55 protein-coding genes (1 of these 55 running past the window's edge) are annotated in these 56,228 nt (G+C 66.4%); 20 read left to right on the top strand and 35 right to left on the bottom strand.

The annotated features are described in order from the left end of the window. The 6 genes in view from A5784_RS32055 to A5784_RS32030 are tightly spaced (at most 3 nt apart) and all read left to right on the top strand, a layout consistent with a single transcriptional unit that may run on beyond the window. Nucleotides 1–121 carry the 3' portion of an SRPBCC family protein gene (locus A5784_RS32055; protein WP_064948898.1) on the top strand. The gene continues 1,193 nt to the left of window position 1, outside the view, so the window shows 121 of its 1,314 coding nt (coding positions 1,194–1,314); its start codon lies off the left edge, out of view; it ends in the stop codon at nt 119–121. Next, entirely contained in the window at nt 114–458 is a 345-nt protein-coding gene (locus A5784_RS32050; protein ID WP_064948897.1) for a hypothetical protein, read from the top strand. Before A5784_RS32055 ends, A5784_RS32050 begins: the two co-directional genes overlap by 8 nt. A gap of 1 nt (nt 459) precedes the next feature. After that, the gene (locus A5784_RS32045) at nt 460–1,746 is read left to right on the top strand and encodes a metal-dependent hydrolase family protein (RefSeq protein ID WP_232006332.1); all 1,287 of its coding nucleotides are present in this window, start codon (nt 460–462) and stop codon (nt 1,744–1,746) included. Beyond that, nucleotides 1,727–2,158, top strand: coding sequence for a nuclear transport factor 2 family protein (locus tag A5784_RS32040; RefSeq protein WP_064948896.1), 432 nt, complete (start codon nt 1,727–1,729; stop codon nt 2,156–2,158). The genes A5784_RS32045 and A5784_RS32040 overlap by 20 nt, the downstream gene beginning before the upstream one ends. Further along, nucleotides 2,155–3,276, top strand: coding sequence for an acyl-CoA dehydrogenase family protein (locus tag A5784_RS32035; protein ID WP_064948895.1), 1,122 nt, complete (start codon nt 2,155–2,157; stop codon nt 3,274–3,276). Before A5784_RS32040 ends, A5784_RS32035 begins: the two co-directional genes overlap by 4 nt. Nucleotides 3,277–3,279: 3 nt before the next feature. Continuing rightward, nucleotides 3,280–4,068, top strand: coding sequence for an acyl-CoA dehydrogenase family protein (locus A5784_RS32030; protein WP_064948894.1), 789 nt, complete (start codon nt 3,280–3,282; stop codon nt 4,066–4,068). A gap of 84 nt (nt 4,069–4,152) precedes the next feature. Here the strand turns inward: A5784_RS32030 and A5784_RS32025 are convergent, their stop codons facing one another. Together A5784_RS32025 and A5784_RS32020 are read right to left on the bottom strand one after the other, a co-directional pair. Then, the gene (locus A5784_RS32025) at nt 4,153–5,628 is read right to left on the bottom strand and encodes an adenylate/guanylate cyclase domain-containing protein (protein WP_064948893.1); all 1,476 of its coding nucleotides are present in this window, start codon (nt 5,626–5,628) and stop codon (nt 4,153–4,155) included. 9 nt (nt 5,629–5,637) lie between these two features. Beyond that, nucleotides 5,638–6,420, bottom strand: a complete 783-nt coding sequence (locus tag A5784_RS32020) for an enoyl-CoA hydratase (protein WP_064948892.1) — start codon at nt 6,418–6,420, stop codon at nt 5,638–5,640. A gap of 161 nt (nt 6,421–6,581) precedes the next feature. Between A5784_RS32020 and A5784_RS32015 the strand changes: the two genes are divergently transcribed. After that, complete coding sequence (locus tag A5784_RS32015) at nt 6,582–7,301, top strand: TetR/AcrR family transcriptional regulator (protein ID WP_082945216.1); 720 nt, start codon at nt 6,582–6,584, stop codon at nt 7,299–7,301. Between the two features lie 313 nt (nt 7,302–7,614). Continuing rightward, nucleotides 7,615–8,460 carry a mycofactocin-coupled SDR family oxidoreductase gene (locus tag A5784_RS32010; RefSeq protein ID WP_064948890.1) on the top strand — a complete coding sequence of 282 codons (846 nt, stop codon included), beginning with the start codon at nt 7,615–7,617 and terminating at the stop codon, nt 8,458–8,460. Nucleotides 8,461–8,537: 77 nt separating this feature from the next. On the opposite strand, the gene A5784_RS32005 is transcribed toward A5784_RS32010, so the two are convergent. From A5784_RS32005 to A5784_RS31920, 18 genes are all read right to left on the bottom strand, one after another. Next, complete coding sequence (locus A5784_RS32005) at nt 8,538–10,964, bottom strand: CaiB/BaiF CoA transferase family protein (protein ID WP_064948889.1); 2,427 nt, start codon at nt 10,962–10,964, stop codon at nt 8,538–8,540. Nucleotides 10,965–10,968: 4 nt separating this feature from the next. Further along, nucleotides 10,969–11,928 (bottom strand): enoyl-CoA hydratase/isomerase family protein, encoded by a 960-nt coding sequence (locus A5784_RS32000; protein WP_064948888.1) that lies wholly within the window; start codon nt 11,926–11,928, stop codon nt 10,969–10,971. After that, nucleotides 11,921–13,084: a M24 family metallopeptidase gene (locus A5784_RS31995; RefSeq protein ID WP_232006331.1), complete on the bottom strand. Its 1,164-nt coding sequence runs from the start codon at nt 13,082–13,084 to the stop codon at nt 11,921–11,923. Before A5784_RS31995 ends, A5784_RS32000 begins: the two co-directional genes overlap by 8 nt. Beyond that, entirely contained in the window at nt 13,081–14,313 is a 1,233-nt protein-coding gene (locus A5784_RS31990) for a M24 family metallopeptidase (RefSeq protein WP_064948887.1), read from the bottom strand. The genes A5784_RS31995 and A5784_RS31990 overlap by 4 nt, the downstream gene beginning before the upstream one ends. After that, the gene (locus A5784_RS31985; RefSeq protein ID WP_064948886.1) at nt 14,310–15,536 is read right to left on the bottom strand and encodes an amidohydrolase family protein; all 1,227 of its coding nucleotides are present in this window, start codon (nt 15,534–15,536) and stop codon (nt 14,310–14,312) included. The genes A5784_RS31990 and A5784_RS31985 overlap by 4 nt, the downstream gene beginning before the upstream one ends. Nucleotides 15,537–15,562: 26 nt before the next feature. Then, a complete protein-coding gene (locus tag A5784_RS31980; RefSeq protein WP_064948885.1) occupies nt 15,563–16,780 on the bottom strand; it encodes a cytochrome P450 in 1,218 nt (405 codons plus the stop codon). A 10-nt stretch (nt 16,781–16,790) separates the two neighbouring features. Then, nucleotides 16,791–16,985: a ferredoxin gene (locus A5784_RS31975; RefSeq protein ID WP_064948884.1), complete on the bottom strand. Its 195-nt coding sequence runs from the start codon at nt 16,983–16,985 to the stop codon at nt 16,791–16,793. A gap of 6 nt (nt 16,986–16,991) precedes the next feature. Next, nucleotides 16,992–17,639 carry a TetR/AcrR family transcriptional regulator gene (locus A5784_RS31970; RefSeq protein ID WP_064948883.1) on the bottom strand — a complete coding sequence of 216 codons (648 nt, stop codon included), beginning with the start codon at nt 17,637–17,639 and terminating at the stop codon, nt 16,992–16,994. 110 nt (nt 17,640–17,749) lie between these two features. Next, nucleotides 17,750–18,559 carry an SDR family NAD(P)-dependent oxidoreductase gene (locus tag A5784_RS31965; RefSeq protein WP_197514951.1) on the bottom strand — a complete coding sequence of 270 codons (810 nt, stop codon included), beginning with the start codon at nt 18,557–18,559 and terminating at the stop codon, nt 17,750–17,752. After that, nucleotides 18,556–19,377: an alpha/beta fold hydrolase gene (locus tag A5784_RS31960; RefSeq protein ID WP_064948881.1), complete on the bottom strand. Its 822-nt coding sequence runs from the start codon at nt 19,375–19,377 to the stop codon at nt 18,556–18,558. Before A5784_RS31960 ends, A5784_RS31965 begins: the two co-directional genes overlap by 4 nt. Beyond that, complete coding sequence (locus A5784_RS31955) at nt 19,374–19,955, bottom strand: NADPH-dependent FMN reductase (RefSeq protein WP_064948880.1); 582 nt, start codon at nt 19,953–19,955, stop codon at nt 19,374–19,376. The genes A5784_RS31960 and A5784_RS31955 overlap by 4 nt, the downstream gene beginning before the upstream one ends. Before the next feature lie 7 nt (nt 19,956–19,962). Next, the gene (locus A5784_RS31950; protein WP_156750910.1) at nt 19,963–20,943 is read right to left on the bottom strand and encodes a cyclase family protein; all 981 of its coding nucleotides are present in this window, start codon (nt 20,941–20,943) and stop codon (nt 19,963–19,965) included. Further along, nucleotides 20,940–21,749: a coniferyl-alcohol dehydrogenase gene (locus tag A5784_RS31945; protein WP_064948878.1), complete on the bottom strand. Its 810-nt coding sequence runs from the start codon at nt 21,747–21,749 to the stop codon at nt 20,940–20,942. Before A5784_RS31945 ends, A5784_RS31950 begins: the two co-directional genes overlap by 4 nt. A gap of 8 nt (nt 21,750–21,757) precedes the next feature. Then, nucleotides 21,758–23,068, bottom strand: a complete 1,311-nt coding sequence (locus A5784_RS31940) for an LLM class flavin-dependent oxidoreductase (RefSeq protein WP_064948877.1) — start codon at nt 23,066–23,068, stop codon at nt 21,758–21,760. A gap of 14 nt (nt 23,069–23,082) precedes the next feature. Then, entirely contained in the window at nt 23,083–24,834 is a 1,752-nt protein-coding gene (locus A5784_RS31935) for an FAD-binding protein (RefSeq protein ID WP_064948876.1), read from the bottom strand. Then, entirely contained in the window at nt 24,831–25,775 is a 945-nt protein-coding gene (locus A5784_RS31930) for a 3-carboxyethylcatechol 2,3-dioxygenase (RefSeq protein ID WP_082945215.1), read from the bottom strand. The genes A5784_RS31935 and A5784_RS31930 overlap by 4 nt, the downstream gene beginning before the upstream one ends. Continuing rightward, nucleotides 25,702–27,468 (bottom strand): bifunctional 3-(3-hydroxy-phenyl)propionate/3-hydroxycinnamic acid hydroxylase, encoded by a 1,767-nt coding sequence (locus A5784_RS31925; protein ID WP_082945214.1) that lies wholly within the window; start codon nt 27,466–27,468, stop codon nt 25,702–25,704. The genes A5784_RS31930 and A5784_RS31925 overlap by 74 nt, the downstream gene beginning before the upstream one ends. Continuing rightward, nucleotides 27,393–28,289, bottom strand: a complete 897-nt coding sequence (locus A5784_RS31920; RefSeq protein ID WP_064948993.1) for an alpha/beta fold hydrolase — start codon at nt 28,287–28,289, stop codon at nt 27,393–27,395. Before A5784_RS31920 ends, A5784_RS31925 begins: the two co-directional genes overlap by 76 nt. A gap of 128 nt (nt 28,290–28,417) precedes the next feature. On the opposite strand from A5784_RS31920, the gene A5784_RS31915 reads away from it, so the two are divergent. Genes A5784_RS31915 through A5784_RS31905 form a run of 3 tightly spaced genes read left to right on the top strand, consistent with a single transcriptional unit; the run spans nt 28,418 to nt 31,351 of the window. Further along, nucleotides 28,418–29,131 carry an IclR family transcriptional regulator gene (locus A5784_RS31915; RefSeq protein WP_064948873.1) on the top strand — a complete coding sequence of 238 codons (714 nt, stop codon included), beginning with the start codon at nt 28,418–28,420 and terminating at the stop codon, nt 29,129–29,131. Between the two features lie 14 nt (nt 29,132–29,145). Beyond that, nucleotides 29,146–30,759 carry an FAD-dependent oxidoreductase gene (locus A5784_RS31910; protein ID WP_064948872.1) on the top strand — a complete coding sequence of 538 codons (1,614 nt, stop codon included), beginning with the start codon at nt 29,146–29,148 and terminating at the stop codon, nt 30,757–30,759. A 34-nt stretch (nt 30,760–30,793) separates the two neighbouring features. Beyond that, nucleotides 30,794–31,351, top strand: a complete 558-nt coding sequence (locus tag A5784_RS31905) for a TetR/AcrR family transcriptional regulator (protein ID WP_064948871.1) — start codon at nt 30,794–30,796, stop codon at nt 31,349–31,351. Here A5784_RS31905 and meaB read toward each other — a convergent pair. Then, a complete protein-coding gene (meaB, locus tag A5784_RS31900; RefSeq protein WP_064948870.1) occupies nt 31,340–32,239 on the bottom strand; it encodes a methylmalonyl Co-A mutase-associated GTPase MeaB in 900 nt (299 codons plus the stop codon). The genes A5784_RS31905 and meaB overlap by 12 nt on opposite strands. A gap of 52 nt (nt 32,240–32,291) precedes the next feature. Here meaB and A5784_RS31895 point away from each other — a divergent pair, with 52 nt between their 5' ends. Together A5784_RS31895 and A5784_RS31890 are read left to right on the top strand one after the other, a co-directional pair. Continuing rightward, nucleotides 32,292–33,056 carry an SDR family NAD(P)-dependent oxidoreductase gene (locus A5784_RS31895; RefSeq protein WP_064948869.1) on the top strand — a complete coding sequence of 255 codons (765 nt, stop codon included), beginning with the start codon at nt 32,292–32,294 and terminating at the stop codon, nt 33,054–33,056. 60 nt (nt 33,057–33,116) lie between these two features. Next, nucleotides 33,117–33,902, top strand: coding sequence for an SDR family NAD(P)-dependent oxidoreductase (locus A5784_RS31890; protein ID WP_064948868.1), 786 nt, complete (start codon nt 33,117–33,119; stop codon nt 33,900–33,902). Nucleotides 33,903–34,059: 157 nt separating this feature from the next. On the opposite strand, the gene A5784_RS31885 is transcribed toward A5784_RS31890, so the two are convergent. From A5784_RS31885 to A5784_RS31870, 4 genes are read right to left on the bottom strand one after another with little or no spacing between them, the layout of a single operon-like run. Continuing rightward, complete coding sequence (locus A5784_RS31885; RefSeq protein WP_064948867.1) at nt 34,060–34,818, bottom strand: enoyl-CoA hydratase/isomerase family protein; 759 nt, start codon at nt 34,816–34,818, stop codon at nt 34,060–34,062. A 3-nt stretch (nt 34,819–34,821) separates the two neighbouring features. Next, entirely contained in the window at nt 34,822–35,910 is a 1,089-nt protein-coding gene (locus A5784_RS31880; protein ID WP_064948866.1) for an acyl-CoA dehydrogenase family protein, read from the bottom strand. Beyond that, nucleotides 35,897–36,718 carry an acyl-CoA dehydrogenase family protein gene (locus tag A5784_RS31875; protein WP_064948865.1) on the bottom strand — a complete coding sequence of 274 codons (822 nt, stop codon included), beginning with the start codon at nt 36,716–36,718 and terminating at the stop codon, nt 35,897–35,899. The genes A5784_RS31880 and A5784_RS31875 overlap by 14 nt, the downstream gene beginning before the upstream one ends. After that, nucleotides 36,696–38,090 (bottom strand): class I adenylate-forming enzyme family protein, encoded by a 1,395-nt coding sequence (locus A5784_RS31870; protein ID WP_064948864.1) that lies wholly within the window; start codon nt 38,088–38,090, stop codon nt 36,696–36,698. Before A5784_RS31870 ends, A5784_RS31875 begins: the two co-directional genes overlap by 23 nt. A gap of 119 nt (nt 38,091–38,209) precedes the next feature. Here A5784_RS31870 and A5784_RS31865 point away from each other — a divergent pair, with 119 nt between their 5' ends. Beyond that, a complete protein-coding gene (locus tag A5784_RS31865; protein ID WP_062832091.1) occupies nt 38,210–38,530 on the top strand; it encodes a 2Fe-2S iron-sulfur cluster-binding protein in 321 nt (106 codons plus the stop codon). Here the strand turns inward: A5784_RS31865 and A5784_RS31860 are convergent. Genes A5784_RS31860 through A5784_RS31845 form a run of 4 tightly spaced genes read right to left on the bottom strand, consistent with a single transcriptional unit; the run spans nt 38,515 to nt 42,495 of the window. After that, complete coding sequence (locus tag A5784_RS31860; RefSeq protein ID WP_082945213.1) at nt 38,515–39,564, bottom strand: CaiB/BaiF CoA transferase family protein; 1,050 nt, start codon at nt 39,562–39,564, stop codon at nt 38,515–38,517. The genes A5784_RS31865 and A5784_RS31860 overlap by 16 nt on opposite strands. Beyond that, nucleotides 39,561–40,517: an LLM class F420-dependent oxidoreductase gene (locus A5784_RS31855; protein ID WP_064948863.1), complete on the bottom strand. Its 957-nt coding sequence runs from the start codon at nt 40,515–40,517 to the stop codon at nt 39,561–39,563. The genes A5784_RS31860 and A5784_RS31855 overlap by 4 nt, the downstream gene beginning before the upstream one ends. Continuing rightward, nucleotides 40,517–40,915, bottom strand: coding sequence for a cobalamin B12-binding domain-containing protein (locus A5784_RS31850; protein ID WP_064948862.1), 399 nt, complete (start codon nt 40,913–40,915; stop codon nt 40,517–40,519). Before A5784_RS31850 ends, A5784_RS31855 begins: the two co-directional genes overlap by 1 nt. Before the next feature lie 2 nt (nt 40,916–40,917). Then, on the bottom strand, nt 40,918–42,495 hold the full coding sequence (locus tag A5784_RS31845) for a methylmalonyl-CoA mutase family protein (protein WP_064948861.1): 1,578 nt from the start codon (nt 42,493–42,495) through the stop codon (nt 40,918–40,920). Nucleotides 42,496–42,676: 181 nt separating this feature from the next. On the opposite strand from A5784_RS31845, the gene A5784_RS31840 reads away from it, so the two are divergent. The 3 genes from A5784_RS31840 to A5784_RS31830 are packed head-to-tail and all read left to right on the top strand — an operon-like array spanning nt 42,677 to nt 45,317. Then, nucleotides 42,677–43,519 (top strand): SDR family oxidoreductase, encoded by an 843-nt coding sequence (locus A5784_RS31840; protein ID WP_064948860.1) that lies wholly within the window; start codon nt 42,677–42,679, stop codon nt 43,517–43,519. After that, nucleotides 43,516–45,018 (top strand): class I adenylate-forming enzyme family protein, encoded by a 1,503-nt coding sequence (locus A5784_RS31835; RefSeq protein WP_064948859.1) that lies wholly within the window; start codon nt 43,516–43,518, stop codon nt 45,016–45,018. Before A5784_RS31840 ends, A5784_RS31835 begins: the two co-directional genes overlap by 4 nt. Then, nucleotides 45,015–45,317, top strand: coding sequence for a hypothetical protein (locus tag A5784_RS31830; RefSeq protein WP_064948858.1), 303 nt, complete (start codon nt 45,015–45,017; stop codon nt 45,315–45,317). Before A5784_RS31835 ends, A5784_RS31830 begins: the two co-directional genes overlap by 4 nt. Here A5784_RS31830 and A5784_RS31825 read toward each other — a convergent pair. From A5784_RS31825 to A5784_RS39485, 3 genes are all read right to left on the bottom strand, one after another. Then, nucleotides 45,314–46,519, bottom strand: coding sequence for a cytochrome P450 (locus A5784_RS31825; protein WP_064948857.1), 1,206 nt, complete (start codon nt 46,517–46,519; stop codon nt 45,314–45,316). The genes A5784_RS31830 and A5784_RS31825 overlap by 4 nt on opposite strands. Nucleotides 46,520–46,624: 105 nt before the next feature. Continuing rightward, nucleotides 46,625–47,605, bottom strand: a complete 981-nt coding sequence (locus A5784_RS31820) for a LacI family DNA-binding transcriptional regulator (RefSeq protein ID WP_064948856.1) — start codon at nt 47,603–47,605, stop codon at nt 46,625–46,627. Nucleotides 47,606–47,609: 4 nt separating this feature from the next. Further along, the gene (locus A5784_RS39485) at nt 47,610–48,290 is read right to left on the bottom strand and encodes a nucleoside/nucleotide kinase family protein (protein WP_064948991.1); all 681 of its coding nucleotides are present in this window, start codon (nt 48,288–48,290) and stop codon (nt 47,610–47,612) included. A 201-nt stretch (nt 48,291–48,491) separates the two neighbouring features. On the opposite strand from A5784_RS39485, the gene A5784_RS31810 reads away from it, so the two are divergent. From A5784_RS31810 to A5784_RS31800, 3 genes are all read left to right on the top strand, one after another. After that, nucleotides 48,492–49,841 (top strand): neutral zinc metallopeptidase, encoded by a 1,350-nt coding sequence (locus A5784_RS31810; protein WP_156750901.1) that lies wholly within the window; start codon nt 48,492–48,494, stop codon nt 49,839–49,841. A gap of 33 nt (nt 49,842–49,874) precedes the next feature. Next, nucleotides 49,875–50,537, top strand: coding sequence for a DUF4333 domain-containing protein (locus tag A5784_RS37970; protein ID WP_082945211.1), 663 nt, complete (start codon nt 49,875–49,877; stop codon nt 50,535–50,537). A gap of 68 nt (nt 50,538–50,605) precedes the next feature. Then, on the top strand, nt 50,606–52,021 hold the full coding sequence (locus A5784_RS31800) for a neutral zinc metallopeptidase (protein WP_064948853.1): 1,416 nt from the start codon (nt 50,606–50,608) through the stop codon (nt 52,019–52,021). Nucleotides 52,022–52,026: 5 nt separating this feature from the next. Here the strand turns inward: A5784_RS31800 and A5784_RS31795 are convergent, their stop codons facing one another. The 3 genes from A5784_RS31795 to A5784_RS31785 form a co-directional block, all read right to left on the bottom strand. After that, entirely contained in the window at nt 52,027–53,397 is a 1,371-nt protein-coding gene (locus A5784_RS31795; RefSeq protein WP_064948852.1) for an L-serine ammonia-lyase, read from the bottom strand. An 82-nt stretch (nt 53,398–53,479) separates the two neighbouring features. Next, nucleotides 53,480–54,262 (bottom strand): IclR family transcriptional regulator, encoded by a 783-nt coding sequence (locus A5784_RS31790; protein WP_064948851.1) that lies wholly within the window; start codon nt 54,260–54,262, stop codon nt 53,480–53,482. Nucleotides 54,263–54,307: 45 nt separating this feature from the next. Further along, a complete protein-coding gene (locus A5784_RS31785) occupies nt 54,308–56,101 on the bottom strand; it encodes a putative nucleotidyltransferase substrate binding domain-containing protein (RefSeq protein ID WP_064948990.1) in 1,794 nt (597 codons plus the stop codon). Between the last annotated feature and the right edge of the window lie 127 nt (nt 56,102–56,228).

Genomic DNA, 56,228 nt, shown 5'->3' with positions numbered 1-56,228 from the left:
GTTGTGCGATCAGGAGATTCTGCTGCGCCACCTGCATCACACCGCGCACAAGTACGTCGACGAGTACAAGCTGCAGCAGGCCGCCAAGGCCGCCACCAACGGAAAGGTCGCGCATGCCTGAGACCGCAGAGGCCCTGCTGCCCGCCGAATTCGCCGATCTGGAGCGGTTTTCCGACTGGATCCTGCCGACCGAGCCGCAACGCTACGCCAAGCGACTGGCGTCGACCATGGCCGAGATGCAGGAGCTCTACGACGCCGGCATGGGCCGCCTGGAAGAGGTCATGGTCTACCTCGACGCGCGATTCCCATTGCACGGCATGCCCGACGACGCCAAGCGGCTCATGCACCTGATGCAGTCGGTGGTGATGGTCAGCTTCCCGGTCGAGGTGTGGAAGCAGCCACGGGTGCTCGACAGCGGCGCGGCGTGGGTCGAGATCGTCCGGGAGCCGGTGGTCTGAGTTGTCGGCTCTTCGCGCAAGCGGCTCGTCACAAGCGGCGATCACGCTCAAGGCAGCCGGGCTGCTTGACGTGAATGCCGGGGCAATCGTCCGCCCCGCCATCGTCCGCGTCGAGGGCGACCGCATCGTTTCAGTCGGAGGCGAAACTCCGGCCGGCCGTGTCGAGTCCGACGACGAGGGCGACATCATCGATCTCGGTGACTCGATCCTGTTGCCGGGCCTGATGGACATGGAAGTCAATCTGCTGATGGGCGGCCGTGGCGAGAACCCCGGCCTGTCCCAGGTGCAGGACGATCCCCCGACGCGGGTGCTACGGGCAGTCGGCAATGCCCGCCGCACGCTGCGTGCCGGGTTCACCACCGTGCGCAACCTGGGCCTGTTCGTCAAGACCGGCGGGTACCTGTTGGATGTCGCCCTGGGCAAAGCGATCGACGCCGGGTGGATCGACGGTCCGCGCATCGTGCCGGCCGGGCACGCCATCACGCCGACCGGTGGCCATCTCGATCCGACCATGTTCGCCGCGTTCATGCCGGGCGTGCTCGAGCTGACCATCGAGGAAGGCATCGCCAACGGCGTCGACGAGATCCGCAAGGCGGTGCGCTATCAGATCAAGCACGGCGCCCAGCTCATCAAGGTGTGCTGCTCCGGTGGCGTCATGTCCCTGACCGGCGAGGCCGGCGCGCAGCACTATTCGGACGAGGAACTGCGGGCCATCGTCGACGAGGCCCACCGCCGCGGTCTGCGGGTCGCCGCGCACACCCATGGCGCCGAGGCCGTCAAACACGCGGTGGCCTGCGGGATCGACTGCATAGAACACGGCTTCCTGATGGACGACGAGGCCATCCAGATGCTTGTCGACAACGACCGGTTCCTGGTCACCACCAGGCGGCTGGCCCAGGCCATGGACGTGTCGAAAGCACCGAAAGCGCTGCAGGACAAGGCTGCCGAGATGTTCCCGAAGGCCGAGACGTCCATCAAGGCCGCCTACGAGGCCGGCGTGAAGATCGCCGTCGGCACCGATGCGCCTGCGATCCCGCACGGCCGCAACGCCGATGAACTCGTCACCCTGGTCGAATGGGGCATGCCGCCGGCAGCAGTGCTGCGTGCCGCCACCGTGGTCGCCGCAGAGCTGATCAACGCCGACGACCGCGGCCGCCTCGCCGAAGGCCTGCTGGCCGACATCATCGCGGTACCCGGTGATCCACTGCAGGACATTCGCGTTACACAGGCAGTGAATTTTGTAATGAAGGGAGGTAAGGTCTACCACAATGAGTACGCCGCGAACTGACGACCTCGTCGAGATCCAGCAGTTGCTGGCCCGCTACGCCGTCACTATCACCCAGGGTGACATCGACGGCCTGATCAACGTGTTCACCCCGGACGGCAGCTACAGCGCGTTCGGCGAAACCTATGCGCTGGAACGGTTCCCGGTGCTGGTCGACGCGGCGCCCAAGGGGCTGTTCATGACCGGCACGGCGCTGGTGACCCTCGATCCCGACAATCCCGATGCCGCCAGCGGAACCCAGCCGCTGTGCTTCATCGAGCACTCCACGCACGATATGCGCATCGGCTACTACAACGACACCTACGTCCGCACCGAGAACGGCTGGCGACTGAAAACCCGTGCCATGACCTTCATCCGGCGCAGCGGCGTGCACGATCACGGCAAACCACATGCGATCGGCCGGCCATCAGCGTGACTGATCTGTACGAGCCCGCCGCCTTCCGAACCGCGTTACAGGCGTGGCTGGCCGAGAATGATCTGAGCCCACCCGAAGACCGCACCCTCGCGGGCCACATGCGGCAGTTCGGCCGCGTGCAGAAAGCGCTCTACGACGCCGGCTGGAGCCGCTACGGCTGGCCCGAGCACGCCGGCGGGCTCGGCGGCCCCGCGATGTTGCGGGCCATCGTCGGCGAGGAGGTGGTAGGGCGCCGGCTGGTCGAACCCGGGCCCTACTCGATGCTGGAAGTCTTGGCGCCAACCATGATCGACTACGCGCCCACCGAATTGGCCGCCGAGATGGTCCCGAAGCTGCTGTCCGGCGAAGAGCAATGGTGCCAAGGGTTCTCCGAGCCGGGTTCGGGCAGCGACCTGGCGTCGTTGACCACCCGCGCGGTGATCGACGGCGACAAGTGGGTCATCAACGGCCAGAAAGTGTGGACCAGCTTCGCGCAGTACTCACACCGCTGCATCCTGCTGGCGCGCACCGGTGACGCGGAAACCCCCGACCACCAAGGCATCACGGCCTTCTTCGTCGACACCGACACCCCCGGCATCACGGTGCGTCCCCTGCGCACCATGCACGACGTCGACGAGTTCTGCGAGGTGTACTTCGACGACGTGGTGGTCGACGCCGGCCGGATGCTGGGCAGGCCCGGCGACGGCTGGCAGCTGGCAATGGATCTGCTGCCCTATGAGCGGTCGACGTGCTTCTGGCAGCGCATCGCCTACCTGTACTCGCGGTTCGACGCGCTGATCGGCGAGGCGAAAAACCTTGGTGCCGTATCCGACTCCGATCTGGGTGCAGCCTATTTGGCGTTGCACACGCTGCGCTGCCGGTCACGGGCCACGCAGCACCGACTGGCGGACGGGCACAAGCTCGGGCCCGACACCTCCATCGACAAGGTGCTGCTCGCGAGCGCCGAGCAACAGCTCTACGACACCGCCCGCGATCTGCTGCCCGGCGTCATCGAACTCGAAGACACCGACTGGCGCACCGAGTACCTGTATTCGCGGGCGGCCACCATCTACGGCGGCACGGCCGAGGTGCAGCGCAACATCATCGCGCGCCGTCTGCTGGATCTCGGGAAGGATTGACCGGTGGATCAAGAGTCCCTCGACCTGCTCGAGGATGCGTTGCGCAAAACGATGCTCTCGGTCTCGGGGGCCGAACTGGACGCTGCGCTGGCCGAACTCGGCTGGGCCGACATGCTCGCCGACATGCCCGACGTCGCGATACCGCTGGTGTTTCGCCTCCTCGGCGAAACCGGCTCGCACGCTTCGATTCTCAATGACGTGATGCTGGAGACCATCGGCGGGCTGCCGGGCGGAACCCCGCCGATGCCGTACGCCGGGGGTAGTTGGGTGGTGTGGGAACGCCTGCCCAACGACTGTCCTACCCTGGGCGGACTGCCGTTACGGCCTGTCCCTGACGGCGAGCTCATGAGGATGGGCGAAGCGCGTCGCGCGGTGGGCTGGTGGCTCGTGGGTTCGGCCCGCGCCATGCTGGCCCTGGCCCGTCGTCACGCGGTGGACCGCGTGCAGTTCGGCAAGCCGATCGCGGCGTTCCAGGCCGTCCGGCATCGGTTGGCCGAGACCCTCGTGGCCATCGAAGGCGCCGAGGCGACGTTGATCCTGCCCGGCACCGACAACCCGGATCTCACGGCCATGCTGGCCAAGGCGGCGGCAGGCAAGGCCGCGCTGACCGCTGCCAAACACTGCCAACAAGTGCTCGGCGGCATCGGCTTCACGGCCGAACATGAGCTGCACCGGCATGTGAAACGTGCCCTGGTGCTCGACGGATTACTCGGCAGCTCACGGGAACTCACGCGCAAAGCCGGAGCAGGGCTGCGGGCCCGTGGATCGGCTCCACGTTTGGCGCAGCTGTAGCTTTTCCCCGCCGAGCAGGCACGTAGGTACCCGACCCGCGGCGTGTCGGGTACCTACATGTCTGCTCGCGCAAGGAAACTCACGCTAGAGGGGCTCGGCGAACACGGTGGCGGTGCTACGCCCACGCAGTACTGTCGACCCTCGTACCGCCCAGCGCCTGCCTTCGCCGGCGTCGGCGCGAGCCAATGCGGCGCCTGAGCACAGCACGGCGGAATCCCAGTCCTTGGCGTGGTCGGCGAGCCGTGCCGCCTCGTTGACGGCATCGCCGATCACGGTGTACTCGTACCGGTTCTCGGCACCGATGTTGCCGGCGAACACCGAACCGCAGGACACCCCGACACCGAATTCGATGTCGGGCAGTGCATTCAGGCCGGGCACCAGGGCCCGGGCGGTCTCAAGTGCCGAGGTGGCCGGATTGTCCAGTGGCAGCGGCGCACCGAACACTGCGAGTACCGCGTCGCCCTCGAACTTGTTGATCAGCCCGTGATGTCGTTCCACCGTGTCGACGACGATCTTGAAGAAGCCGTTGAGCAGCTCTGCCACCTCCTGCGGCGGGCGGGATGCGCCCAGCGCGGTGGAGCCCACCAGGTCGACATAGAGCACGGCCGCCTCGCGGACGTCGCCACCCACTGCATCACCCTGCTGCAGCGCGTGCCGTGCCACGTCGACGCCGACATAGCGACCGAACAACTCCCGCAACCGGTTTCGTTCGGCCAACCCCGCGACCATCCGGTTGAAGCCGTACTGCAACCTGCCGATCTCCGAAGGCTCGTACACCTTGACCGAGACGCCCGACCACCCGCGCTCGACCGCTTTCATCGCGAGCACCACGTCGTGCACCGGATCGGCGATCGAGCGGGCCACCAATACCATCGACCGCAGCCCGAAAACCAACGAGATTCCGGCGAGCACCAGCACAGCGGCCTCCACCGGCGCGGTCTTCTGCACGAACCAGCCGTTGGAACGGGCCAGCACGATCAACGCGATCCCGACGGTCGGCAGGCCGCTGAACAGCGTCCAGATGGTCAGCAGCCGGCCCTGTATGCCAGGCATCGTCGCGCTCGTCGCCGATGCTCCGGTGAGTGAGGCCGCGACGATCGGTCGCAACATGCGTTGCGTCATCAGGAATCCCATGCAGGCCGCCGCCACGCCACCGAACAGGATGGCCCCACCCATCACATACGCCACCCCGCCACCGGCCCCGAGATTCACCACGGTGTAGACCGCGGCGCTCACGGCCCAGGTACCGAACTGAATGACCGCTTGGCGCGGACCTATCCGCATCGCTGCCCGCTGTTGCGCCGGCGTCGGCGGCGTCCCTGACGCGAACCAGGCGAAGGTGGGATACACGTTGAAGTAGCCGACGACCGTGTCGACCACCCCGGCACCGACCATCAGCGCGACGAACGCGACCAGATTGGCCTGGGTCAGCAGCTGACGCGCATCGCCGACGGTGTTGCGGCTGAGCGCCAGCACCACGAGCGTGACGGCCGCGGCCGCAGTGATCTGTGCGTAGGTCAGCCCAGTCGCGTACCGCACACTGAGCCGGATCGCGCCCATATCGCGGAGCTACTTGATGTTCGCCTTCATGTCGTCGAGGTTCACCAGAACCGGCCATCCGCCGACGCTCAGTGCGTTGCCGTGACCGGTCTGGTGCACGTCGAACACGGATTGGATCGCGGCGTAGAAGCCCTGGACGTCGAGCGTCTGGTTGACCGCCCGCTTGGCCTGCCGCAGCGCGAACGACGGCATCGCGGCGATCTGGGCGGCCAGTTCGCGGGTCTGGGCGTCGAGTTCGTCGCGTGGCACAACGCGGTTCACCATGCCGGTGCGTTCGGCTTCCTCAGCGGTCACCGCCCGGCCGGTGAACAGGATTTCCTTGGCCTTGCGGGCACCGAGTTCCCAAGTGTGCCCGTGGTATTCGACACCTCCGATGCCCATCAACACCACAGGATCGGAGAACAACGCATCCTCGGAGGCCAGGATCAGGTCACACGGCCAGCACAGCAGCAGCCCGCCGGATATGCACCGGCCCTGCACCGCGGCGATCGACGGTTTGGGCACATTGCGCCACCGCAGTGTGTATTCCAGGTAGCGGCGCGATTCATGTTCGATGATGAATTCCAGGGTGATCTTGTCCGGCACCGGGCCGCCGCCGCGCAGATCGTGCCCCGCCGAGAAGTGTTTGCCGTTGGCCCGCAACACGATCACCTTGACCTCGGGATCCTCGGCGGCCTTGGTCCACGCGGCGTCGAGTTCGTCGAGCAATTCGGGATTCTGCGCGTTGGCGGCCTCGGGCCGGTTGAGGGTTATGGTGCCGATGGAATCGGCGACGTCGTAATCGATGTACACGGCACTCCTCGACGATTGCGGCCAAAGAACGGCGGGGACGGATGAACCGCGGCATCCTTCTTCCCGAAGCACTTCTATAATTCCACTGATGAGAATACTATTCTCACTGCAAGAAAGTTACAATCTCCGACACGTTGGCCGCGAGGGGGTCTGGCACCACAATGGCAAGGCGTTCTCCGGTACAGTCAGTTCATGTTCTCCCGACTCGACACCCATCTCAGCCGCCGGTGACCACCGCCGGCGATGAACCCGCCTGGAAGCAACGGGCGGTCGAGCGGTCGATCAAAACCGCCAAGCTGCGAGCAGCACAGCGCGTACAGCGCTTCCTGGATGCCGCGCAGGCGATCATCATCGAAAAAGGCAGCACCGACTTCACGGTGCAAGAGGTCGTCGACCGCTCGCGGCAGTCGTTGCGGAGCTTCTACCTGCAGTTTGACGGCAAGCACGAGCTGCTGCTGGCCCTGTTCGAGGATGCGCTGAGCCGCTCCGCCGACCAGATCCGCGCCGCCACGGCCGGTCACACCGATCCCCTTGAACGGCTCAAGGTCGCCATCCAACTGCTGTTCGAATCGTCCCGGCCCGACCCGGCCGCCAAGCGGCCGTTGTTCACAGATTTCGCGCCGCGCCTGCTGGTATCGCACCCCTCCGAAGTGAAGGTTGCCCACGCGCCGCTGTTGGCACTGCTCACCGAGCTCATGGACGAGGCATCGGAGGCCGGGTTGTTGCGCAAGGGCATCAATCCCCGCCGGATGGCCGCAATGACCATGCAGACGGTGATGTTCGTCGCACAGTCGAGTGGAGGCGCCGACGAGGCCGCACCCCACCCGATCACCGCCGACGAGGTCTGGGATTTCTGCGCCCACGGTTTCGCCGCCGAGTGACGAGAACTACGTTCTCGCCACGGGTGCGCATTACCCATTGAGAGTGACGACGCATGTCGTCCAATCCATAGCGCCGGCCATATCGATGCGCGTGGACTCTCCGAGCCCTCCAGGGACGATTCCCTGACCTGCAGGCCACTGAAGTGCATCTTCTCACCGTATTGAGAACCATCTTCTTCTAGGCGAAGAGTATAAATTGTCGGATAAGAGTCCGTCGTTGACATCGTGCCGTGCGCGGTGACAGAGTGCTGAGCAGGTGCACAGAAAATCGCCGAAGACGCACAATTCACCACGATCAGAACTGGGGTACGCAATGACGGGACGGGTGGAAGGCAAGGTCGCTTTTGTCACTGGCGCGGCTCGCGGTCAGGGCCGCAGCCACGCGGTGCGGTTGGCCCAGGAGGGCGCCGACATCATCGCGATCGATATCTGCGGGCCCATCCGCCCCGGCGTGGAAACCGCCATCCCGGCCTCGACCCCCGATGATCTGGCCGAAACCGCCAATCTGGTCAAAGGTCTCAACCGGCGCATCGTCACCGCCGAGGTAGACATCCGGGATGCCGCCGCGGTGAAAGCCGCCGTCGACAGCGGTGTCGAGCAGCTCGGCCGGCTCGACATCATCGTGGCCAACGCCGGCATCGGCAACGGTGGCGACACGCTGGACCAGACCAGCGAATTGGACTGGGACGAGATGATCGACATCAATCTCTCGGGGGTCTGGAAGACCGTGAAAGCCGGTGTCCCCCATCTCATCTCCGGTGGACGCGGCGGCTCGATCATCCTGACCAGCTCGGTCGGCGGACTCAAGGCCTACCCGCAGTGTGGCAATTACGTGGCCGCCAAGCACGGTGTCGTCGGACTCATGCGCGGATTCGCAGTCGAGTTGGGCCAGCACAACATTCGGGTCAACACCGTGCACCCGACCCATGTCGCGACACCCATGCTGCACAACGAGGGCACCTTCAAGATGTTCCGGCCGGACCTCGAAAACCCGGGCCCCGACGACATGGCGCCGATCTGCCAGCTGTTCCACACCCTGCCGATCCCGTGGGTCGAGCCCGTCGACATCAGCAACGCCGTGCTGTTCCTGGCCTCCGACGAGGCGCGCTACATCACCGGCGTGACCCTGCCCGTCGACGCGGGTAGCTGCCTGAAGTAGCCCACCTTTTCCCGCCGAGCAGACGTCAAGGTTCGCGAAACCCGGTGTGTCGCGGACTTTCACGTCTGCTCGGCGGGTTAACGCACCGCTTTTCGTCGCCCGCCGACCCCGGGCACGGTACCGATGACTCCGTCTGCGGCCAGCTCGGCGATCTCGGCGTCGGTCAACCCCAGTGCCGTCAGGATTTCGTGGTTGTGCTCACCGAGCATCGGGGCAGGCTCACGGTGGAAGACCGACGGGCCGTCGGTCAGGTTGACGGGAAGCGTGCTGTGCGGCGCCGGGTCGTTCACAGGGTGTGCGACCTGCTCGAAAAACCTCCGGTGCTGCAGCTGCGGCAGTTCGGTCTGCCGGTGCGGCTGCATCACCTTGGCCACCGGAACTCCGGCAGCCCAGAGGGTTTCGACGACCTCGTCTCCGGTGCGGGGCGCACACCAGGCGCCAAGGCGCTCATCGATGAGGTCGTGGGCCCCACGGCGCCCCGCGGCAGTGCTCAGCTCGGCGGCCATCGCCCAATCAGGCCGGCCCAGCGCGTCACGCAACGCCTCCCACTGCGCATCGGTCTGCACCGCCAGAGCCACCCAGCTGTCGTCACGGCCGAATTCATCGACCTCAGCGGTCCGGTACAGGTTCTGCGGTGCGGCCGTCGGGCCGCGATTGCCGTCGCGCTGCAACAGCGCTCCGTACGCCGAGTACTCGATGACCTGCTCGGCAGCGATGTTCAGCGCAGCGTCGGCCATCGCGGCCTCCACCAAAACGCCCCGCCCTGTTTGGCGTCGATGTTCCAGCGCCAGCAGCACCGCGTTGAGCGCATGCACACCCGCGTTGGGATCACCCACCGAATACGGCTCGTAGGGCGTACGGTCGGGAAACCCGGTGAGCCAGCTCAATCCGGCGGCATCTTCGATGATGTAGGCGAACGCGGGGTTGTCCCGCCACGGCCCGTCCAAGCCGAAGCCCGGCATGCGGACCATGATGATGTCGTCGCGCACCGCTCGCATCGACTCGAAATCCAGTCCGATCTGGTCGATCACGCGTGGGGTGAAGTTCTCCACGACCACGTCGCAGGTTGCGATGAGACGGCGCAACAGGTTCCGGCCCTGTTCGGTCTGGAAATCCAGCGTCAGGGACTTCTTGTTCGTGTTGAGTGCGCTGAAGATCGGTGAGCGTTCCCACCATTGCTCGACGGTTGCGGGGATTCCGGCGATGAGCCGGGTCCCATCCGGACGCGCAGTGGATTCCAGATGGATCACCTCGGCGCCGAGCATGCCGAGCGCATGCGTGCACGACGGTCCAGCCCAGAAGGTCGTCATGTCGAGCACGCGCAACCCCGCGAGCGGCAACCGGTTGCTGGCCGGCTCCCCGGCAGGCGCCGGGCGTGCCGTCAACATGCCAGCACGGTAGGCCTCGGTGTGCTCGCCGAGCCGCGGTGCCGGCGCGGGTGGCCGCAACGGACAATCGGTGAGCCGGTACGGCGGTGTGGGCTGGGTGAACCCGTCGCGCGGGTTGGTGGTGAACGAGCTGCGGGCGACGAAGTGGTCCATGGCGACGACGTTCTCGCCATTGCCGACCGGGGACGTAGGAATCCGAAAGGCCGCCGCGAGCTCGCGGAGGTCATCTGCCCGCTGCTCACGGATCCAGCGGTATAGCTCGTCGGCATGCAGGTTGGCCTGCTCGGTGATGGTCAGCTCGGTGGTCTCGTCGATCCATTCGTCATGACCCGACATGGCGCACAGATCCCACCACTGCTGCGCGGTGCCGCAGCCGAGTGCGACGAGCCCGTCGGCGGCCTGGGCCACACCCGGTACGGTAGGGCGCCGTTCGGTGCGCCACGGGTGGCCGAGCATCTGGAAGTAGGTCACGGGATAGTAGGTCAGGCCGAGGATCTGGACTTCGAGCATGGAGAGATCGATGAGCTCACCGTGCCCGTCGCGCAGCGCCCGCGCCCGCAGCGCCAGCGTCATCGCCGCGGCGTAGGCGCCGGTGACCCAGTCCCCCACCTGCCCGCCGATGGTCACCGGCGGGCGATCCTGCGAGCCGCGGCCGATTCCGATGGCTCCGCCGGACCAGGCCTGCAGGGTGAATTCGGTGGCGGCCCGGTCGCACCAGGGCCCGTCCAGCCCGAACGCGGTGATGGTGGTGACGATCAAGTGCGGGTACCGGCGGTGCAGCTCATCGGGTGCGACCCGTTGCGCCACCGGCGATTTCGGGGACCACACGACGGCATCGGCGGTCGCGACCAATCGGTCCAGCAGGTCAAGATCGGCGTGCTGTTCTGGATCGACCACCACGCTGCGTTTGCCGCCGGCGAGGAATCCGAACAACGCGCCGTCGGTGTTCGACGGGATTACCGCAGCCGATGCCGACCAGCGGCGCAGCGGATCGCCCGCAGGCGCTTCGACTTTGATGACGTCGGCCCCGCCGTCGGCCAGGATTTTCGTACAGTACCCACCGGCGATCCCGGTGGACAGGTCGACGACGGTGTACCCGGACAGTGGTGCGGTCATAGGCCTATTCGGGCTTGGCCCGGTTCTTCTTCGACAGCCGGAAGTCGGGCGGGAACTTGCTGTCGTTGTCGTTGACTGCCGCCGACAACCCCGAGTCGATCGACTCGAACATGTCGAGGTCGTCATCGCTGTCGTTGGACACCCCGTTGCCCATCGACTCGAAGAACGCGCTGAGCAGGCTACCCATATACTCGCCCTGTTGCTGTTTGAAGATCTCGAAGAACATCTTCTGCTGAAAGACGGTGTCCACGGGCCGGTTTCGTGCACACGCGCGGGCGTACTTCTCGGTTTCGGCCTCCAATTGGTCCCGCGATACCACCTTGTTGAGGAAGTTGCAGTCGTACATCTCGGCGGCGGTGAACGGGCGGCCGGTGAACACCATCTCCTGAAACTTGCGCAGCCCCATCATCTGGACCCACGTCCACATGCGCGGGCCCCAGCCGTGGTAGCGGAACGACGGATGGCCGAACAGCGCGTCGTCACTGGAGATCACCAGATCGGCATCCGCACACTGGTAGAAGTGCCAGCCGTAGCAGTAGCCCTTGGCCTCCACGATGCTGATCTTCTTGAAGTCCTGCAACGCACGGTTGCCGGCCTGCGAGTTGGCGTACCAGGCCGAGATGGTGGCGCCGTTGCGGAAGGTGCCTTTCGGTGGGTAGGTCACCTCGCCGATGCCGTCGTCCTCCAGCCGCAACTCCGCCAGCCGAGCCGCCGGATTGTCATTGCCTTCCATGAACTCCGGTAGGTCGGCGCCGCTGCCGAGGTTGTCGCCGACGCCGCGGATGATGACGACCTTGACGTCGTTGTCGGTGTTGGCAGCGCGCAGCACGTCGGCGTAGCGCAGCCGCGCCATCGACGTCGGCGCGTTGAGGTATTCCGGCCGGTTGAACGTGATGGTGGCGATCTTGGTCCTGGGATCCTTGTCGTAAAGGATGATCTCCTCGGGTTTGGGTCTCTCAGCCATTGCCGACCTCATTCCAGTGCGGGCTGGTGGAGAGCACCACGGAGCCGTCGGCGGTGATCAGGACCGCGTCCCGGCTGAACACCGCACCGAGCCCCTGCTGCCACACGTGTGCGGTCACCGCCAACACCATGCCCTCGGCCAGGATCTCCGCGTCAGATGTCGCACGCAGGTGCGGTGACACCACGGGCGGATCGAAGCCGAGACCTAGACCGTGTGCCACCGGCGCCGGCGGTACCGGCTCACCCGCCGCGGCATAGGCGTCCAGCAGGGCACTCGCCGGATTGCCCGGCTTACAGGCAGTCAAGAGCTTGTCCCACAACGCGTCTCGGCGGGCGTAGAGCGCGCGCACGGCCGACGGCTCCGACAGCTCCCCGACCGGCAGCGTACGGGCCACCTCACCGACGTAGCCGTCGGCGAGCACACCGGCGGAGACCACCACCAGATCGCCGTCTCGCAGCAGGCCGTCCCCGGCAGCCCGCCGCCACGGGGTGTCCTTGCTGGTGATCCATGCCGAGTCCTGGGTAGCGGGGGTGCTCACGCCGCCTGCCGCCTCGGCTTCCATCAACGCACCGGCCAGGTTTCGTTCAGTGGTTCCCGGAACAAGCTCGGCCACAGCCGAAGCCAATCCGACTTCGGCCACGCGTACCGACGCGCGTAGCGCCGTCACCTCGGCGGCCGTCTTGATCCGTCGCGCGGCCCGCATGGCAGGCTCGCCGTCGACCAGTTCGGCGTTGGGGAACGCCATCGGTAGCAGCTTGGCGAAATTCGGTGTCAGCGCATCGGTTCCGACCCGCTTGGCGGCGTCGGCCCCGGCGATGCCTTGCAGTACCCCGATGAGCGTCATGGGGTTCCAAGCCAGACCATAGAGGTGATCGTGGTCGATCTCCTCGGGCATGCCCTCATCCCAGGTGCTGTTGAGGTGGATCGCAGCGGCGGCTCGCACGAAGGTGCAGATCGGGCCGAACGGCCGGGTGCCCGCGACCCACAGTTGCGGGGCCCCCGTCACGTACCGCACGTTGGCCTGCCTGCCGAGCACCAGGATGTCGAGGTCGTGGGCATCCATCTGCTCGAGAACACGACTGCGCCGGCCGAAGCGTAGGTCATACGGGTCCGCCTCTATTTCGGTGCGGGCCTCGGTGCGCACGCCGGCGCTCACAGGTAGGGCTCGTACGGGTAGTCGGTCAGCGGAATCCAGCCGCCCTCGGTAATGACCACGATCTCCTCGCTTCGATAACCGCCGGTGCCGTCTTCCCAGATCACCGGTTCCAGAACCAGCAACATGCCGGCCGGGAACACGAAATTGTCGTCGAACTCCTCGCCCAGATCGGTCCCGATCATCGGCATCTCGGCCGCATTGGTGCCGATGCCGTGACCGATGTAGAAGTGCGGCAGCCACGGTTTACGGCCGCCCGCGGCCTTGATCGCCGCACGGGCCAGATCTCCCGATGTGGCACCGGCTTTCGTCACCGCCAACACCGCACCGAGAATGTCGCGCCACTGATGGAACTGGTCATGCTGGCGGGTGGTGGGTTCCTGCCCCACCACCCAGGTGCGGCCGAAATCCGAGCAGTAGCCGCCGTAGGTGATCGACACATCGGTCCACAGCACATCGCCCTTGGCGAGCTCGCGCTCGGTGGTCAGCAGGGGCAGCGCCAGATCGCCGTGCGTTGTCCAGGTGCCCTCGGCCTTGGTGGAGGGCATCACCTGCCAGATGGCCTCCAGCATGTTGGCGGTCGCACCCAGTTCGAAAGCGCGCCGGACGAATTGCGCCGACAGGTCGATCTGCCGGACGCCGGGCACCAACGCCTTCTGAACGTCGACCATGGCCTGTTCGGTGATGCGGCAGGCCCGCCGCACCGCTGAGATCTGGTCAGGGGTCTTGACCAGCTTGGCCGCTCCGACCACCGGCGCGGCGTCGAGCGGAGCGCCGCCGGGGAACAGCCGCCCCGTCGCCCGGCGCATCGCGCCGGTCAGCTCGTCGACCGCCACCGTCGCGCCCGGCCGGATCAGCTCGGCCACCACCTTGGCGAAATGTTCGACGCCCTCGTCGAATTCGAGGAACAGCGGTCCGTGCAGATGATCGTCGGGCAGATCGGTTTCCAGCGCCGCACCCTCGCGGGCCGGCATGAACAGGTGGGGGTACTGGTCATCGGCAAGCACGACGGCGACTGGTCGTTCGACATGAGACAGGCCCGCATCGAGCAGCGGCCAGCTCGCCCCCGTCGCGTAGACGACATTTCCGTTGCCCAGCAGAATCAGGGCATCGACGCCCTGCTCGCGCATCGCGGAGCGCAACCGCACGCTGACTTCGCGACGCATCCGGGCGAAGTCAGGCTCGTCCGGGATGTCGATCGCGGTGGTGTCGGGTGTGGCGAAAGTGGTCATGCCTGACCCCCGATTGCTCCTCGCGCGCGCATCGCCCCGATTGCTCCTCGCGTGCGCAGTCCCAGGAACTGCTGGACATTGGTGCTGACGATCTTGGTGGCGGCGTCCGGCCCAACCGCGTCGACGACGGCCTTCAGCGATTTCTCCGAGTAGCCGAACGTGGACTCGTTGTGCGGGTAGTCGCTGGACCACATCACGTTGTCGACACCGATGTCGTCGATCAACCGCAGTCCCAGTGGGTCCACCATGAACGACGCGCTCATGTGACGAGCCCAGTAGTGCCGAATATCGTGCTGCAGTTCATGGTTGAACATATGTCGGTACGAGGCGAGCATGTGCTCGGCATCCTGCAGGGCCGTCGGGACCCAGGCGATACCGCCTTCGAACCAGCCGACCTTCAACGCGGGATGCCGGTCGAGGATGCCGGAGAACACATACTTGGCGAACTGCTCGCGAAACGAGTCGACGTTGACCATCATGCCGACCACGACGCTGTTGTTCTGGCACGGCGTCTTGGGCGGAGTCTCACCGATATGGTGGCTGACCGGTACCCCGGAGGCTTCGATCTCGTCCCATACCGCGTCCATGTCGGTGCTGCCGTAGTCGTAGATGTTGCCCTCATCGTCCTTGCCCGGGTTGAGCGGCAGCAGGAAGGTCTTGAGTCCCAACGACTTGAGTTCCTCGAGCGTGCGGCGGGTACCCGACGGATCCCACCAGTTGATCAGCCCGACGCCGTAGAAATGTCCGCCCGAGCGCTCCTGCAGATCGGCGATGTGCTCGTTGTAGATGCGGAACACCCGCTCACGGATGCCCTTGTCCGGGTAGTGGAACAGCGCGAGCACGGCATTGGGGAACGCCAGCTCCTTGTCGATACCGTCCTCGCCGAGTTCACGGATCCGGGCGTCGATGTTGTTGGTCGCCGCGCCGGCCAGATCGTCGTACTGCATGAGCACACGGCCGAAATCGCCACCTGTCCAAGCCTTGCCCTTCATCCCGACCATGTAGGCGCCGTCCTCGTACCAGATGCGCGGCGCCGCGCCCTTGAGTTCGTCGGGGAAGCGGTCGTAGAAGATGTCGTCGGCCACCGAGATGTGGTTGTCGGCCGAGAAGACCTCGGTGCCCTCGGGGAGTCCCGTCAAGGCGCCCTCCGTCGCGTGGCCACGCCGATTTTTCGGCGCGCCAAAGCCTTCCGACGGATAGAGCGTGGCGGTCACAGTGGACATGGGTTTTCTCCGATCGGGGCGGTAGGTCACCAGGTGACGGGAAGTTCGTAGACGCCGTAGGCGAGGCGGTCGTGCTTGAACGGCACCTCGTCGAACGGAATGGCCAGCCGCAGCGTGGGAATGCGGCGCAACAGGGTGTGGAACACGATCTGCAGTTCGGCGCGAGCAAGCTGCTGGCCCACACATTGATGGCGGCCGTACCCGAAGCCCAGCTGTTGCCCGGCGTCGCGGCTCAGATCCAGCTTGTCCGGATGCGCAAAGGCCTTGGCGTCCCAGTTCGACGGGGCCAGGTCGATGACGATGCCTTCGCCGGCGCGGATGGTCTGGCCGCTGATCTCGATGTCGTCGACGGCGACGCGCCGCTGACCGTTCTGGATGATGGACAGGTACCGCATCAGTTCCTCGACGGCGTTGGCGATCGCCTTCGGATCCTCGGTGTTGCGCAACAGGTCGGCCTGTTCGGGGTTCTCAAGCAATGCCAGCACGCCGATGCCGATCATGTTGGCGGTCGTCTCATGACCGGCGATGAGCAGACCCGTGCCCAGCTGCGCAGCCTCTTTCACGCTGATTTCACCGGCGTTGACCCGCTCGGCCAGATCCGATACCGCGTCCTCGGCGGGGTTCTGCTGCTTGGCCTCGACAAGGTTGATCAGGTACTGCGCCAGGCTCATCGCGCCCTTCTGGCCGTCCTCCGCGCTCGCATAGCGCGCCAGGCCGACATTGGCGTGATGCTGGAAGAACTCGTGGTCTTCATAAGGGACACCGAGCATTTCGCTGATCACCACGGTCGGGACCGGCAGCGCGAGTTTGGCGACGAGGTCGGCAGGCTGCGGACCGGCGAGGATCGCGTCGATACATTCGTCGGTGATCTTCTGGATCGCCGGCCGCAACCCCTCGACCCGGCGGAAGGTGAACGGTTTGGAGAGCATCCTCCGGAAGCGGGTGTGTTCTTCGGCGTCGGAGGTGAACACCGAACGCGGTCGCTTGTCGACGGTGGAGAGCATGTGCTCGTTCCAGTGCGGGAAGCCCGAACGACGATCGTCGACGCTGACCCGCGAATCGGCGAACAGGGCGCGGGCCTCCTCGTGACCCGTGACAAGCCACGGAGTGCTGCCATCCCAGATCCGCACCCGCCACAGCCCGCTGTCATGACCCAACATCTGCGGCGGCGGAGCGAACGGGCACCTCGCGTCGCGCTCCATTGGATAGTCGGGAATGTCGACTTCAGTCAGAGTTTCGGACATACAGGGGATCTCATTCCTCGATCGCGATGGCCAGGGCGGGGCAGGCCGCCGCTGCCCGCCGGGCACCATCGACGTGTTCGGCGCCGGGGCTGGGTTGCAGCAGGACGACAACGCCGTCGTCGTCACGCTGGTCGAACAGTTCGGAATCGTTGAGCACGCACTGTCCGGACGAGACGCATTTGTCCTGGTCGACAGAGATTTTCACGTGGTTCTAGCCTTCCCGAGTGACCGGCGCCCGCCAGAGCCCGACGATCGCATCGACGAGTCCCGAGGCCGCATCCGACCACGAGGCCCGCGGCACAATCGCCCCTTGGGCCAGGCCGTGTTCACGGTCTGCGCAACTGTGCATCAACAGGTTTCGCGCCATGATGTTGCGTTCGGCGCGGACCTCAGCGGGTAGATCCGGCAGGCAGTTCGTCATCCCGTCGATCACCTCAACCAGCGACGGACTGCTCAGCGCGTCCCTGACGATGATGTCGTGGTACGCCGGGTCCGTCATCACCTGAGCGGCAAAACGGGCGTACCAGGTCGGGTTACCCAGTGCGGCAAGATGATCGGTGAGCGGACGCACCAGACAACCGACCCAGTCCCGCAGATCGGCCGAACCGCCCAGGTCGGCGACCATCTGTTCGCGAAGCTCCTCGATGGGGCCGCGGTGCTTGTGCTCGATGGCCCGGACCAAGTCGGTCTTGGTGCCGAAGTGGTAACCGACCGCGGCGTTGTTGCCTTGCCCTGCCACCTCACTGACCTGACGGTTGGACACCGCGAATACGCCATGCTCGGCGTAAAGCCGTTCAGCCGCTTTGAGAATGGCCTCTTGCGTGGAGCTGACCCGCTCGGTTCGGGCTGTCGTCACCATTACAGTCAACGCCCATAGTGTCACTAAGTCAAGCAGTTGATTTAACTCGCCGAGACGACGCTTTTTGGCGCGGTAACCGGGTTACCTCGCCAAGAAGCGTCGTCTCGGCGCTAGGGCTTCTCCTTGCGGACGATGACCTTGCCCGCCACGGTGCCGCCGTCGATCGGCAGCACGGTACCGGTGACATAACGCGACCGGTCACCGGCGAAGTACAGCGCCGCCTCGGCGACGTCATCGACGGTCCCCTCCCGCTTGAGCGGACGGTCGGCCCGCATCTGTGCCCGGATCCCCGCTTCGAACTGCTCGATCCGCCCGCGATCCTCGGCCGACGCGGATTTCGCGACGATGGCCGTCCGGATATTGCCGGGCGCGATGGCGTTGACGCGAATCTCATAGTGCGCCAGCTCGATTGCCGCGGATTTGGTGAACTGGATGACGGCGGCCTTGGAGGCCCGGTAGGTCATCACGCCGCCACCGGCCTGGATCCCACCGATCGACGTCAGGTTGATGATCGAACCGCCGCCGTGTACAGACATGTGCCGGGCAGCGTCCCGGGTGCCTGCCATCACGCCGAGCACGTTGACCCCCATCACGTGGTGGAAGTCCGCCAGATCGTCGTCCATGAAGCGCCGGTGCATGGTGCCCGATACCCCGGCGTTGTTCACCATGATGTCCAGACCGCCGAACCGCTCGACCGCAGCGGCGGTCAACGCACCGACCTGCTCAGGGTCTGCCACGTCGGTCGCCAGGAACGACGTGCTGTCCCCCAGCTCGACGGCCAGGGCAGCGCCGCGGTCCTTTTCGACGTCCCCGATCATCACGTGCGCACCTTCTGCGGCGAAGCGGCGCACCAGGCCCTCACCGAGTCCTGCCGCGCCGCCGGTGATCACCGCGACCTTGCCCGCCAGCTCGTTCATCACACCTCTTTCAAGAAGTTCACCAGCACCGCGTTGACCGCTGCAGGCCGTTCGATCTGTGGGCAGTGTCCCGCTTCGGGGATCACCGTGCTGCACGCCCCGGCGATCTGACCGGCGATCGCCGCAGCCCAACCCGCGGGGAGCAACTTGTCGCGGGCACCCTCGACGATCAGAGCCGGGATGCCGATGCGATCGTAGGCCCGCCGCGACGACGGTGGCGGTGGCGGTTCGAGACCAGGACGGCGGAACCGGGCCGCCGCCAAGGCTTCCCAGGCCCCAGGCGCGATGCTCGAGTCGTACCGTCGCTGCACATACGCGTCGTCGGCCGCATAGGCGGGGTCGGCGAACAGCGCGGTGACGATGCGGCGCATGCCCTCGAGGGTGGCGTCATACTCGTAGAGCGCCGCGCTGTGCTCGTTGCGCTGGATCTCTCCGCCCCCGCAGATTGCCACCAGCGATCGCGCAGGAAGCCTGGGGTCGGTCGACGTCAGATCGACCAGTAGATTGACGGCCCCCATCGAGTTGCCCACGAAATGCGCGGAGTCGACACCCAATTCGGCACAAAACCGGGCGACGTGCCGGATCCGCATGCCGCGCCCGTCGGTGAAGTCGACGACCTTGGCGCTCTCCCCGAAGCCCAGCATGTCCGGCGCCAGCACCCGGTAGTTCTCGGCGAGGGCGGCAATGGTGTGTTCCCAACCCAGTTCGGCATTCGCCCCGAACTCGCCGCCATGCAGCAACACCACCGGATCGCCGCTGCCCGCCTCCAGATAACTGGTGGCGAGCCCGTCGATCTCGATGCTGCGGCGCCGGTAGGTCATCGGGCACCTGCGCCGGACACAGCGAAGTTGAGCAGCTGGGTGGCGAGGAGGTCGAGCTGATCGCGGACCGGGCCATCGGCCAGTTCCCCGCTGTCGGACCAGATCTGCTCGGCGGAGTTGATCGCGACGCCGAGCGGTGTCGGCCAGGCACGCAAGGCGTGGCCGATGGACCTCAACTGCCCCAGTGTGCCGACCGCGGCCTGCCAGCCGTACGCACAGCTGATGCAGCCCCACGGGGTGTTGTCCAGATAGACCCGGGGATCCTCTCGGAGGTCTTCGATGTAGTCCAACGCGTTCTTGACCAGACCTGAGATGGCACCGTGGTACCCCGGTGACGCCACCACGACGGCGTCGGCGTCGCGCAGGGCTTTCACGAGCTCCAGGGCGGCGGGGGTGCGGGCCAGGGACTGCGGCTCGTACATCGGCAATTCGAGATCGGGGCCCGCGAACATCCGAACCTCACCACCCTGGCGCTGTACCGATTCCAGGCAGTACCGCAGTGCGCGTTCGGTCGATGACCGGGCGCGTAAGGTGCCGCCGAGACCTACGACGAACGGGACTCTCTCGGTCGACGTCATGCTCTCCTCATTTGATCGCAATGGGATTCACCGGAGAACCCACTGCTCCGGTGACACGCAGTGGTGGAGCGACGAGTTGGAATTCGTAGACCCCGTCGGCGGCGCAGTCGGCGGCCAGTGCGGTCAGGTCCCAGTACTCGCCGAGCATGAGACCCATGTCGCGCAGGCACAGCATGTGCATCGGCAAGAACGCGCCGTCGACCCCGGACGCCGGGTTCTCCACCATCAGGTTGTCCGCGGCCACCGCGGCCACCTCGTGATCGTGCAACCACGAGGCACAGGTCCAGTCCAGCCCGGCTCCGGGTTCGGCCCCGTCGCCGGTCTGCAAAAACCGCGCCCACCAACCGGTTCGGACCAAGACGATGTCACCATGCCGCACCTCGACACCCTGGCTGCGGGCAGCGGCGTCGAGCTCGGCGGGCATGATCGGGTCGCCCAACGGGCAGTACGTGTCGGCCCCACGCAACCGCACGATGTCCAGCAGCACACCGCGCGAGGTGATGCCCTTGCCGTCCACCTTGTCTATCCCACAGTGGAAGGCCCCGGCGCTCGTCACCGATTTCGCCGGAAAACCGTTGTAGAGCAGCTCCTCGTAATACACGTGCGACAACGCGTCCCATTGGGTGGCGGCCTGCAGCGGCATGATGATCAGGTCGTCGTTGAACCGCATCGGGTTGCCGTCGAAATAGCCGGCTAGTTGTCCGGCCGCCGGGTTCTGTAGCCACTTGGGCCCGTACTCCAGCAGCGTGTTGGTATCGCCGCCGTCGATGGTCATCACGTGGGTGGGGTTCTGCCGGAAATGGAATGCCCCCTGCGGGCCCGACGAGCCGAAGTCGACACCGAGCGGAAACACCGTGCCGTGCTTGACGAGGCCGGCAGCCTCGGCGACCTTGTCGGCGGTGATGAAGTTCAGCGTGCCGAGTTCATCGGCGTCGCCCCAGCGTCCCCAGTTGCGCACATCGTCGGCGACGCGGCGAAAGTCGGTCATATCGGCCACTGGTGCTCCCCTTTCAGGGTTGCCGCGATCCTGGCGGCGACGGTGCCACCGTCGACCCAGATGACTTGCCCGGAAATGTAGCTTGCCGCTTGGCTATTGAGGAAGGCCAGAACCGATGCCTGCTCGTCAGCGCCGCACACCCGGCCCAGCCGCTTGGGGAATGCGTCCAGATAGTCCTGGCCGTACGCACCGCGCAGCTGGTCCAGGATCGGGGTGTCGGTGACGCCCGGCCCGGTGCAGTTGATCCGGATCCCGCGGTCTCCCAGGGCGAGTGCGCGGGTCATTCCGTAGAGGATGATCGCCTCCTTCGACAGCCGGTAGCCGCCGTCGGCCAGCGCGTCGGGATTGGCCTCGCACCAGGTGATGCCGTCCGCCATCGACGTGGTGGCCAGCAGGCCCGCCGTCTGGGCCGCGTTTTCCCGGTAGTTCGCGGCCGCCAGTGACGACACGTTGGCGATTGCCGCACCGTCGGGCATCTTTGGCAACAGCGCCTCGGTGAAGTGCCGCATGCCGAGGAAGTTGACGGTGACCACCAGCACCGGCTTGCCGATCCCCGAAGACACCCCGGCGACGTTGAACAGCGCATCGACGGGTCCGTCGACGGCAGCGACGGCGGCATCGATGGACTCGGCATCGGCGAAGTCCACCTCGATGAACCGCGCCGGAAGATGTTCGGGTCGACGCAGATCCATTCCCGTGACGTGTGCCCCCAGCTCGGTCAACTGCGCCGCGAGATGCGCGCCGATGCCCGAAGCGCATCCGGTGACGACGACACGGCGGCCGTCATAGCGCCACATGTCGTCGGTCAGCTTGCCGCGTCGCGGGCAGCCTTCTCGGCCTGAGCTGCCTTGACCCGGCCTTCGTTGATCTCGGCCATGGCCTCAGGGATCTCCCCTGCGGTGAACTTGCCACCGCGGCCCGTCGGCAGGCCACCGAACGAGTACGTCTCGTCGAACAACGGAGCCTCCGACGGTTGGCGTCGCGATTCGACCTTCTCGATCACCGGTGCGAGTCGCTTGGCCTTGGCGGCAACGGCTTTGGCGTCCCGCTCGATGAACTCGGGCAGGATCTCCCGGCCCATGATCTCGATGGATTCCATCGTGCCCTCGTGGCTGCGGGGGTTGAGCAGCAGGATGATCTCGTCAACCCCACTGTCCTCGTAACCGCGCAGGAACTCCCGCACCGTATCCGGCGAGCCGATGGCACCGCGGCCCGGCCCGTACGCCAGCGTCGGATCTTCCTTGACCGCTTGCTCGTAACGCTCCCAGACCTTGGTACGACCGGGTGTGTGCATGCCGGTCAGGTAGTAGTGCATGATTCCGAACGAGAAGAAGCCGCCGCCGATACCGAGCCGCTTGAGTGCCTCCTCGTCACTGCGAGCGACCATCATCGACAGATCGCCGCCGATGGCGAGCACGTTGGGGTTGATCGCCGGGGTCACCGGGGCGCCTTGTTCTTCGAATTCCCGGTAGTAGCCGGCCACGCGTTCTTTGAGTGCCTCGGGCCCCGTGTACGCGAAACTCAGTGCGCCGATGGCTTTCTGCGCGGCCATCTGCACCGATGACGGACGGGTGCAGGCCACCCACACGGGTGGGTGCGGGCTCTGTAGCGGCTTGGGGATGACGTTGCGGGCCGGCATCTCGACGTGTTCCCCCTTGAATCCGGTGAACGGCGCCTCCGTCATACAGCGAATCGACACCTCAAGGGCTTCTTCCCACATGGTGCGCTTGTCGGCTGGGTCGATGTCGAAACCTCCGAGCTCGGCGACCGAGGACCCCTCGCCCGTGCCGAACTCGACCCGCCCATTGGACAGGTGGTCCAGCGTGGCGACCCGCTCGGCGATGCGGGCCGGATGGTTGATGGGCGGCGGTAGGTGCATGACGCCGAATCCGAGCCGGATGTCCTTGGTGCGTTGGCTCGCCGCGGCCAGGAACATCTCCGGCGCTGTCGAGTGGCAGTACTCCTCGAGGAAGTGGTGTTCGGTGAGCCAGACCGTGGAGAACCCGGCCTTGTCGGCGGCCTCCACCTCTGTCAGACCGTGCTGGAACAGCTGATGTTCGTCACCGTCCGACCAGGGTCGGGGCAGCGGGAATTCGTAGAACAACGAGATCTTCATATGTCGTTTCCCTCCTAGGAAATCCGTTGCTGCAGTGAGGTTTTTGTGGTCACGGCGGCCACGTCCGAGCGGCCGGCGGCATGTCTGGCCGCGACGTAGCCGAACGTCATGGCCGGGCCGATGGTGGCCCCGGCCCCCGCGTAGCTGCGGCCCATCACCGCTGCGGACACATTGCCCACCGCGTAGAGGCCCTCGATCACCGTGCCGTCGGCCCGCAGCACGCGCGCGTGCTCATCCGTGCACAACCCACCGGAGGTGCCCAGATCACCCAGGATGATCTGGAATGCGTAGTACGGCGGTTTGCCGAGCGGGCGCAGATTCGGGTTGGGCAGCGTCGGGTCGCCGTAGTAGTTGTCGTAAGCGCTGTCACCCCGGTTGAAATCGTCATCGTGACCGGCCTGCGCCAGCTGATTGAACCGCTCGGCCGTGGCCCGCAGATTCTCCCGGGGCACACCGATCTTGTCGGCCAGCTCATCCCAGCTCTGTGCCTGCATCACCACACCGGAATCCAGCCAGGCCTGCGGCACCTTGCGTCCGGTGGGCACGGGCGCGAACGGGATCTTCGGGATCGGCAGGTGCCCGGCCACCACATAGCGATGGAATGAGCCGATGTCGGTGATCAGCCAGCACGGGATATGGGTGACCCCGCCTTGTTGGCCCGCGATCATCGCGTGCGCGAAATCCATATACGGCGCGGCTTCGTTGATGAATCGCCTGCCCTCACCGTTGACGACGAACTGTGACGGCATCATCCGTTCGTTGAGCATGAACTGCAGCCGCCCGTCGGGCCAGCAGATCGCCGGGAACCACCAGGCCTCGTCGAGCAGATCGGTTGCTGCACCTACCTTTTCCCCGGCGCGGATGCCGTCACCGGTGGACGCGGGGTTGCCGAAGCTCCAATCCTTCTCCAGGACCGGCAGATGCTCTTTGCGCCAGTCCATGTCGTGATCGAAACCGCCCGAGGCCAGGATCACCGCGCGCCGGGCCCGGATCCGCTGCGGCCGCCCGTCGCGTTGCACGACCGCGCCGAGTACTTCGCCGCCCGGACCGGTGATCAGTTCGGTCATGGGCGTGTCGAGCCACAGCGGGATGTCGTGCTGTTTCATGGCCAGCCGCATCCTGGCGGCCAGGGACTGGCCGATGGCGGCCAGCCGGTCGCCGAACACCCGGGCGCGGAACATCCGCCAGATCAGTTTCACCAGCACGGCCTTACCGCGCCAGTTCTGCCGGATCTGGTAGAAGAGCCGAAGGTCTTTGGGGGCGAACCAGATTCCCTTGGGCGCCAGCGCCAGCGGGGTCAGCAGATGGCGTTCCTCGGCACCGAGCTTGCGCAGGTCGATGGCCGGCACGTTGATGGTGCTGCCCTGCGCGGACCCGCCCGGCAGCTCCGGGTAATAGTCGGCGTATCCGGGCTTCCAGACGAACTCGAACCAATCACTGGTGCGCTCCAGGAAATCCATCATCTCGGGTGCAGCCGTCACGTACTGACGCAATCGGGCATCGCTGACCGTGCCCTCGGTGATCTGCTTGAGATACGCGAACACGCCATCGGGCGACGGCACGTACCCCGCTCGTCGCTGCGCAGGTGCCCCCGGCACCCAGATGCCACCGCCGGACAGCGCGGTGGATCCGCCGAACTGGGGCGACTTTTCGACGACGAGCGTGTCGAGCCCGCACGCGTCGGCGGTCAGCGCAGCGGTCATGCCACCGCCGCCGGAGCCGATCACCAGCAGGTCCACGGTGTGGTCGAACTGTGCTGAGGTCATGATGCGCTGGGTACCGCCGTCCTGATCGCGAAGCCTGCTATCAATTCCGGTGCCGCCCGGTAGAAATGGTTTCCCGTCCGATACGGTCCGGCAGCGGCGAGCGCGGCGAACGCGGCCAGCCACGTGCGGATCTCATGAGCCGAGTTGCCGCCCTCTGCCGCGATGAACGTGTTGGACCAGCCGTCCAGATCAGCGAGCCTGCCCTCGTCGAAGATGTCGAGCAGACTGCGATCCCAATCCGGGTTGAGCGGACGCAACGGGCTCTCACCGTGGGCGAAATCCTGCGCGGCCTGGCGCACCGCGGCCTGCCGCGCCAGCCGTTGCTCTGGCGTCATCGCCACCCCGTGCACGATCCGGCCCAGCGCCGCGGCAGGCGCGCTGGCCAGCGTCGGCACCGGCGGATCATGGGATAGTCCACCGGATCCCAGCACCAACACGCGCAGGTTCAGAGTCCCGAGATAGGCACCGACGGCCGTGCCGAGCGCCCTGGTCCGGGACAACGGGCCCAGCGGGGCGGCCACCGAATTGATGAAGATCGGCACCACCGGGCGCGCGGTCGCGTCGCCGAACAGCTCCTGCAGCGGCTGCACGGTGCCGTGGTCGACGTCCATACTCGACGAGACGGCAACGTCCACACCGGCTTCCCAGCAGGCCTGCGCACACGCCTCGGCGATGTCCGCCGCGACGTCCAACGGGCCCTCCTGAGTTCCGTAGTCACCGACGCCGGTCGCGGCGGTGCCGACGCAGAACGGCGGCATCAGCCGGTAGAAGAAGCCGTTGTAGTGGTCGGGTGAGAACGTGACCACCAGTTGCGGGTCGAACGCGGCGACGAACGCGCGTGCCGCGTCGAGCCCGGAGTCGATCTCGTCACGCAGATCCCGCGGCGGCCCCGGAAGATTCAGCAGCGGGCTGTGGGACATACAGCACAGGGCGATCGGCATCGTCACCTCCCTTCCCCGTCACGTGCAGGACGTCGAACAGGGCGGCGCTCAATTCCGGTGCGCGCTGGGCAATGTCGGCTCCGGCGATACACCGGTCGGGGCGGATCACCAGTACCGACTCGGTGTGACCGTCGAACCACGCCTTGAGCGCGCCGCTGCGGTCGCCGACGATCACGACGTCGGGATCGGCGGGTTGGCCATCGGCGTCCCAGTGCAGCTGCGTCTGGGGTCGCGCGGCAATGAAGCTCGCGCCCAGCGCCTTCCACCGGCCGAAGGCCTTTGCACCGAGCACGGCTCGCGGATTGTTGTTCCAGCACAGCACCGCGAAGCCCGGCCCGATCACATCGTCGAGCAGCACATCGCACTGCTCGCGGGTATCGACCCGCGGCTGGATCCACAGGGTGCCCACCGGGGAGGTCTGGCTCGGCGGCTTCGGGTGGTGGATCGCACCCTGGTCGTAGCGAGGCATCGGCTTGAACCGCATCTCAAGCACATAGCGCTTGAGTGCGGGCACCACCGAGGCACCGCGGATGAGCCGGTCCCGTATTGCGGCGACACGTCGGTTGGTGGGTGAGATGACGCGGCCGACCATGGTGGACAGGTCGATCATGGCCCGGGCGTGCTTGCGCCGTTCGACGTCGTAACTGTCGAGCAGCGGATCAGCGGCCTGCCCGTTGACCACGGCGGCCAGCTTCCAGCCGAGGTTGGCCGCGTCGCGGATACCGCTGTTGTAGCCCTGCCCCTGCCACACCGGCATCAGGTGGGCGGCGTCCCCGGCGAGCAGCATCCGCCCGGCTCGGAAGGCACCGGCGATGCGGGAATGGTGGGTGTAGGCACGCTGCCGGATCACGTCGACCCGTTCGGGATGCGGGATGAACGGTGCCAGCAGCCGCGCCACAAACACGGGATCTTCGGCCTGCTGGTCGGTTTCGTCGGCATGGATCATGAACTCGAAGCGCCGGATGCCGTGTGCGATCGAGATCGACGCGTACGGGCGGTCGGGGTCGGCACCCACCTCGCTGTTCGGGTGTCCCAGTGGGTCGTTGGCGAGATCGATGACCACCCAGCGGGTGGCCGAGGTGGTGCCGTCGAAGGACACGCCCATCAGGTGCCGGGTGGCGCTGCGTCCGCCGTCGCACCCGACCAGGTACTTCACCTGCACGGTGTCGGGGCCGAGGTGCACGGTCACGCCGTCGCCGCTCTGGGCGGCCGAATCCATTCGGCGCCCCCATGCCACCCGGACGTGGTCGAAGCGGTCCAGGCCGGCCAGCAGCTGCGCATCCACCATCGGCTGCACGAAGCCGTTGCGCTTCGGCCACCCGAACCGCACGTCGGCAGGCGACATTTCGGCCAGCAACCGTCGCTTGCCGTCGTAGAACCGCAGGATCTGGTTGGGCACGGTGTGCGGCAGGATCGCCTCGACCAAGCCGATCGACTGGAACGTCCGCAGTGACTCGTCGTCCAGCCCAACTCCGCGCGGGTAGTCGATCAGCGAGTCGCGTTCGTCGGCGACGAGTGTCCGAACACCTTGCAGACCAAGGATGTTCGCCAGTGTCAGGCCCACCGGGCCGGCGCCGACGATGACGACGTCGTAGTTGAGTGCAAGTTCGTCCGCCACTAGTGCCCCAGCAGGAAATCCAGGTGCAGTCGGTTGAAGGTGTCGGGGTCCTCGTACTGCGGCCAGTGCCCGCATCCCGGTATCACCTCGAACCGGGCGCCGGGGACCATGTCGGCGATGCGTCGCCCCTCGGCCACGTCCGCAGTCGGGTCGTCACTGGTCCACACCACCAGCGTCGGCGCGGTGATCGAACCATACTCCCTGGGTCCCAGGAGATTTCGGGCACGGATCTCGGGATCTTGTAGCGCCATGATGTCACTCATCGCCGCGACGAAGCCCGGCTGACGATAGATGCGCCGACGACTGGCCACAATGTCGTCGCAATCCTTGGTCTTATCTGCCATCAGCCACTTGATGCGCGCCTGCACCGTCTCCCAGGTGGGGTTTTCGGCCGCCGCCATGGACAAGGTGACGATGCGTTTCATCACCGCGGGATCGGCCTGAGAACCACCGGCGGTGTTGAGCACCAGCCGGTCGACACAGTCGGGATGATCAACGGCTGCCCGGGCCGCGACCCAGCCGCCGAGCGATTCACCCGAAATGTGCGCCCGGCGAACGCCGATCGTGTCGAGGAAGCCGATCAGATGCTCGACGTAGTGCGCCACCTCGAGCGGATGACCGGGCTTGTCGGTATAGCCGTGGCCGAGCATGTCGATCGACCAGGTCGAGAAGTGCTCGGCATGCGACGCCAGGTTGCGCACGTAGGCCTCGGCGTGGCCGCCCGACCCGTGCAGCAGGACCAGTGTCGGCAGCGCCTCGTCTCCGGCATGCAGGTAACGCGTACGCACGCCCGCGACGTCGAGATAGCCCTGGGAGAACGCGACACCCTGAAGATCGCTCCACACGCTCTCGAACTCCGCAGGGCGAGTGACAGACACAGCGGCAGTGCTTGTCATGATCTCCTCTCTGGCGTGTGAGAATGCCATTCTCGAATTATGTAAGCACTTTGCTCATTTATCGCACATGTTCGTGCATTATTATCAGAGCATTACTCTCGTGGAGATCTCTGTCAAGGAGGGGCGCGATGCCGAACCCGGTCACCCAGCCGCGGACCGACGGTGCACCCAACGGCGTTCCCGGGTCACAGACGCTGGCGCGAGGCCTGAGTGCACTACAGGCGATCGCCAACGCCCCCAACGGATTGACCGTTCAACAGGTCGCCGACCATCTCGGCGCCCACCGCACCATCGCTTACCGGCTGCTCGCGACGTTGAGCCAATTCCGTTATGTCGCAAAGGGAGACGACGGCAGATACCGCCCCGCTGCCGCGCTTGCGGTGCTCGGCTCGTCGTTCGACAACAACCTGCGCCAGCTGTGCGTGCCGACGCTGCGCGCACTTGCCGACGAACTCGGCACCACGGTGTCGCTCCTGGTGGCCGAAGGTGACCAGCAGGTGGCGGTCGCGGTGCTCACGCCGACCCAGGTGTTCTACCAACTCTCGTTCCACGAGGGCAGCCGGCACCCGCTGGAACTGGGTGCCGCGGGCGCGGCGTTGCTGGCGAGCATGGCACCGCGCCCCGCGGAACGCGATCTGGTTCGCCGGACCCGCGAACAGGGCTGGGTGATCACCCACGGCGAGATCGAGCCGAACACCTTCGGGCTGGCGGTGCCGGTCCGCAGGCGCGCGCCGTCACCGCCCACGTGCATCAACTTGATCTCGCACCGCGAGGACGTCGTCCTCGGCGGCAAGGACGCGGTGGTGCGCGCCGCGCACGAACTGTCCACAATCCTGCACTGAAAGGCCATGCAGCAATGACAGATTGGGACGACGAGGTCGATGTCGTGGTACTTGGCAGCGGAGGGGCCGGGCTGACGGCAGCACTGACCGCCGCCGTCAACGGCGCCACGGTCGCCGTCTACGAGAAGGCCGCCACCGTGGGCGGAACTACGGCCGTGTCGGGTGGGATCGTCTGGATCCCCGCCCACGACCGCGGCGCCGACGGGCCGCTTCCGGTCTCCGACGCGCTCGCGTACCTGCGCGCGCAGGCACTGGGCTACATGGACACCGAACTGGTCGAGACGTTCGTGCGCACCGGCGCCGGCATGCTCGACTTCGTCGAGGAACACAGCGAGCTGCGGTTCGCCGTCGCCGAGGGCTTTCCCGATTACAAACCCGAGCTGCCCGGCGGGCGGCCCGGCGGCGGACGCTCGTTGAGCGCGGGACCCGTCGACCTCGCCCGGCTGGGCCCCTGGCGGGACCGGATCACGTCGTTCCCAGCCGATTTCAGCAACGTCGGCATCGACGCCGAGACCCGCGCGCGCATCCACGCCGGCTATGACGACCCGGACGCCGACTTCTGCGTCGCGGGTACGGCGCTGATCGCCGGCTTACTGCGCGGCCTGCTCGAACTGGGTGTGCAGCCGATCACCGGCGCTCGTGCGATCGAGCTGGTCGGGGACTCCACAGAGATCACCGGAGTCCGAATCTGCATGGACGGCATGGATATTCGCGTGCGGGCGCGGGGCGGAGTGGTGCTGGCCACCGGTGGGTTCGAGTGGGACCCCAGGCTCGTCGAGGCGTACCTGCGCGGGCCGATGCGCGGTCCGGTGTCGCCACCCAACAACACCGGCGACGGGCTGAGGATGGCGATGGCACACGGCGCGGATCTGGCCAACATGGGCGAAGCCTGGTGGGTGCCGGTTGTGCAGATTCCCGGCGACACCATCGACGGTCACCCCCGCAGCCGCAGCGTGCGACTGGAACGCACGCGGCCGCGCAGCATCATCGTCAACCGGGCCGGTCAACGCTTCCTCAACGAGGCAGGCGAATACAACTCGATGGCGGGGCCGTTCCAGTACCTCGATCCGAAAACCGGATATGCCAACGATCCCGGCTGGATCGTCTTCGACTCGATCCACCTGCACCGCTACGGATTCCTGGGGGTCTCCCCCGGCGAGCCGGTGCCCGACTGGTTTTCGCCGTCGGCCGATGTGACCGAACTGGGCGCCAAGACCGGCATCGATCCAGAAGGCCTGGCCGTCACTCTGCAGTCCTGGAACGAGAACGTCGCGCGCGAGGTCGACCCGGATTTCGGCCGCGGTTCCAGCGCCTACGACGGCTACTGGGGCGACCCGTCGGCCGCGACGCCGGCCGGTCAGACACTCGGCCCGATCGACACCGCCCCGTACTACGCCGTGCCGGTCACGATCGGCGCGATGGGCACCAAAGGCGGCCCGCGCACCGACCGGGACGGGCGCGTACTGCATGTCAGCGGGGCGCCGATCCCCGGGCTGTTCGCCGCGGGCAATGCCATGGCCGGTGTGACGGGCAAGGCCTACGGCGGCGCGGGCGGAACCCTGGGGCCCGCCATGGTGTTCGGGTACCGCAGCGGGTACACCGCAGCGACGGGCAAGTCCGTCACCTGACCGCTCGGGATAGCCAGTCGGCTACCCTCGGGGGATGCTCTGGACGCCGCGCAGTGCCGCACAGACCCGCATCCTCGATGCGGCGCTGGAGCTCATCGCCGAGCACGGTGTCAGCGGCACGTCGCTGCAGATGATCGCCGACGCCATCAGCGTGACGAAAGCCGCGGTGTACCACCAGTTCAAGACCAAGGAAGCCATCGTCATCGCGCTGACTGAGCGCGAACTCGGTCAACTGGAGGACGCCTTGGAGGCGGCAGAGGCCCAAGGCTCGCCCATGCGGGCCCGCGAGGTCCTGCTGACCCGGGTGATCGAGATGACTGTCGCGCGTCGGCGGGCAGCCAGCACACTGCAATTCGATCCCGTCGTGGTGCGATTACTGGCCGACCACCAACCGTTTCAGCAGTTCATCGATCGGCTCTACGCCGCACTGCTCGGCGGCGGTTCGGGCACCACGGCGCGCGTGCATGCGGCCATGCTCTCTGGGGTGATCAGCGTCGCGGTCATGCACCCACTGGTGGCCGATATCGACGACGACACGCTGCGCACCGAACTGCTGCAGACGATGCGGCGTATCGTCGCGCTACCCGCCTGAATCCGCGATCAACCGCGCCGCCGCGGTGTAGGCATCGCTGCTGCCGTCGGCGACCGCACCCGCCAACCGGTCCAGTTCGGCGTGGTTACGCAACAGGGTCTGAGCCAGCGACAGGATCTGCGCTCGGGCCCGGGCGGTGCGCCGCTCGGAGGTGTCGGCGCGGTGGTGGGCATCGATCGCCTCCACCAGTTCGGCGAGCCCCTCCCCCTGTGCGGCAACGAGTTTGAGCACCGGAGCCTTCGTCTCGGCGCGCAGGTCGCGCACGGTCTGGTCGGCGCCGTCGCGGTCGGCTTTGTTGACCACCACCAGATCGGCGACCTCAAGCAGACCGGCCTTGGCGGCTTGCACCGCATCGCCGGCACCGGGGTTGAGGATCACCACCGTCGGATCCGCGATGGCAGCGATCTCGATCTCGGACTGCCCGACGCCGACGGTCTCCAACATGACGAGGTCATACGACAACGCCGCCAGCAAGCGGATCGCGGCAGGCACCGCAGCGGCCAGACCACCCAGATGCCCGCGGGTCGCCACCGAGCGGATCAGCACGTGGGGATCGTTGATGTGGGCAGCCATCCGGATGCGGTCACCCAACAGCGCGCCGCCGCTGTACGGGGAGGACGGGTCGACGGCCAGGACCGCGACGCGCAGGCCGGTCGCACGGTAGGCGCCGACCATCGCCCCCACGGTGGTCGACTTGCCCGCCCCGGGCGGACCCGTGACGCCGATGACGCGCGGCGTCGGTGTCGTGGTATCGATGGCCGCCAAAACCTCACTCCGGCGGCCACTTTCGACCAGGCTCAACAACCGGCCGGTCGCGCGCAGCGATCCGCTGCGCGCGGCGGCGATGAGCGCTTCGACAGTCGAAGGTCCTACTGGTTCACCCGACATGAGAATGTTATTCTCATCGATTGAGAGTGTTAATTGCAAGAAGGGGAACCCTATGCAGATCGCCGGTAGCTCCGCGGTCGTCGTCGGCGGCGCCGGCGGCCTGGGCGAGGCGACCGTCCGCCGGTTGCACGGCGCAGGCGCCAAGGTGGTCGTCGCCGACCTTGCCGACGACAAAGGCGCGGCGCTGGAGAGGGAGCTGGGCATTCGCTACGTCGCCACCGATGCCACCTCAGAGGAATCGGTACTGGCCGCGATCGCCGAGGCGGAATCACTTGGTCCGCTGCGCATCTCCGTCGATACGCACGGCGGCCCGGCCAGCGGTGGTCGGCTGGTCGGCAAGGACGGATCGCCCCTGGACCTCGATGGCTTCAAGAAGACCATCGAGTTCTATCTGACCGCGGTGTTCAACGTGATGCGGCTGTCGGCAGCGGCGATCGCCAAGACGGAGCCTCTCGACGAGGGTAGCCGCGGCGTCATCGTCAACACGGCCTCCATCGCCGGATACGAAGGCCAGATCGGCCAACTGCCCTACTCCGCGGCCAAGGGTGGCGTGCTGGGCATGACGCTCGTGGCCGCGCGGGATCTGTCCCCGTTGGGCATTCGCGTCGTCACCATCGCGCCGGGCACCATCAACACCCCGGCCTACGGCAAGGCGGCCGACCAACTCGAGCAGTACTGGGGTCCGCAGGTGCCGTTCCCCAAGCGCATGGGCCGTTCGGTGGAATACGGGCAACTGGCCCAGAGTGTCATCGAGAACGACTATCTCAACGGCGAAGTCATTCGCCTCGACGGGGCGCTGCGGTTCCCCCCGAAGTGACTGCTTTGCCGCCGCCCCCTTGCACCGCGAGCGTGCGCGTCTGCCGGGCGACACGCCGGTATGTGTCAGCGCGTCACGCACGCTCGATGGGCCACGAACGTGCATGAACTGCCGGCAGGCTCGCTCGCGGGTAAGGTCGCGTTCGTCGCAGGCGCCAGCCGTGGCATCGGCGCGACGGTTGCTCGCGCACTGGCCGCCGAGGGATCGGCCGTCGCGGTCGCGGCACGCTCCGAACAACCGGGCAAGCTGGCGGGCACCATCGGTTCGGTGGCCGCAGAGATCACCGAAGCCGGCGGACGGGCCTTACCGGTCGCGTGTGACGTCACCAGCGAGGACTCCGTGAATGACGCTGTCGCCGCGACCATCTCGGAGTTCGGCGGCATCGACATCCTGGTGGCCAACGCGGGCGTGCTCTGGCTCGGCCCCGTGGAGACCACGCCCCTGAAGCGTTGGCAGCTCTGCCTTGACGTGAACCTCACCGGTGTCTTCCTGGTGACCAAGGCGATCATCCCGCAGGTCCGGGCCCGCGGCGGCGGTTCGTTGATCGCCATCACCACCACGGGCGTCGACATGCCCGGCGCCAACGCCTATTGGGTTTCCAAGGCCGCTGTCGAACGCTTGTATCTCGGTCTGGCCGCAGACCTGCGCTCCGACAACATCGCGGTCAACTGCCTCAGCCCGTCGCGGGTGGTGCTGACCGAAGGCTGGCACGCCGCCGGCATGCAGATTCCACCCGAGATGGTGGAACCACCGGAGGCCATGGCGCGGGCCGCGGTGGTGTTGGCCGGTCAAGACGCTGGGGGGATCACCGGCACCGTGCAGCGTTCCGAAGAACTCGACACCTGAGGCGACCGCGAGCGTGCGTGGAATGCTGCCCCGACACGGAGTGGCGGGCAGCAGACACGCACTCTCGCGGTGCAAGGTGACCCGCGGTGCAAGGTGACCCGCGGTGCAAGGTGACCCGCGGTGCAAGGTGACCCGCCCTGCAAGGTGACTCGCGGTGCTAGGTGATCAGGCCGTCGACGATCCGGTTGAAATCGGCGGTGCCGAACGATACGTATTCCGCGAGATTGGCGTAGTCGAGTGAGGCCATCACCTGTTGCTCGAGCTGGATGTTCATCAACCGCTTGGTGGCCTCGACCGCCTGCCTCGGCAGGTCCATGAGCTTCTTGGCACACGCGATCGCCTCGGCGAGCGGGTCCTCCACGACGTGGTTGGCCAGGCCGAGTTCGACCGCGCGCCGGGCGTTGATTCGCGCGCCGGTCAATGCGAATTCCTTGGCCTGCAACAGGCTGATCTGCGAACCCCACACCAGCGGACCACCGTCGGCGGCCACCAGACCGATCTGCACGTGCGGGTCTGCGAAGTGCGCATTCTCGGCGATGTAGACGACGTCGGACAGCGCCGCCAGGCTGCAGCCGAGTCCCACCGCCGGCCCGTTGACAGCGGCGATCACCGGGATGCGGCAACGCACCATGCCGATGACGAGATCGCGTCCGTGCTTGATCGTCTTCTGCCGCAAGGCCTCGTCGCGTCGCAACTCATCGAGGTAGTGGAAGTCACCGCCGGCCGAAAACGCCCGGCCCGCACCGGTGATCACCGCCGCACGCGCGTCGGCGTCCTCGTTGAGCGCCTCCCACAACCGCGCCAACCCGACATGGAGATTGTCGTTGACGGCGTTGAGCGCATCGGGCCGATTCAGCGTGATGATGCGTAGGCCGCCGTCGGCCTGCACGTCGATTTCTTCCGGCATTCCGTACATCTGTTAGACCCCCAGTCCGAGGATTCGCGACGCGATGATGTTCTTCTGGATCTGCGACGTGCCGCCCATGACGCTCTGAGCGCGGCTGTAGAGATAGGCGCTGAGCAGTTCGGGATCACGGGTGCCGGTCACCGCCAGCGCAGCGTGGCCGACGGATTGCTCCACCCACGTCATCAACAGCTTGTCCAATGACCCCTGCGGGCCGTGGTTGATGCCGTCGAGCTGTTCGGACAGCCGTCGGCGCACGTGCAGGCGCAGCATCTCGGCCTGGACCGCCGCCCACGCCAGCTCATCCGGAACCTTGCCATCAACCCGAGATGCCATCTCCCGCACCAGTTTTCCGTACCGTGCGGAGTACCCCAGCGTCGACGGCTCCCGCTCATGACTGACCACGGTCATCGCAAGGCGCCACCCGTCACCCGGCTCGCCGACCATGTGCGATGCGGGCACGACCGCACCATCGAAGGTCACCTGCCCGAACTCGGTGGTGACACCGTTGATCATCTGCAGCGGGCGCTGCTCGATGCTGTCCTGGTGCATCGACACGATGAACGCCGAAATGCCCTTGTGCCGCGCCACATCCTTGTCCGTGCGCGCCAGCACCAGGCACCAGTCGGCGACATCGGAGTAACTGGTCCAGATCTTGTGCCCGTTGATGATGTAGTTGTCACCCTCGCGGGTTGCCGTGGTGGTCAACGACGCCAGATCGGACCCGGCTCCGGGCTCGGAGAATCCTTGGCACCAGCGCTCAGTGCCGTTGATCATCCCGGGTAGGAACCGCTGCTGCAGTTCCTTGCTGCCGTGATGCCCCAACCCCACCACCAGGTAGCCGAGGCTGGGCCGTGGTGGGGCGCCTGCGCGGGCGAGTTCCTCGTCGACGATGACGTCGTAGACCGGCGCCAGCTCCTGCCCGCCGAACTCCTTGGGCCACGATGTTCCGAAAAATCCTGCGGCATAAAGGGCTTGGTGCCATGTTCCCTGTTGCGCCCAGTACTCGTCGCCGGAGGCCTTGAACGACGCGGCGTTGTCGGCCAGCCACGTGCGGAGTCGGTCCCGGAAGGCCGCTTCTTCGGGTGAATCACGAAAGTCCAAGATCGATATCCTCCAGTCCGACGGGCCACAGTTCGGTCGATGTCAGGACGCGGCGCAGATACACGTGCGCCAGGCATTCCCAGGTGTTTCCGATGCCGCCGTGCACCTGGATCGCGGTCTCACACACCGTGCGGGCGGCCCGTGCGCAATAGATCTTGGCGATGCGCGCGGCCTGCACGGCCTCGTCCGCCTGCAGTTCGTCGACGCCCCACGCGGCATGCCGCAGCACGCTGATGGACCCTTCGATCAGCGCCAGCCCTTCGGCCAGCAGGTGCGCGATCGCTTGGTATGAGCCGATCGTCGAGCCGTACTGCTCACGAACTTTCGCGTAGTCACAGGCCAGAGCGTGGGCGCCGCGAGCCGCTCCGAGGAGGTCGGCCGCGCTGGCCGTCAACGCCAGCGCATACCACCGCTGCGAATCCTCGGCGGCCAATTCGCCGAGTTCGCAAGGTGTTTCGATCACCCCGGCGCTGCTGCGGGTCAGATCCACCCCCGCGGTGCCTGCGACGCCTGCAGAGACCGGCACCGACCGCCCGAGCCGGCGCGACAGATCGTCGACGAGGACCGGTCCGAGGAACGGCACATCGACCAGCCCGCGCGCGAACTCCTCGGCGACGATCGCCACCTCGACCCCGGAGGCTCCGTCGGAACGCAGCGACCGCCATTCGGTGGCGGCCACGGTGCTCTCCAGCCGGGCGATCCGCCCGTCATCCGACAACTCCTGGACCGCACCGGGTCCGAGATCGTCGGCCAGCTTGGCTGCGGCCTCGCGCAGCTGCTGCTGTTCAGCCGTCAGACGGACGTCCATGCCGCTCCTTGCACACTCGTCGCAAAACCTTTCCGGACGGTAATCGGGGTATTTCGGTGGCGAACTCCACCCGGGCGGGCCGTTTGTACGACGCCAGCCGGTCCCCGACATGCTCGATGAGTTCCGCGGCCGTCACCGCGGACGTGACTGCCACGACGGCAACGACGGCCTCTCCGTCGACCGGGTCGGATTCACCGAACACCGCGCAGTCCGCGACCGCCGGATGGCCGTGCAGAGCGGCCTCGACCTCGGCGGGAGCGACCTGAAATCCCCGCACCTTGACCATTTCCTTACTGCGGTCGGTGATGTGGAGAAAGCCGTCGTCATCGAGGTGGCCGATGTCGCCGGTGCGATACCACCCGTCGCAGAACGCGTCGGCGCCGGCCTCGGCAGGCAGGTAACCGGCCATCACCGAATCGGAGCACACCTGTATCTCCCCGCCGTCGCCGATCCGGACGCTGACCCCGGCTGCGGGCCGTCCCACGGTGTCAATGCGTCCACCGCGCAACGGGTTACACGAGATGACGGGCAGTTCGGTGGCACCGTAGGCCGTGACCCAGCTGATCCCGCACCGCGCCGTGACCGCGTCGGCGACGCTGCGGGTGACCGGCGTGGCGCACCACATGAGATAGCGCAGTGAAGACAGGTCATAGCGCTCCAGATGCGGATGTGCGGCAAGCGCCAAGGCGATAGGTGCCACTGCCATTTCGATCGTGATCCGGTCGGATTCGATGTGGCTCAACATCGTTTCGACATCGAAGCGCTGATGCAGCCGGATCCAGGCCCCGGTGTCGAGTGCGGTCGCGATGTTGAGCAGTCCCAGGATGTGTGACGGTGGGGTCATGATCTGCAGCCGGTCGCCGGCAGTCAGGCCCAGCGCTGAGCGCCAATGCCGAATCGCCGCGGCGAAACCGCGGTGGGTGTGCCGGACCGCCTTGGGCAGGCCCGTGGTGCCGGAGCTGAACACGAACAGTGCGTCGGCGTCGGGTTCGGGCCCCTCGTACGCCCAGGGTTCGGCGTCTGCTGGTGCGCCGATCAGCTCATCGAGTGGCAGCATCGGCATCTGCGCGGCCAGTACATCGTGGTCGCCCAGCGCATGTCCGGGAGCGGTCAGCGCCAGAGCGTGGGCCACCTCGCCGGCTTTCCAGGCCGGGCTGAGCAACACCGCGGCGGCGCCGAGGGTCCAGATGGCCTGCAAGGCGGTCACGAACTCTGGTCGGTTGGACGACATCAGCGCCACGCGGTCGCCGCGGGCGACTCCCCGGCGGCGCAACGTCTGAGCCACTGCGCCGGTGTGGGCGGCAAGTTCGGCGCGGGTGTACACGCGGTCTCCGTACGCGAGCGCGACGGCGTCAGCCACGACTCGACCCATCGGACACCTTCGCCGGCCTCTCCTTAGTCAGATCGTCCTGCCGGACGGTTGAGAAGATACTATCACTTATTGAGAATGGTATTCTCGCTACGTCAGAATGATAGTGCACAGGGAGTCTCATGACGGCAGAACCGATGTCCGCCACGGCCGCCAGCGAAACCGGAGGCCAGGTGACGATCATGTTCGACAGCGAACAGGCGTCCGTACCGCGGCGACCGGGCGAAACGCTGCTGGAAAGCGCGCGCCGCGCCGGGATGACGCCACCGTTCTCCTGCGAGGCGGGCAACTGCGGCACCTGCATGGCCAAACTCCTCGAGGGCACCGCGACCATGCGGGTCAACGACGCGTTGGATGACGACGAGGTCGCCGACGGCTACGTGCTGACCTGCCAGGCGATCCCCGACTGCGATCAGGTCACGGTCTCCTACGACGAGGATTGAGCCGCCGGGCGCTCGTCGAGCGCCGGCGCCGGGCGGTAGTCGGGCACATATCCGGTAATGCGAATAGGGCTGCCCACCAATCGGAAAGCCCCGGCGGTGACCACGGCCTGCGGCGTCTGGGCCAACGCCTCGGGGAGGGTCCGCACGGCCGCCGCCGGGATGCCCAGCGGTTTGAGACGCGCCTCCCAACCGAGCGCGGTGTCGGTGGCCAGCGCCGCGGTCACCACACTGAGAACCTCGTCGCGTCGGGCGGCGCGCTCGGCCATGGTCGCGAATCCGTCGATCTTCGCCTCGGCCGCGAACGATCTCCAGAACCCGTCGTGCGTGATGAACAGCGCGAGGTAGCCGTCAGCGGTGGGAAAGAGCTGAGCGGGAACGTAATACGAGTGAGCGCCGAACGGATACCGCCGCGGCTCTCTGCCGTCGTTGAGATACGCCGCAGCGCGGTAATTCAGCTGCGAGAGCATGACGTCGCGCAGCGAGACGTCCACCTGGCCGCCCCGGCCGGCCACGATCAGCGCCAAGAGCCCCAGCGCGGCGGTCAGCCCGGTCGAATTGTCCGCCGACGAATAACCGGGCAGGGTGGGTGGACCGTCAGGGTCACCTGTCATCGCCGCCACCCCGGTGGCCGCCTGGATCACATAGTCGAACGCCGGGTCATCTCCCCCGTCCAGCCCGAAGCCCGTCATCGCCACACAGACGATTCGGGGATTGACCTGCCGCAGTGACTCATAGGTGAGGCCGAGCCTGTGGATCACCGACGGCTTCATGTTGACCAGCAGGGCATGCGAATCGGCAACCAGTTCCACGAGTTTCGCGTGTCCGTCGGCCGACGCGAGGTCCAGGCAGACGCTGCGTTTACCCCGGTTCAGGCTCGCGAAGTAGCTGTCGCCGACCTGCCGGGAGATTTCGCCGCCTGGCGGCTCGACCTTGATCACCTCGGCGCCCAGATCCGCCAACATCATGGTCGCGTACGGGCCGGCCAGCATGACGCCGACCTCGATGATGCGGATGCCCGCCAGCGGCGCACTCACCGCACCGCCTTTGCGAGTTCAGCGATCACCTCGCGGGTGCGGTACTTCGACGCGATCAGCTCGTCCCGGTTCGCCCCGATCGGCAACAACCGCACGGACAAGTCCGTGACACCGGCGTCGGCGAACTGCTTGAACCGCTTCAGGATTGACTCCTCGTCACCGGCCGCGCACAGATCGCCGACGGTGCGGGCCTCCCCACGGTCGAGCAGCCGCTGGTAGTTCGGCGATGTCTCGGCCTCGGCCAGCACGCGGTTGGCCCGGTCCTTGGCGGTTTCGATCTCGGAGTTGGCGCACAGCGTGACGGGGATACCTGCGACGATGCGCGGCGCAGGCCTACCCGCGTCGGCGGCAGCCTTGGTGATCCTCGGCGCGATGTGTTCGCCGATGGCTTTCTCGTCGGCCATCCACAGCGATGTGCCGTCGGCGTGCTCGCCTGCGATCTGCAGCATCACCGGACCCAGCGCGGAGACCAGCACCGGCATCGGGGTATCCGCTCCGAGCACCGTGGGGTTGTGCACCGTGAACGAATCGTTCACCACGTCAACGTCCCCGGGCCCAGCGAGCGCGGCGTTCAACACCTGCAGATAGTCGCGGGTGTAAGCAGCCGGCTTCTCGTAGGGCAGGCCCAGCATGTCGCGAATGATCCAGTGGTGCGACGGACCGACGCCGAGGGCCAGCCGACCGGCCGACATGGCATGCACCGAAAGGGCTTGGCGGGCAAGCGCTATGGGATGCTGTGCCTGCAGGGGCACCACAGCGGTCCCGAGTTCGATACGCGACGTGTTCGCCGCCATCAAAGCGACCATGCTGAGGCAGTCGAAGTCGTTGGGCACCTGGGGCATCCACGCACTGTCCAGCCCCGCCGATTCGGCCCATCGAATATCGGAGACCAGCTTGGAGACCTTGCGCGCCATGTCACCGCGCTCGGCCCCGATCATGACGCCCAGACGCATCAGCCTGACACCTTCCCTGTGAGAGCGCGAACCTCGGTCACCAAGAGCTCGAGCGGGGTTCCCGTCGGAAACACCGCCGCCGCGCCGGCATCCAGCAGTTTCTGCACGTCGCCCTGCGGGATGGTGCCCCCGACGACGACCGCGATGTCGTTGGCGTCGGCTGCCCGCAGCGCTTCGACGGTGCGAGCGGTGAGCGCCACGTGCGCCCCGGACAGGATCGAAAGACCCACCAGCGCGACGTCTTCCTGCAGGGCGATGGACACGATGTCCTCGATGCGTTGCCGGATACCGGTGTAGACGACTTCGAACCCGGCATCGCGCAGGGTTCGCGCGACGATCTTGGCCCCGCGGTCATGGCCGTCCAGCCCGGGCTTGGCGACGAGAACTCGAGTGGCCATACCTAGAACACCACCGGTTGCCGGAACTCGCCCCACACCGCTTTGAGCGCCGAGACCATCTCCCCCACTGTGCAATACGCGTTGGCGCAATCGATCAGCTTGTGCATCAGATTGTCGGTTCCTTCCGCAGAGCGCTTCAGTGCGGCAAGACTTTCCGCGACTGCCATCGCATCACGTTCGGCCTTGACCTTGCTCAACCGCTTGAGCTGCAGGTCGCGCCCTTCGGCGTCGAGTTCGTAAGTTGCGAGGTCGGGTGCCGGCTCGTCGACGACAAACCTGTTGACCCCGACCACCGGCCGCTCACCCGACTCGATCTCCTTGTGGATCTTGAAGGCCTCGTCGGCGATCAGGCCCTGCAGATAGCCGTCTTCGATGCAGCGCACCATGCCGCCGTGCGCCTCCAGATCGGACATGATGTCGATGATCTTCGCCTCGGTGGCATCGGTCAGCGCTTCGATGAAGTACGAACCACCCAGCGGATCGGCAACTTTGGTGACGCCGGTCTCGTAGGCCAGGATCTGCTGAGTGCGCAGCGCCAGCGTCGCGGACTCCTCGCTGGGCAACGCGAACGGTTCGTCCCACGCCGCGGTGAACATCGACTGCACGCCGCCGAGCACCGACGCGAGAGCTTCGTAGGCGACCCGCACCAGGTTGTTCTGCGCCTGCGGGGCATACAACGAGGCACCGCCGGACACACATCCGAATCGGAACATCGACGCCTTGTCGGTGGTGGCGCCGTAGCGCTCGCGCACGATGGTGGCCCAGCGTCGCCTGCCCGCGCGGTATTTGGCGATCTCTTCGAAGAAGTCGCCGTGGGTGTAGAAGAAGAACGAGATCTGCGGGGCGAATTTGTCGATGCTCATCCGGCCGCGCTCGACCACCGTGTCGCAGTAGGTCACGCCATCGGCCAGGGTGAAGGCCATCTCCTGGACGGCGTTGGCCCCGGCGTCGCGGAAGTGGGCCCCGGCCACCGAGATCGCGTTGAACCGTGGTACCTCGGCCGCGCAGAACTCGATGGTGTCGGCGATCAGCCGCAGCGACGGCTCCGGTGGCCAGATCCAGGTGCCGCGCGACGCGTACTCCTTGAGGATGTCGTTCTGGATGGTGCCGGTGAGCTTTTCGCGCGGCACGCCCTTGCGTTCGGCTGCGGCGACGTAGAGGGCCAACAGAATCGCAGCGGTGCCGTTGATGGTAAAGCTCGTGCTGATCGTGTCGAGCGGAATGCCGTCGAACAGAATCTCGGCATCGGCGAGGGTGTCCACCGCGACGCCCACGCGGCCGACTTCTTCGCCGTACTCGTCGTCGTCGGAGTCGTAGCCACATTGGGTGGGCAGGTCCAGGGCCACCGACAGGCCGGTTCCGCCTTGGTCGAGCAGGTAGCGGTATCGGCGATTGGACTCCTCGGCGGTGCCGAAGCCGGAGTACTGCCGGAAGGTCCAGGTCTTGCCGCGGTATCCGGAAGCAAAGTTGCCGCGCGTGAACGGGTAGGTGCCTGGCGCCGGTGGTTCGCCGGCCCGGTGGTCGGGTCCGTACACGGGCGCCAGTGGGATGCCCGACGGAGTCTGTACGTCATCGCTCATCACTGGATAACGTACTTGCGAAAAATGAGAATGCCAATACCGCCAGACGGAAACAGGCCGCGTGCAGTGGTCTGAACCAGCACAATGCCGTCCATCCCACCGGCGGCACCCGCTGATTACGAGACTTGCCAAAAATGAGAATGGCAATACCATCAGAGAACGGCGTCGCGCGAGGAGGCCCATGCCCAGCCAAGAGTCATTCACCGATCGCACAATGGTTGTGTCCGGCGGGAGTCGAGGCATCGGCCTGGCGATCGCGCTGGGCGCCGCCCGCCGCGGAGCCAACGTGGTACTGCTGGCCAAGACCGCCGAACCGCACCCCAAGCTGCCGGGCACCGTGTACACCGCAGTCGCCGAGGTGGAGGCCGCGGGCGGCAAAGCCGTCGCAGTGGTCGGGGATGTTCGCAAGGACGAGGATGTCGCACGGGCGGTCGAAACCGCTGTCGAGCATTTCGGCGGGATCGACATCGTCGTCAACAACGCCGGCGCCATCGCCACCGAACCCACCGAAGCGTTGTCGGCCAAGAAGTTCGATCTGATGATGGACATCAACGTGCGCGGGACGTTCCTGCTCACCAAGGCCGCGCTGCCGCATCTGCGCATCGCTGCTGATCCACATGTGCTGACGCTGGCCCCACCGATCAACCTGAACCCGCACTGGCTCGGAGCCCACCCGTCCTACACGCTGTCCAAATATGGGATGACGTTGTTGTCACTGGGGTGGGCCGCCGAATATGCCGACGCCGGAATCGGTTTCAGCTGCCTATGGCCAGAGACCTACATCGCGACCGCCGCCGTCGCCAACGGTGCAGGCAAGGACGTGCTCGCTGCGTCACGCAGCCCCGAGATCATGGCGGATGCCGCCGTCGAGATCCTGTCTCGGCCGGCCGTCGAAGTCACCGGACAGTGCTTCATCGATGCGCAGGTGCTCACCGCTTCCGGTGTCACCGACCTCGCCCGATACGGTGGCGGGGATGATCCGATCATCGATATCTTCGTCGACGCACCGGGACAGGGCCTATGAGCATTTCCGTGCTGCTGGAGATGGCGGTGTCGGGCAACCCGGACCGCACCGCGGTGGTGTCCGACGATATCCGCCTCACCGCCGGGGAATTGAGCGCGCTGGCCGACGGAGGCGCGGGCATCATCACGGCGTCCAGCGCGGCTCACGTGGCCTACGTCGGCACCGGCGGCGCGCTGTTGCCCCTTCTGCTGTTCGCCTCTGCGCGTGCCGGAGTGCCGTTCACGCCGCTCAACTACCGGCTGAGCGCCGACGGTCTGCGTGAGCTCATCGACAGGCTTCCCGAGCCGCTCGTGATCGCCGATGCCGAATACGCCGACGTCGTGGCCGGCGCAGGCAAACAGGTCATCACCTCCGAGGAGTTCGTGGCCTCGGCCGGCCAGTCCGAGCCGGTATCGGAATTCGTCGATCCCGATGCCGTCGCGGTGGTGCTGTTCACCTCCGGCACCACGTCGCGCCCCAAGGCCGTCGAGCTCACCCACAACAATCTCACCAGCTACATCACCGGAACGGTCGAATTCGACTCGGCCACGCCGGAAGACGCCGCGCTGATCTGCGTGCCGCCGTATCACATCGCCGGCGTCGGCGCGGCCATGTCGAATCTCTACGCCGGCCGGAAGATGGTCTACCTCCGGACCTTCGACCCGAATCGCTGGATCGAGTTGGTGCGGTCCGAAGGTGTCACCACCGCGACCGTGGTGCCGACCATGCTGGACCGCATCGTCGCCGCGCTCGAGGCGTCCGGAAGCACACTCGCGACGTTGCGCAATCTGGCCTACGGCGGTTCCAAGGTCGCGTTGCCCCTCGTCCGCAAGGCACTGCACCTGCTGCCCGGCGTCGGGTTCGTCAACGCCTACGGACTCACCGAAACCAGTTCGACCATCGCGGTTCTCGGCCCCGAGGACCACCGCGCCGCGCTCGCCACCGACGATGCGGCCGTGGCCCGGCGGCTCGGATCGGTGGGAAAGGTGGTGCCCGGCATCGAGGTACAGATCCGCGCCGACGACGGCACCGTACTCGGCCCCGGCGAGACCGGCGAGCTGTTCGTGCGGGGCGAACAGGTTTCGGGCCGCTACAGCGACATCGGCTCGGTGCTCGACGCCGAAGGCTGGTTTCCCACCAAAGACGTTGCGATGCTTGACGAGGACGGCTACCTGTTCATCGGCGGCCGCGCGGACGACACCATCATCCGTGGCGGCGAGAACATCGCCCCTGCCGAGATCGAGGATGTGCTCGTCGAGCATCCCGCGGTGCGCGACGTCGCCGTGGTCGGGCCGGAGGACCCGCAGTGGGGACAGATCATCGTCGCCGTGGTGGTGCCGACCCACGGCGCCACACCCGATCCCGACGAATTGCGCGAGCACGTGCGTGCGCAACTGCGCGGTTCCCGCACTCCCGACCGGGTGGTGTTCCGGGATGAACTGCCCACCAACGCCACCGGCAAGGTGCTGCGCCGCCAGCTGGTCGACGAACTTCAGCCCATCTCCAAGGAGTCAGCATGATCAAGAACGGCACCCGCCTTCAGAGCCAGGTGTGCGACACCCAGGTGATCGTCGTGCGCAGCGCCGACAGCCTCGACGATCTGCGCGCAGGCGGCGTCGCCATGATCGCCCTTGACGCCGAAAAAGATTCGGGCGCGACGATCGACCCGGCCTTCGCGGACGGCAATCTGATGGGCAAACGCTACGTCGACGACGCGGGCGCCGAGGTGCTGGTCACCAAGGCAGGTGCGGGCACGCTGTCGGTCGGCACCACGGCACTGAATCTCAAGGCGGCCAAGCCCCTGCCTGCCAGCGACTAGGTCGCTACGAAGACAGGCATGGAATCCCAGCCGCGCACCGTGGAGGTCGGTGACAACGCGGCGTTGTCCAAGTCCACCTCCCACACCGGGAAGCGCTTGAGGATCTCCTCGAGCGCGATGCGGCCCTCCAGCCGGGCCAGCGCCGAACCCAGGCAGTAGTGGGTGCCCACGCTGAACGCCAGGTGCTGACGCTGTTCGCGGTGGATGTCGAAAACCTCACCGTCGGGCGGGAATTGGCGGCTGTCGCGGACCGCCGCGCCGATCAGCATCATCATCACGCTGCCCTCGGGCACGGTCTCGCCGTAGAACTCCACGTCCCGGGTCACGTACCGGGCCACATGCGGGGCGGGCGGCTCGAAGCGCAGCAGCTCCTCCACCGCCTGCGGGATCAGCCCCGGGTTCTCGACGAGCTGGCGCCGTTGGTCCGGATGCTCGGCCAAAACCTTTGCCGCCCAGCCGATCAGCCGCGTGGTGGTCTCGTTGCCCGCTCCCGCCACCACATTGATGTAGATCAGCAATTCCTCGCGGGTGAGCTTGCGGGTGACGCCGTGCTCGTCGGTGAAGTCGACGTTGAGCAGGTCGGTCATGATGTCGTCGGACGGATTGTCCCTGCGCCAGTCGATGTAGGCCTCGAAGATCGACCCGTCGACCAGTCCCTCCTTGGCGGCCTTCATGGGCTGGCCCGCCTCGGTTCTCAGCTGCTCGTTGCCGTGGTCTCGGATCATCTCCTGATCGCCCTCCGGAATGCCCAGCAGCGCGCTGATCACGCGCATCGGCATCACGGCACCGAAGTCGGTGATGAAGTCGAACCTGCCGGCACCCACCAGTGGGTCGAGGGACTGCGCACAGAATTCGCGAATCTTCGGCTCGAGCGCGTTGATCTTGCGGGGCGTGAACATTCGGGCCAGCAGCTTGCGGTGGATGTCGTGGATCGGCGGATCCTCGAAGATCAGTGCGCCCGAAGGGATGTCGATGTTGGCTTTGATCAGCTCGATGATGGCACCGCGGGCCGAACTGAAGGTCTCATGGTCGACGAGCGCCTTGTTGACGTCGGCGAACCGGCTCAGCGCGTAGAAGTCGTGCTGCTCGTTGTAGTACAGCGGCGCTTCGTCGCGCAGCCGGGCGAAGGTGGGATACGGATTGGTGTTGATGTCGACGTCGTAGGGGTCGAAGTACACCTTCTGGGTCGCACTCGCTGTCACGGAAATCCACCTCTCTGTATACGAGAACGGAGCTTACACAGCCGTGGTTATGCGCGTAAGTAGCATCGGCCATTCGTCATGACATGTCCAGGGTTGCCGACGTCGTCAGGTCGAGTCGCGCTCGATCAGCGTCGCCACGCCCGCACTGCTCGGCTCCACGTCGCTGGGATACCCCAGCTCGGACATCATCGCCGCGACCGCCACGTCGACGATCGCCTTCGCGTCGAACGCCACCGACGTCAACGGTGGGAAGCTCACCGCGCCCAAGTCGATCGCGTTCACGCCGATCACCGCCATGTCCTGCGGGCAGCGCAAACCAGCCCGGCGCAGACCATGCAGCACCACAAACGCCGTCTCGTCGCTCTGGGCACAGACCGCCGTCACGCCCGCCGCAGCCCACCGGGCGACGATGTCCGCAGCATTCGATCCGTCCGCGGCGAAACTCGCGATCTCGAGTGCGGGCAACCCACGCCGCTCGGCCGCCGCACGCAATCCGACGAGCCAGTAATCGCCGAGCGGCCGCAGCTCCTCGTCGGTGGTGTACGCGAACGCCAACCGCGAATGCCCACGCCCCGTCAGGTGCTCGACGCGCATCTCTCCGATGCTGCGGTCCAACTCGCCGATCGAGTGCAGCTGCGAACTGCCGAGGTGGATCTGCGGTATGCCCGCCGAGGTCACCGCGGCCAGTGCGGCGCCGGTCAGTGGGAAGGTGCTGGTGACGGCCATCGGGTTCAGGTCGGCGATGGCGTCCACCACATTGCGGTCGTCGTCGGTCTCGAACTGTAGGGACAGCACCACACCGTGGCGCGCCAGCGCCGTGGTCAGCTTGCTGCCGACCTCGATGGGCAGATTGCCCAACGCCAGCCGGCCGACGACGTAGAGCACGACCCCGCTGCCACCGACCGCGAGGTTGCGGGCAGCCAGGTTCGGGCGGTACCCCAGCTCGGCGGCCGCACTGCGCACCGCGGCCTGAGTCTGCTCCGAGATGCGTTGCCCTTCAACGTTGTTCAGCACATAGCTGACCGTCGCGGTGGAAACCTTCGCCAGCCTCGCGACGTCGGCCTTGGTGGGTCTGGCGCTGCTCACGGTGTCATCGTGACATGTCGACGCTGACGACCCCGGCCGCGCGGCTTGCGGTCGCGGCGACCAGGCGGGCGTTGGGCTCGTCGACCTCCTGCACCCAGCGGCGCGCGGCCGCCTCTGGCTTGCCGAACCTGATGTGGCGATCGACAAGTCGTCGCACCCGCACGGCGTCATCGACTGTGCAGTACCAGATCTCGTCGATCTCAGCCGCGACCGCCCGCCACTGCGCGGTGTCGAGCAGCAGGTAGTTTCCCTCGGTGACGACCACCCGCACCTCGGGCCCGACCCCGATGGCCCCTGCGATCGGTTGCTCGAGATCCCGCTCGAAGGCCGGCGCATAGACCACCTCGGCCCGCGGCAGGCGAACCCGGCGCAGCAGTGCCGCGTAGCCTGCGGCGTCGAAGGTGTCGGGCGCGCCCTTGCGGGCCAACCGACCGAGACGGCGCAGCTCGACGTCGGCGAGGTGGAACCCGTCCATCGGCACGTGCACGACCGCGGCCTGCCCCAGCTGTACCGCGGCGGCCGCGACGAGCACCTCGGCGAGCGTGGTTTTTCCGGCACCGGGCGGTCCGGTTATGCCGACGACGGACGTGCCGGGGTGCGCGGCGTACGCGACGACGCGGTCGAGCAGATCGTTCAGGGTGCGGTGTTCGATGCCACCATTGTGGTCGTTTGCGGGCGATCGAATCACGCGACCCGCAGCCCGCCGCAATACTGAGATACTCGAGGCGTTGCGTTGCCCACCGGCGGCGCGTGCACACTGTGTCGGGAAGGCGGGGGGCAGTTGTCGGGTCGGCGTTCGTTTTGGTGGCCTTTGCTCGTCATCGCGAGCTGCGCGACGTTGCTGACCGGGTGCGGCGGCACGGTTGTGCAGGGTCATGCGACATCGATGATGTTCGACCCTGACCGGGTCGGTGGCCTACCCGTCACCGACGGCCACAGTGGTCTGCGGCCCAATCCGCCCGAGCCCAAGCGGACCGCGGACAACAGCGACGGCGGCGACATCGACCACATGGTGCTGTTGGCCATCGACGACATCGAAGAGTTCTGGAGCCAGAACGACTCGACACTGCCCAAGCGCTTCGAGCCGGTGACGACCCTGCTGTCCTACGACTCCCGAGACCCCAACAGCGTGGACATGTGCGGTTCGCCGTCATACAAGGTGGTCAACGCCAGCTACTGCCACGGCCCCAACATGGACGAGATCGCCTGGGACCGCGGCGTCATCGTGCCGGTCGCGTCGAAGTACTTCGGCGAGATGGCCCTGGTCGGCATCCTGGCCCACGAATACGGTCACGAGATTCAATTCAAGACCGGCATTCTCACCGACGACGACCCGATTTTCGTGGCCGAGCAGCAGGCCGACTGCTTCGCCGGGGTCTATCTGCGGTGGGTGGCCGCGGGACACTCCAAACGCTTCGAACTCAGTACCGGCGACGGGCTCAATCACGTGCTCGCGGGTCTGATCTACATACGCGACCAGCTCAAGACCGAACGGGCGGCCGCGTCCCGAGGCGTAACCAACGCCCACGGCTCGGCGCTGGACCGGGTCAGCGCCTTTCAGATCGGCTTCGCAGGCAATGTCGACCAGTGCGCGGCCATCGACATGGACGAGATCAAGAAGCGCCAGGGCGATCTACCCAAGTTCCTTGAGCCCGACGGGTACGGCGACACCCAGGCTGTGGACACCGCGATCGACACCGACACCCTCAAGAACCTGATGGATGTCCTCGGCGACATCTACTCGCCGTCCAAGCCGCCGACCCTGAGCACCGACGCCAAAGACTGCCCGGACGCCAAACTCTCCCCACCGGTGTCCTACTGCCCGGCCAACAACACCATCATCGTCGACCTGCCCGGGCTCAAGAAGCTGGCGCAAGCCAAGGATGAAGACAACCAGCAGGTGCTGTTGCAGGGAGACAACACCGCGATCTCGGTGTTCACCTCCCGCTACGCGCTGGCCGTCCAGCACGACAAAGGTCTGAGCATCGACACGCCCGTCGCGGCGATGCGCACCGGCTGCCTCACCGGCGTCGGCCAAGCCAAAATGGCCGAACCCGGAGGAAAACTCACCCTCTCGCCCGGCGACGCGGACGAGGCCATCTCCGGTCTACTCACCAACGGCCTGGCCGCCAGCGACGTCAACGGCAAACTGCTCCCGGCCGGCTTCACCCGCATCCTGGCCTACCGCTCCGGTGTCCAAGGCACCGAGGACGAGTGCTACCAACGCTTTCCGTGACGATAGATGTTCCCCCTCTGACAAGGAGAGGTCATGAGTGATCCCCAGCCCTGGTGGGCAAAACCGGGCGGAGTAAGCCCAGCGCCCGGGTCGACGCCACAGCAACCCGCGCCCGGCGGTGGTCAGTCGTACGGCGGTGGTCAGTCGTACTGGAATCCGAATCCGTCGAATCCACCGCAGGCACAAGCCAATCCCTATGCGGCGCCGCAGCAGCCATACGGTCCCCAGCAGCAGCCGTACAGTGCGCCGCAGCAGCAGCCGTACGGCTCACCGCCGCAGTCCTACGGTGCGCAGTCCAATCAGTGGCAGGGGTACAACCAGCCCACGAACCAACCTGCGTATCCCCCGCCTACGCCCAAGTCGTCGAACAACCGAACGCTGTTGATCGCCGGGTTGGTCATCGCTGCGATCCTCGTCATCGGTGGCGGTTTCGCGGTGTGGCAGTTCGGATTCAGCGGCGGCAAGGTGCTCGACGTCAAACAGGCCGAGTCGGGTGTGAAAGAGATTCTGTCCGACCCCATCAACGGCTACGGCGCCAACGACGTCGAATCGGTCACCTGCAACAACGGTGAGAATCCGAAGGTCGGCACGAACAACAGCTTCACGTGCAAGGTGCAGATCAATGGTGCGACGCGACAGGTGAATGTCGAGTTCACCGACGACAGCGGCACATACGCCGTCGACGGTCCGCGGTAGACCCGCCCATCAGCACCGAACTTCGAAAGGCGGCGAATTTGACGACGCAGCGGTCCGTCTGGCGACTCATGCTCGTGATGGCTTGTTGCGCATTGCTTGTCGCGGCCTGCGGAGCCGACGTGGTGCAAGGCCGGGCGACATCGATGTTGTTCCAACCGGATCGGGTCGGCGGGCTGCCGGTCACCGACGGCACCAGCGGGCTGCGCCCGAATGCCCCGCAGGCCACGCGCGACGTCGAGAACAGCGATCATGGTCAGATCGATGAGATCGCGGCGCTGGCCGTCGACGACATCGAAGACTTCTGGAGCAAGAACTTCACCGGCGCCTTGTCGGGAACCTTCGAACCCGTGCAGACGCTGGTGTCATACGACTCCGAGGACCCGCGTTCCCCGGAGACGTGCGGTAGCGAGACCGCCGGAAGAGTCAACGCGTTCTTCTGCTATGACGACGATCTGATCGCCTGGGACCGTGGCGTGATGTTCTCGGTCGCGCTGCAGTACTTCACCGCCATGGGAATCGTCGGGATTCTCGCGCACGAGTACGGTCACGCCATACAGTTCAAGTCCGGCATCGTCAGCCGCAAGGATCCGGTGCTGGTACGCGAGCAGCAGGCCGACTGCTTCGGCGGGGTGTATCTGCGGTGGGTGGCCGCGGGAAACTCCCCCCGCTTCGAACTCAGTACCGGCGACGGGCTTAACCATGTGTTGGCAGGCATCATCTACGGGCGCGACCCGCTGATGACCGAGGACGAGGGCGGCGGCAAAGCCCGCGGACACGGCTCGGCGCTGGACCGGATCAGCGCTTTCCAGATCGGCTTCGCAGGCAACAGCGACCAGTGCGCCGCCATCGACATGGACGAGATCAAGAAGCGCCAGGGCGATCTGCCGCACTTCCTCGAGTACGACAGCTACGGCGACACCGAACCGGTCGACACCTCGCTGGACACCAGCACTCTCCAGACCCTGATGGACGTGCTCGGCGACATCTACTCCCCGTCCAAGCCGCCGACCTTGAGCACCGACGCCAAAGACTGCCCCGATGCCAAACTCTCCCCACCGGCCTCCTACTGCCCGGCCAACAACACCATCATCGTCGACACTGCGGCCCTGAAAGCCCTGGGGCAGGCCAAGATCGAGGAAGAGCAGAAGCAGTTGGTGCAGGGTGACAACACCGCGATCTCGGTATTGACGTCCCGCTACGCGCTGGCGGTACAACACGAGAAGGGACTGAGCCTGGATACTCCCGTCGCGGCGATGCGCACCGGCTGCCTCACCGGCGTCGGCCAAGCCAAGATGGCCGAACCCGGTGGAAAACTCACCCTCTCGCCCGGCGATACCGATGAGGCGATCGCCGGACTGCTGGTCAACGGCCTCGCCGCCAGCGACGTCAACGGCAAATTACTGCCCGCGGGTTTCACCCGCATCCTGGCCTACCGCTCCGGGCTGCAAGGCGACGAAGACCAGTGCTACCAACGCTTTCCGTGAGCAGCTCAACATTCGGCGATGTTGACCGCCAAGCCGCCCAGTGACGTCTCCTTGTACTCGTCGGCCATGTCGGCACCGGTGTCGCGCATCGTCTTGATCGCGCTGTCGAGGCTGACGTGATGAACGCCGTCGCCGCGAACGGCCATGCGTGCCGCGGCGATGGCCTTGATGGCCCCGACCGCGTTGCGCTCGATGCACGGGATCTGGACCAAGCCGCCGACGGGATCACACGTGAGCCCGAGGTTGTGTTCGATGCCGATCTCGGCGGCGTTCTCGACCTGTGCGGGTGTACCGCCGAGCACTTCGGCGAGCCCCGCGGCGGCCATCGCGCAGGCCGATCCGACCTCGCCCTGACATCCGACCTCAGCGCCGGAGATCGATGCGTTCGCCTTGAAGAGTGACCCGATCGCGCTGGCAGTCAACAGGAATCGCACCACGTCGGCGTCATTGAAGCCGTCGATGAAGTCCCGGCAGTAATGAAGCACAGCGGGCACGATCCCGGCGGCACCGTTGGTGGGTGCGGTGACGACGCGTCCGCCCGCGGCGTTTTCCTCATTGACCGCCAAGGCGTACAGGCTGACCCACTCCATGCCCCGCAGCGGATCACGCTCATCGGCGTCGGCCTGCAGCCGAGCCAGCAGGGTGGCCGCCCTCCTGCGCACCCCTAAACCGCCCGGGAGCAGCCCGCCGGCCGCCATGCCCCGCTCGACACACTGCTGCATGACCGCCCAGATGTGCAGCAGCCCCGACCGGACCTCGGCTTCCGAGCGCCACGTCATCTCGTTGGCCAACGTCAGTTCACTGACGCTCAAACCGGCTTCTGCGCAGATCGCGAGAAGCTGGCGGCCACTGGCGAACTCATGCGGGGGCACAGCGGCATCGGTGGCCGCGGCCGCGCCTACGTCGTCGGCGGACACCACGAAACCGCCGCCCACCGAATAGTATTCGCGGCTCATGAGCACGTCGCCGTGCTCGTCGGATGCGGTGAATCGCATGCCGTTGCTGTGGTAGGGCAATCGCTGCCCCAGGTGCAGCAGCACGTCGTCGGTCACAGAGAACCGCACCTCGTGAACTCCGTTGAGCCGCAACCTGCCGCTCGATTCCACCGCGGCGAATCGAGGCTCGATGACGTCCGGGTCGATGGTCTCGGGATCGGCGCCCTCCAACCCGAGGATGACGGCGGTGACGGTGCCATGGCCCCGGCCGGTGGCGGCGAGCGAGCCGTACAACTCGCTGCACACCGCCGTCACGCGATCCAGCACTGCGCTCTCCCGCAGCTCGGCGACGAACGTCGCCGCAGCGCGCATCGGGCCGACGGTGTGCGAACTCGACGGACCGATGCCGACTTTGAACAATTCGAACGCACTGATGGTCACACTGCGGCTCCGGGGGTCTACAGCTCTCCAGGAGATTATCTCCGAGCTGTACCGCCGCCGGGCGGACTTCGGGTCGAAACCGTCAGCCGGTATAGCCGATCCGGCGGCTGATCTGCTCGGCAGCCGCGATGACCACCTGGGCGACCTCGTCGAACCTCGACTGCTCCAGCCGGTAAGCCGGGCCCGAAATGCTCAGCGCGGCAATGACCGATCCATTGTGGTCCCGGATTGGGGCAGCCACCGCGTTGAGCCCGGTCTCCAGTTCCTCACGCGTCGGCGCCCAGCCGTGCTCTCGCGCCGCCTCGAGTTCGGCAGCGAGACGAGCGATATCCGTGACGGTGGCGGGGGTATACGGCTCCAGCTTGCGGCCTACCAGCGCACGCACCTCCGAGGGCGGCAATGCCGCCAGCAGGATCTTGCCACTGGACGTCGCATGTGCCGGGTTGCTCTGGCCGACCCAGCTGCGCAACGCGATTTCACCACGGCCGACGGATTCGACGATGTTGATGATCCGGTCGCCGTCGAGGATCGCGATATTGGTGGTCTCGCCCGTCTTCTCGGCGACCTGATCGCAGATGTCCTGGGATTGCTTGACCAAATCCATCCTGGCCGTGGTCGAGCCGGCCAGCCGCACGATCGAGAAGCCCAGCTGGTACTTGCCGCGGTCGGACAACTGCTCGACGAAACCCCGCGATTCCAGGACCGCGATCAGCCGCGACACCGTGGACTTGTGCACACCGATCTCGGCCGCGATCTCGGTGACCCCGGCTGTCTGCAACTTTGCCAGGATTTCCAGCACCTGCAGGGCACGGTCCACCGATTGAACGGCCGCGACCGGCTGACGGCTGTTGCTGGGCAAACTCATAACACGTTCAGTGTAGAGGTGCGGCGCGAGCATGTGGGTCTTCCGTCAGCCTGCTGATGACCTCGACACCGTATTGGACAGCGTCTGACGCACCCGGCGCTGCACCGCGGCGATCTCCCGGACCCCGTCATTGAGCAGACTTCGGTTCAACGGCGACAGTTCCGACATGGTGATGATGTCGCCAGGTGTACACCCGGTGGCGAGCTGTTCGATCTGGTGAGCCATCCGCAGCCGCTGCAGCAGATCGAACACCTCGCGCAGGATATTCGCGTCGTCCTCGGAGAGAATTCCGTTGCCGGCCCCTGCCGCCAGCCGAGCCGGAGTGGAGGCAGACACCAGCCCGACGGTCAGCCCGGCCCAGCGGGCCAGGTTCACGATCGGAGTCAGCGCATGGGCCTTCAGGTCGAAGGTGCCGCCGCGGCGCGCGACGACATCGCGCAGTGAGCGCGGCCGCACCTTGCCCGCCAGCGCATCCAGCAACTGCAACCGCAAGGCGTGCGGGTGGTTGACCGGCATCCGCGAGAACGCCGCGGGCGCCGTGTGCAAGGCCGGGTCGCCCCAGACCACGCGCGCATCGAGTAGCAACGACGACATGACCAGCCCACGGTCCTTCATCGGATTGTCCAGCCAGCCTTCGGCCGCCGTTGACCACTCCGAAGCACACCGCGCGAAGCGCGCTTTGTAGGCCACGGCGCCGTTGGTGTCGGCGGGCAGCCCACAGTGGTCCAGCGTCGTGTGCACACCGGCCGCGATGCGCAGGAACCGCCCTTTGTCCGAACACATTTCGTCCGACCACGACAATGCGCTGTCCACATCGGAGGAGGGCATGGCCTCGCGTCGGGCAATGCTGCCCATGGTGAGCCAGGCGAACTGGTGTCGCCACGCCCCGGTCTGGTCGGCGATCTCCAGTTCCAGCGCTCGGCGCACGACGGCGTCGATCACCACCGAGATCACCGCACTCGTGCCTGCGGCGTCGGTGCCACCCCGGAACAGGTCGACGCCGAGATCGGTGATGCGCCGCGCCGCGATCTGCAGCTCGGCGGTATTCGTCGCGAACGCGATGGCCCGGCGCAGCACGAAGCTCTGCCGGGTCGATGAGGCGACCAGATCGGTCTCCTCCACAACACCGAGCACCCGTCCGCCGTGATCGACCACGGGCATGTGCCGCAGGCCGAATTCCAGCATCTCCATCAGCACGGTCGCACCAGCTCGATCACCGGTCACCGTGTGCGCGGGTGCGCTCATCGCGTGCGCGACCGGAGTGTTCAGACCCATACCCGCGGCAACCACCCGGGTGCGCAGATCACGGTCGGTGAAGATGCCGAAATCGCCGTCCCGCAACGGGATCAGGACGTACGAGGAGTGCCGCTCCGCCATCAACTTCACCGCATCGCGGATCGGCGTCTCGGCCGCGGTGAGTACCGGCTCGGCCCGCACCAGGTCGGCCACCGCTGCGCGTGAGGTCCGCTGCGCGACGCTGCGGCCCGAGATCCGGTCCCATGCCGAGGAGGCGATGTACGACAGTCCTTCGGGATTGGCGAAGACCGACCGCACGAGTTGTCCCGGCAGCCGCAGCAGTGTGCTCGGTTCGGTTGCGCGCGCGGCGAATTGGACCTTGCCGCCGGTGAGCAACGCATAGACGCCGAAGATGCCGCCGGGTTCGACGGTGTCCAGTGTCTCGTCGCCCTCCCCCACGCCGGCGAACAACACGACATGGCCCGCGCGCAGCATCCACACCTCGTCGGGGACCTGCATCGTGTAGTCGGTGATCAGCTCACCGGCGTCGAAATGGTGTGTGGTGGACGCCGAGGCGAGTTCAGCCAGGGCGTCAGGGGCCATCGACTGAAACGGTGCGTGGTCGCCCAGATAGGCGACCACGTCCTCGGCGGTGCTCACATCACTGTTTTCTCATCAGGTCTGCGCACTTCTCGCCCATGGCCATCACCGTAATATTCGGGTTCACGGC

The sequence above is a fragment of the Mycobacterium sp. 852013-50091_SCH5140682 genome (assembly GCF_001665685.1).
GTDB lineage: Bacteria > Actinomycetota > Actinomycetes > Mycobacteriales > Mycobacteriaceae > Mycobacterium.
This window is presented reverse-complemented; position numbering and strand designations above follow the sequence as displayed.

What these genes read in the sequence shown, in the direction of transcription:
- A5784_RS32050 (WP_064948897.1), top strand. Translation starts at nt 114, where the DNA reads ATGCCTGAGACCGCAGAGGCCCTGCTGCCCGCCGAATTCGCCGATCTG.
- A5784_RS32040 (WP_064948896.1), top strand. Translation starts at nt 1,727, where the DNA reads ATGAGTACGCCGCGAACTGACGACCTCGTCGAGATCCAGCAGTTGCTG.
- A5784_RS32025 (WP_064948893.1), bottom strand. Translation starts at nt 5,628, where the DNA reads ATGGGCGCGATCCGGCTCAGTGTGCGGTACGCGACTGGGCTGACCTAC.
- A5784_RS32015 (WP_082945216.1), top strand. Translation starts at nt 6,582, where the DNA reads ATGGCAAGGCGTTCTCCGGTACAGTCAGTTCATGTTCTCCCGACTCGA.
- A5784_RS32010 (WP_064948890.1), top strand. Translation starts at nt 7,615, where the DNA reads ATGACGGGACGGGTGGAAGGCAAGGTCGCTTTTGTCACTGGCGCGGCT.
- A5784_RS32005 (WP_064948889.1), bottom strand. Translation starts at nt 10,964, where the DNA reads ATGACCGCACCACTGTCCGGGTACACCGTCGTCGACCTGTCCACCGGG.
- A5784_RS32000 (WP_064948888.1), bottom strand. Translation starts at nt 11,928, where the DNA reads ATGGCTGAGAGACCCAAACCCGAGGAGATCATCCTTTACGACAAGGAT.
- A5784_RS31990 (WP_064948887.1), bottom strand. Translation starts at nt 14,313, where the DNA reads ATGACCACTTTCGCCACACCCGACACCACCGCGATCGACATCCCGGAC.
- A5784_RS31985 (WP_064948886.1), bottom strand. Translation starts at nt 15,536, where the DNA reads ATGTCCACTGTGACCGCCACGCTCTATCCGTCGGAAGGCTTTGGCGCG.
- A5784_RS31980 (WP_064948885.1), bottom strand. Translation starts at nt 16,780, where the DNA reads ATGTCCGAAACTCTGACTGAAGTCGACATTCCCGACTATCCAATGGAG.
- A5784_RS31970 (WP_064948883.1), bottom strand. Translation starts at nt 17,639, where the DNA reads ATGGTGACGACAGCCCGAACCGAGCGGGTCAGCTCCACGCAAGAGGCC.
- A5784_RS31960 (WP_064948881.1), bottom strand. Translation starts at nt 19,377, where the DNA reads ATGACCTACCGGCGCCGCAGCATCGAGATCGACGGGCTCGCCACCAGT.
- A5784_RS31955 (WP_064948880.1), bottom strand. Translation starts at nt 19,955, where the DNA reads ATGACGTCGACCGAGAGAGTCCCGTTCGTCGTAGGTCTCGGCGGCACC.
- A5784_RS31950 (WP_156750910.1), bottom strand. Translation starts at nt 20,943, where the DNA reads ATGACCGACTTTCGCCGCGTCGCCGACGATGTGCGCAACTGGGGACGC.
- A5784_RS31945 (WP_064948878.1), bottom strand. Translation starts at nt 21,749, where the DNA reads ATGTGGCGCTATGACGGCCGCCGTGTCGTCGTCACCGGATGCGCTTCG.
- A5784_RS31940 (WP_064948877.1), bottom strand. Translation starts at nt 23,068, where the DNA reads ATGAAGATCTCGTTGTTCTACGAATTCCCGCTGCCCCGACCCTGGTCG.
- A5784_RS31935 (WP_064948876.1), bottom strand. Translation starts at nt 24,834, where the DNA reads ATGACCTCAGCACAGTTCGACCACACCGTGGACCTGCTGGTGATCGGC.
- A5784_RS31930 (WP_082945215.1), bottom strand. Translation starts at nt 25,775, where the DNA reads ATGCCGATCGCCCTGTGCTGTATGTCCCACAGCCCGCTGCTGAATCTT.
- A5784_RS31925 (WP_082945214.1), bottom strand. Translation starts at nt 27,468, where the DNA reads ATGCGGGCACTGGCCGCAGTACGAGGACCCCGACACCTTCAACCGACT.
- A5784_RS31920 (WP_064948993.1), bottom strand. Translation starts at nt 28,289, where the DNA reads ATGACAAGCACTGCCGCTGTGTCTGTCACTCGCCCTGCGGAGTTCGAG.
- A5784_RS31915 (WP_064948873.1), top strand. Translation starts at nt 28,418, where the DNA reads ATGCCGAACCCGGTCACCCAGCCGCGGACCGACGGTGCACCCAACGGC.
- A5784_RS31910 (WP_064948872.1), top strand. Translation starts at nt 29,146, where the DNA reads ATGACAGATTGGGACGACGAGGTCGATGTCGTGGTACTTGGCAGCGGA.
- A5784_RS31905 (WP_064948871.1), top strand. Translation starts at nt 30,794, where the DNA reads ATGCTCTGGACGCCGCGCAGTGCCGCACAGACCCGCATCCTCGATGCG.
- meaB (WP_064948870.1), bottom strand. Translation starts at nt 32,239, where the DNA reads ATGTCGGGTGAACCAGTAGGACCTTCGACTGTCGAAGCGCTCATCGCC.
- A5784_RS31895 (WP_064948869.1), top strand. Translation starts at nt 32,292, where the DNA reads ATGCAGATCGCCGGTAGCTCCGCGGTCGTCGTCGGCGGCGCCGGCGGC.
- A5784_RS31890 (WP_064948868.1), top strand. Translation starts at nt 33,117, where the DNA reads ATGTGTCAGCGCGTCACGCACGCTCGATGGGCCACGAACGTGCATGAA.
- A5784_RS31885 (WP_064948867.1), bottom strand. Translation starts at nt 34,818, where the DNA reads ATGTACGGAATGCCGGAAGAAATCGACGTGCAGGCCGACGGCGGCCTA.
- A5784_RS31875 (WP_064948865.1), bottom strand. Translation starts at nt 36,718, where the DNA reads ATGGACGTCCGTCTGACGGCTGAACAGCAGCAGCTGCGCGAGGCCGCA.
- A5784_RS31870 (WP_064948864.1), bottom strand. Translation starts at nt 38,090, where the DNA reads ATGGGTCGAGTCGTGGCTGACGCCGTCGCGCTCGCGTACGGAGACCGC.
- A5784_RS31865 (WP_062832091.1), top strand. Translation starts at nt 38,210, where the DNA reads ATGACGGCAGAACCGATGTCCGCCACGGCCGCCAGCGAAACCGGAGGC.
- A5784_RS31855 (WP_064948863.1), bottom strand. Translation starts at nt 40,517, where the DNA reads ATGCGTCTGGGCGTCATGATCGGGGCCGAGCGCGGTGACATGGCGCGC.
- A5784_RS31850 (WP_064948862.1), bottom strand. Translation starts at nt 40,915, where the DNA reads ATGGCCACTCGAGTTCTCGTCGCCAAGCCCGGGCTGGACGGCCATGAC.
- A5784_RS31845 (WP_064948861.1), bottom strand. Translation starts at nt 42,495, where the DNA reads ATGAGCGATGACGTACAGACTCCGTCGGGCATCCCACTGGCGCCCGTG.
- A5784_RS31840 (WP_064948860.1), top strand. Translation starts at nt 42,677, where the DNA reads ATGCCCAGCCAAGAGTCATTCACCGATCGCACAATGGTTGTGTCCGGC.
- A5784_RS31835 (WP_064948859.1), top strand. Translation starts at nt 43,516, where the DNA reads ATGAGCATTTCCGTGCTGCTGGAGATGGCGGTGTCGGGCAACCCGGAC.
- A5784_RS31830 (WP_064948858.1), top strand. Translation starts at nt 45,015, where the DNA reads ATGATCAAGAACGGCACCCGCCTTCAGAGCCAGGTGTGCGACACCCAG.
- A5784_RS31810 (WP_156750901.1), top strand. Translation starts at nt 48,492, where the DNA reads ATGATGTTCGACCCTGACCGGGTCGGTGGCCTACCCGTCACCGACGGC.
- A5784_RS37970 (WP_082945211.1), top strand. Translation starts at nt 49,875, where the DNA reads ATGAGTGATCCCCAGCCCTGGTGGGCAAAACCGGGCGGAGTAAGCCCA.
- A5784_RS31800 (WP_064948853.1), top strand. Translation starts at nt 50,606, where the DNA reads ATGCTCGTGATGGCTTGTTGCGCATTGCTTGTCGCGGCCTGCGGAGCC.
- A5784_RS31790 (WP_064948851.1), bottom strand. Translation starts at nt 54,262, where the DNA reads ATGAGTTTGCCCAGCAACAGCCGTCAGCCGGTCGCGGCCGTTCAATCG.
- A5784_RS31785 (WP_064948990.1), bottom strand. Translation starts at nt 56,101, where the DNA reads ATGGCCCCTGACGCCCTGGCTGAACTCGCCTCGGCGTCCACCACACAC.